Source organism: Serratia proteamaculans (genome assembly GCF_008830365.1).
GTDB lineage: Bacteria > Pseudomonadota > Gammaproteobacteria > Enterobacterales > Enterobacteriaceae > Serratia > Serratia proteamaculans.
Map to the genome: position 1 here is coordinate 341,864 of NZ_WBKI01000001.1, position 57,671 is coordinate 399,534.

Here is a 57,671-nt window from a genome sequence, read left to right on the forward strand (position 1 = left end):
TTTCAGCTCGCGCACCTGCCACAGCAACAGCAGGAACACCGCCGCCGAGGCCGAGGCGATCCAGAAGTTGATATTGGGGTTGATATTGTAATTAAAACCGGCGAAGAAGGTGGCGCTGGCCCAGCCTAATGAACCCCACATGCGCGCCCGGCCGAATTCGAAGCCAACGATGCGGCTGACTCGTTCGGTATAGGATTCCAGCGCGCCAATCCCGGCATTGAACGCCAGGCTGACGAACACGCCGCCCACCAGCGCGCCAACCACCAGGTTGCTCTGCAGCAGCGGGGCGTAGACGTAGATAAAGAACGGGCCGGTGAGCAACAGCAGTACGCCGACAAACAGCAGCAGGTGCTTACGCAGCCCAAGCTTGTCCTGAATAAAGCCGTACAGCGGTTGGGCGCACAACGCCATAATCGACATCGCCGAGAAAATCAGCCCGGTTTCTGTCCCTTTCAGGCCGATTTTCTGGTTCAGCCAGATGGAGATCAGTGAAAAGCTGGACGACCAGGTAAAGAAGAAGAAAAACAACAGGCCGCTGAGGAGCACATAATATTTTTTTGTTTCGCGGTTCATGTGGAATGCCCTGATGGATGAAATTGCCCTTATTGTTAACGTTAACTTTGAGCCAGATAAAGCCATTAAAGCGAGGGATTGCGATGTTAATCACAAAAGTTAACGTTAACATTTTGTGGGTGTGATCAAAATCACCGAAGAAAAAAAGGGCGCGCAGGGCGCCCGACAGGAATTAACGTTCGTTAAGCGAACGCAGATGATCGTCACGCCGCAGGGTCATCAGTGCGAACAGGCTGACCACCGAAGTGGCCACCACGTAGTAGGCTGGGATATCGAGGTTGCCGGTCTGTTTGATCAGGCCGGTGATGATTAACCCCGCTGAGCCGGAAAACACCGCATTGGACAGCGAATAGGCCAGCCCCAGGCCGGTATAACGTACCTGGGTGGGGAACATTTCTGCCAGCATTGCCGGGCCAGGCCCGGCCAGCAAGCCGACCACCGCCCCGGCGATCATCACCGCGATGCCTTTGGCCAGCAGTGAGCTTTGCGGGTCTTGCAGCAGGTGCAGCAGCGGGAAGGTAAACAGGATCACCGCCACTACTGCCGTCAGCATTACCGTTTTGCGCCCCAGTTTATCGCTGAGAATACCGGCGGGCAGAATGGTCAGCGCGAAGCCGACGTTGGCCAATACCGTGGCCACCAGTGCCTGCTGGAAGGTGGCGTGCAGTGAGGTTTGCAGGTAAGAGGGCATCACCACCAGGAAGGTGTAACCGGCGGCAGACCAGCCCATCATGCGGCCAATACCGAGAGCAATGGTTTTTGCTACGCCACTTAGCTTCACCACCGGTGGTTGCGTGGTTGAGCTGCGGGTCTGCTGTGCCTGGGTAAAGGTCGGCGTTTCCTGTAGTTTCAGCCGCAGCCACAGCGCCACCACCCCCATTGGCAACGCCAGCAGGAAGGGAATACGCCAGCCCCAGTCGTGCAGTTGTTCTGGCGTCAAGAGTGCGGCCAACAAGGCCACCAGCCCGGCACCGGCCAGCAGCCCGAACGCCACGGTCAGTGACTGCCAGGCACCAAACAGGCCACGTTTGCCCTTGGGAGCGAACTCGGTCATCAGTGACACCGCGCCGCCAAATTCACCGCCGGCAAACAGCCCCTGAAACATGCGTAGCAGGGTCAACAGCAGCGGGGCGGCGACGCCGATAGAGGCGTAGGTCGGCATCACGCCGATCAGCGCGGTAGCCACGGTCATCAGCAGCAATACGGCGATCAACGTCGGTCGACGCCCAATGCGGTCGCCGATGCGGCCGAAAATAACCGCACCGATCGGGCGGCAGAAAAAGGCCAGCGCAAAGGCGGCATAGGTGAGGATCAGACTGGTGATTTCACTTTCACCCTGCAGGGTGAAAAAATTGGCGGCGATCACGGTAGCGAGAAAACCGTACACGCCGAATTCATACCATTCGATAAAGTTGCCGACCGATCCGGCCAGCAACGCCTGACGCGACTGGCGTGCGTCAATAACCGTCGTTTGTGTGCTCATCCCCATTCCCGTGCGTTTGAATTATTGTCAGTCAGTTCTAAATTCTTATGACAAAACAATCAATTATTTTCAGCGGGAACTGTGAGAGGGGGCTTTAGCTTCAGTACGTATCCCCTCTCCCAAAGGAGAGGGGACAATATCGCCAGCATTAGGGGGAATTACCGGCCGTACTGGCGCAGCACCTGTTCAGCGGCGGCGAAGTCGGGGGCCAGTGGGCGATCGATTTCGATAAACGGCACCTGTTGGCGTATCGCCGCGTAGAGTTTGGCCGTAGGAGCAGAGAGTGTAAAATCGTTATGCCGCTGCTGGCGCAGGCTCACCGCCTGGGCGTCGTGCACCAGCAGGATGCCCAGCAGTTGATAAGCGTTATCCACCTGCTGCTGAACACGCTCAACCACCGCCGGGGCGTTAGTGGCGATGTCTTCGATATCGCCGGCGACCGGGAAGTAATCGAGTGAGACCGGCATCGCCAGCTCTTTATTGCGCATTGCCAACATCATCACCGGTTTTTCCATCGCGCCAAAGGCATGTACGGTGTGCTCGGTGCCGAGGAAACGGCTCAGGCCGGTAAAGGCTGGGTTATTCAGTTTGACCACCTGTTGGGCGTTGGCCAGCGAGTTGTGCGCCAGTGCCAGTCCCAACTGCTCGAAGGCCAGCACCCACGGCAGTGGCTCAAAGTTAGCGCTCGGCAGCACCGCGCCCTGCAGGTTGCCTTCACTCACGTAGCCGACCGCCTCCTGCGGACGCTGTGACGGTGCCGTGACGTTCAGCGCCACTCCTGGGTTGTCGTCGGAACTGTTTAACTGCACCAGTAATTGATCGTAGGCCTGCCGGTAGCTACGCTGAAGTTCCGCCAGCAGATAGACGCCGGAGCGGAAGCTGAGCGGATCCTGCAGCGGGCGGCTGTCGTCGTGCTGCCACAGGCTGGAACCGGCCAACAGTTCACGCAGGTTTTTGCCCATCGCCGCCACTTCCGGATAGGGACGTAGCGCCAGGGTATTGGCCAGAAACGGCGATACGTTGCCGTTTAGCGCCTGCAAACTCAGGGCATAGGTCAGGGTATTGACCTGCATCAGATGGGCCAGTGAATCCAGCGCCAGTGCACCACTGGCGGCGGAATAGGCATTGGAACTGAGGATCGCCAGTGCGTCCTTGGCATAGGGAGTAATGGCCGGCGTTTGGCTGCTTTGCAGCGCCGCACTGGCGGCCACTTTGTTGCCCTGATAATAGACCTCGCCTTCGCCGAGCATCGCCAGCCCGATGTGGCTGATCACCGTGATATCGCCTTCACCCACAGAACCATCCGCCGGGATCACCGGGGTGATGCCCTTGTTGAGAAAGGCGACATAGGCGTCGACAATCGCCGGTTGAACGCCGCCGCCCCCGTTCAGCAGGGCATTGAGCCGGGTAACCAGGGTGGCCCGTGCCACGCGGATACTCATCGGTTCACCGATGCCGCCGGAATGGGCATGCAGCAGACCGACGTTAAATTTTTTCGATGCGTCGACCACTTCCTGCGTCAGCTTGCCGTGCACGTCGACCATGGGCCGATCCTTGTTCAACCCGACGCCGACCGTCAGCCCATAAATTTTCAAACCGTTCTGTGCCGACTCGATCAGCACCTTATGTGACATTGTCACGCGTTTGATGGCGGCAGGGGCGACGGCCACCGCTTCGCCATCGGCGACGTTGGCAATTATCTGCGGGGTAATGGAGTGGCCGTCGAGCGTGACGGTGGCCAACCCAAGCTGGCTATAACCGAGCGTCAGCGCGGCCAGCAGCGATAAAACGAGTTTTCCTGGCATGATAAGTGAACCCTTGTTATTGATTATTATGATGTTGTTATTGCGTTGTGTTCAGGGCTGCCGCGCCGGATGGCGGGCGATAAAATACAGAGTGATCAATGCCAACAGGCTGGCGATCATCACATACCAGGCCGGGGCAAAACGGGTGCCGGTATTCTGGGTCAGCCAGGTGAGGATCGCCGGGGCAAAGCCGCCGAACACCGTCACCGCCAGGTTGTAGGACACCGACATGCCGCTGGCCCGCACCTGGGTAGGAAACAGATCGGACAGTGCCGCAGGGGCCACGCCGACGAACAGCGATACCAGGATGCAAAACAGCGTCTGTACCAGGATCAGCATCGCGGTGGTGTGGTAGGCATCGAGCAACAACAATAGCGGGTAGCTGGCCACCAGTAACAGCAGCGCCCCGACCTGCAGGATTTTCAGGGTGCCAATACGGTCAGACCAGGCCCCGGCCGCCACGCAGCACACCACCATAAAGCAGTTGCCGATCAGCGCCGCCAGAAACGCCTGCTGGCTCTCGAAGTGCATGACCCGCTGAACATAAATCGGCATGTAGATGATTAGCGCATAGATGCTTACCGCCCACAGAATCGACAGTCCGGTACCGAGCAGCACCGCGCGGCGATGGGTGCGGAACAGCAAGCGCAGCGGCATTTCCGGCGTGCGGGGTTCCCGCTGCTGGCGCGCCTGCTCTTCGGCGAACAGCGGCGTTTCTTCCAGCGTTTTACGCATCCACAGGCCAATCGGTGCGATCGACAGGCCGATGATGAACGGAATACGCCAGCCCCAGTCACCGATCTGCTCGTGGCTGAGCGTCAGCGTAACCGCGGTTGCCACCAGTGCGCCGAGGATATTGGAGATCCCCATGCTGGCCTGCAGCCATGAAGCGTATTGGCCTTTCTGATGGGCGGGGGCGTGCTCGATCAAAAATGCGGCCGCGCCGCCCACTTCGCCACCGGCGGAAAAGCCCTGCAACACCCGGCCACACAGGATCAGCAGCGGCGCACCGATGCCGATGGCGCTGTACGGCGGCGCAAAGGCAATGATTGCAGTGCCGACTGCCATGGTCATGATGGTCAACGTCAGAGCCGCCTTGCGGCCGACGCGGTCACCGTAAGCGCCGATCACCAATGCGCCAAGCGGACGAATAACAAAACCGAGGCCAAAAGCCAGGAAGGCTTCAAACAGCTGGGTGCCCGCATCGTTCTGATGGAAGAAGTTCTGCGCGATATACACCGCGAAGAAGGCGTACACCGAGAAGTCATACCATTCCAGCGCGTTGCCGATGGAGGCTGCGGCAATCGCCTTGCGGCCGCTGTTTTTACGCGGTGTGGCGGCATCGGCGACCAGCAGAGGGGCGATGGGCGGAAGCGTGCTTTTATTGATCATTATTATTCTCCGCGAGGCAGTGAGATATACGGCAAGGATTTGTCAGCGATCTCATCCAGTGACTCCTGATAACCGGCATCGGCGTAACGCATCACACCGGTGGTGGTGTCATTGGTCATCGACAGTTGCAGGCGTTGTGCTGCCGCGTCACTGCCATCGGCGATGGTCGTGACGCCGGAGCTGGTCATATAGCCGCTGTAACCGCCGCCACCGGAGTGGATCGCCACCAGGTCGGCCATTGAGGCGCAGTTGACCAGCGCGTTGAGCAGCGGCCAGTCGGCGATCGCATCGGAGCCATCCTTCATTTTTTCGGTCATGATATTCGGGTGGGTCATCGCCCCGGCATCGAGGTGATCGCGGGTGAAGGCGATGGGGCCGGACAGACGTCCGTCTGCCACCATGCGGTTGACCTCCAGTGCCAGTTCGGTACGTTCGCCGTGACCGAGCCAGGCGATGCGCGCCGGTAAGCCTTCAAAGGGCACATGCTGGCGCGCCAGGGTGATCCAGTTGCTGACGATGCGGTTGTCGGCAAAGCGCTCGAGCAAGTAGTCATCGATGACCCGAATATCGTCGCTGTTGTTGGACAGGGCAATCCAGCGGAATGGGCCGATGGCGCGGCAAAACAGCGGCCTCAGAAAGGCTTCGGTGAAAATCGGGATCTCGAAGGCGCGCTCAACGCCGCCCTGATGAGCATGGGTGCGGATCAGATTGCCGTTGTCGAACACCACCGCCCCGCGATCCATAAAGCCGATCATCGCCTGTACGTGCTGAACGATGGAGCGGCGGCTGGCGTCCATCAGCGCATTGATATCGTCCTCGCGCTGTTTGGCCACCTGTTCCGGGCTGTAACCGGCGGGAACGTAGCCGTACACCAGATCGTGCGCGGCGGTTTGGTCGGTGACGATGTCCGGGATCACGCCGCGTGCCAGGATGGCCGGGTAGATTTCGGCGGCGTTACCCAGCAGGGCGACCGAAAGGGCTTCTTTGCGCTGTTGCGCGGCGGCGATCATCATCAGAGCCTGGTCGAGATCGGCCGCCTGGTATTGCAGAAATCCGTTTTTTAGCCGTTTGTCGATGCTGGTCTGATTGACCTCGATAGTCAGGATCGCGGCGTTGGCCAGGGTGCCTGCCAGCGGCTGTGCGCCACCCATGCCGCCCAGCCCGGCGGTGAGGATAAAGCGCCCGCGCAGATCGTTATCGAAATGGCGCTCGGCGATGCGCGAGAATATTTCATAGGTGCCCTGGATCACCCCCTGAGAACCGATATATTGCCAGTCACCGGCGGTCAGGCCGCCCCAGCAGATCAGGTTTTCTTTTTCCCAGCGGTAAAAGTTCTCCGCCTTCGCCCATTGGCCGACCATATTGCAGTTGGCCATGATCACCAGTGGGGCGTTGGCGTGGGTTTGCAGCAGGCCAATTGGCTTGCCGGACTGTACCAGCAGGGTCTGGTCTTCACGCATGGTTTTTAACGCGTGAACAATGGCATCGTGTGACGGCCAGTCGCGCGCTGCTCGGCCCAGCGCAGCATATACCACCAGCTCATCCGGGTTTTCACCGACTGCCAGCACGTTTTCCAGCAGGCGCAGCAGCGCCTCTTGCCGCCAGCCCAGGCAGCGCAGCGTGCTACCAGAAGTTACCTCAAAGGTTCTTTTCATGCGGCATCTCCTGACGGCAGATAACTGCGCAGATCGATACCCAGCGTTTTCTCCACCGGGGGGTAGACCGCCGGATCGGTCACCGACGACGAAAGGGGGAACTGGGAGTGATGCATATGGAAAATCACCACTTCCATGCCTGGCCTCAATTGCCCGGCGCTGATCGGGTTACCGGCGCTGTCCAGCGTGGTGATCACGTCCGGGTAGCTGGCGATGCGCTCGCCGTGGGCGTCCTCTACCGCCATGTGTTCGTTCATGACGTGGATGCGGCACAGTGCGTTACCCTCACCGAGAGTCACGATGCCGACGTCAAACGCCTCTTCGGTATAGCGCAGAGTGTTGGTTGTTACCACGCCGCTGCCAATAATCTGGCCACCGGTATGACGACAGATGGCATCGACCACGCCGTTGCCTCGCGCTGCCAGGATGCTTTCACCCAATGAGATTGCCAGGCTGATGCCCCCCAGCGCGGCGTGTTGGCGCACGTAGGCCGCCGGAATTGGGTTGCGGCAGCTGGCGATAAACCCGCCGGACATGTCGGCCGCTTTGCGCAGCACCGGCGACACCTTGGCGGTGGCCCCTTTCACTACCAGCTCGATATAGGCGTTATTGGCGCGGTTACCGCCGACGGCGGCCTGGATCATTGGTTGCGGGCTGGAAGCCAGACCGAGGGAGCCCATATCGCCGGTTGGGTGGGCGCGCAGATCGCCGACCGCATCGACCACCTTGCAACCGAGCACGGCGGCAGGCAGCCAACCATTGAGGGTACTGGACATGCCATTCTGGCCGACTATCAGTCCGGCGATCGGGGCCCCCAGTTCCTGCTGCACCAGTTGCACCGCCTTGACGTAGTCGACGCCAAGCATCTGCCAGTCGGTCAGGCCGCCGGGGGCACCAATCGCCGCCGCGGTGGCTAACCAGGCGTCATCGGCCAATTCGTCGAGGCTGACCAGTTCCGGGCGACCTATGGTCACCGCCAGTCGCCCCAGCTCCAGGCCGTGGGCAACCCAACCACCGCCGCCGCAAGCAAATACCGAACCGCCTTTTACCGCGGCTTCCACATCATTAAGTGTTAAAACACGCCCCATGGTCTGTGCTCCTGAAAGTATCGGTGAGATTGCGCTTGAATGAATAATCTATGAATAGTTGCGCTACCGGAATTCGATACTAGGGGGCGGTTAACTAAAATGTCGCATTACTTTTTATCACCTGTGTATAACAAAATGTTAACTCATGGGACGGGTGAATGTGTTATGCCGCTATCACTCGGGAAAGCGGCAGAAAGGGAAGCGCTAAAAGGGCTTAGCGTGACCAGTGGATCTGCACCGACTCCAGGGTGGCGATAAACGCCTGGGCCAGGCGTGACAGGGGCTCGTACATGCCATGCACAATGCTGATCGGGGTTTTGGCGGTGGGTTCTATCGGCCGGAAAACCACTTTGGTCCACACCGGACCGTTGGCGGTAATTTCGTCGATCAGCGCGATGCCTACCCCGGCCTGCACCAGCGCACAGGCCACGTGGATCTGCTGTACCTCAACGGTAGGGCGCAGGATCATATTGGCGTCATCCAGCAGCTTGCGCACCAGTTGGCCGATAGGGATCTCGCTGCCGTAACCGATAAACGGCTGGTCGATCAAATCTTCGATGCTAATCACATTTTTGGCGGTCAGCGGGTGAGTGGCGGGCAGCGCCACCACCAGTCGGTTTTCGTATAGCTGGCGTGAATGGACGTTGGGATGGCCTTCATGCAGAAAGGCCACGCCCAGCTCGACCTGCTGCGTCAGTACCGCCTGCAGCAAGACGTCCGGGATCATGGTGTGCAGGATCACCCGTGCCTCGGGCAACTGGGCGTGGAACCTGGCGATAGCGCTGGGGATCAGGCCCTGGCCCAGGCTTGGGCTGCAGGCGATGCGCAGGTGACCCATGCGATTTTGGATCAGATCCTCCGCCACTTCGTTGACCCGTTGCACCCCCTGATACACCGAGTTGACCTCGACAAACAGGTGACGCGCCTCCGGTGTCGGGTACAGGCGGCCCTTGATGCGTTCAAACAACGTCAGGCCCAAGCGCTGTTCGGTATAGGCAATCAGCCGTGAGACCGCCGGTTGGGAAACATGCAGTAGCTTGGCGGCACCGCTGATCGAACCGGTCAGCATGATGGCGCGGAACACTTCGATTTGCTTGAGGTTTAAACGCACACGCCCTCCACAATGGTTAACATTTTGTTATGCATGAGTGATAAACAAGCATAAGACAGAATAGATAGCTCCACCCTACACTGGCCTCGGTATCGGCACAACAGGCTGATTGATAAGTTGAGAAGCGTGCATTTTTATGCAGTTCTCGGGCGTATTGGAATAAGGGGGGAGGCGCTATGAATTTGAGTCAACGGCCAGAGCTGGTGGTCAAGGGTAACCTGGTGGATGCCGAGCGGGTGACGCCTGACGGCTGGCTGGCGATCGCCGGCGGTAAAATCATTGGCAGCGGCAGCGGCAGCGGGCAGGCACCTGAGGCTGAACAGGTGATCGACGCCCATGGCAAGTGGATCATGCCGGGGGTGATTGACGGTCAGGTGCATTCGGGCAGCCAGGCCAATCAGGAAGGCCTCGGCTGGGCATCGCGGGCGGCGGCGGCGGGGGGCGTCACGGTGATGGTCGATATGCCCTATGACGATCCGGAGCCGGTGGCAAGCCGTGCCCTGCTGGAGGCCAAAATTGCCGAGGTAGAGCGTGACTGCCATGTCGACGTGGCGCTGTTCGGTACCCTGAACCCCACCTACGGGTTTGACGCCGCCGCCGGGCTGATTGAAGGTGGAGTCTGCGCCTTCAAGTTCTCCACTTTTGAAGCCACGCCAGGCCGTTTTCCACGGGTAGATGAAGACGATCTGATGCATGCCTTCCAACTGATTGCGCCGACCGGATTAGCCTGTGCGGTGCATAACCAAATGCAGGAGCTGACGCGCAAGAATATCCAACGGATGACCGAAGCGGGTGACACCGGCTGGGATGCCTTTATGCGCGCCCACACGCCGTTGATCGAGAATCTGGCGACGGCGCTGATCTATGAGATGGGGGCGGAAAGCGGCGCGCGCGCCCACGCAGTACACGTTTCCACCTCGCGGGGTTTCGAACTCTACCGGATGTATCAGCACGCGGGCTATCCGGTCAGCATTGAGACCTGCGTGCAATACCTGATGCTGAACCACGAACAGCACACGCGTCAGTTTGGTGCCAAGACCAAGCACTACCCGCCGATCCGCCCGAAAGCGGAAACCGAACTGCTGTGGAGCCATATTGCGCAGGGTAACTGTACTTTTGTTTCTTCCGATCACGTCAGTTGGGGGCTGGAACGTAAAGGGGATGCCAACGTGTTCAAAAATGCCTCCGGCGGACCGGGGCTGGAGACGCTGTTACCGGCGCTGTGGACCGGCTGCGAACAGCATGGCATTGCGCCGACCACCGTAGCGCAACTGCTGTGCCGTAATCCGGCGCGCCATTTCCTGCTCGACGATCGTAAAGGCGGGTTCGATATTGGCATGGATGCTGACTTCGTTATTTTGAAGCCTGAGCATTACCGCTTCGATCCGGCCAACAGTCTGTCGGCGGTGAAGTGGAGTGCCTTTGAGGGCATGGAATTCAGCGTGCGGGTGGAAACCACTTATTGCCGCGGTCAGGCGGTGTTTGCCGATGGGCATATTGTCAATTCGCCGGGTATGGGCCAGTTTTTACGCCCACATGCCGCGAAAGGAGAAGGTCAATGACCGAATTAATCAATAGCGAGCGCTTATGGGGCCGGGTTAACCACCTGGCACAGATGACACTGCCGGAGGTGCCCTGGACGCGCCGTGCCTTTACGCCATTGTTCAGTGAGGCGCGTCTCTGGCTGGTGGAACAAATGAAACAGGCCGGCCTGACGGTGACGCTGGACGAGGGCGGCAATCTGATTGGGCGCCGCGCCGGGTTGCGCAAGGATTTGGCGCCGATCGTCACCGGTTCGCATTGCGATACTGTGGTTGGCGGCGGCCGTTATGACGGCATTATTGGCGTACTGGCGGGGATTGAGATCGCCCACTGTCTGCACCAGCAGGCAATAGCTTTGCAGCACCCGTTTGAGGTGATCGACTTTCTGTCCGAAGAACCGAGCGATTACGGGATTTCCTGCGTGGGCAGCCGGGCGCTAAGTGGAGAGTTGGACAGCGGTATGCTGGCGGCGAAGAACGCGCAGGGGGAAACGCTGGCGGCAGCGATGAGGCGAATCGGCGCTCAGCCGGAAAAACTAACCCAGCCGCTGCGCTTGCCTGGCGGCACCGCCGCTTATGTCGAGCTGCACATCGAGCAGGGACCGGTGCTGGAGCGCCAGCAATTGCCGATTGGCGTGGTGACGCACATTGTCGGCATTCGCCGGGTCTTGGTGACGGTGATTGGCCAGCCGGATCACTCCGGTACCACGCCAATGGATATTCGTCGCGACGCGCTGGTGGGCGCGGCACAGGTGATCGAACAGGCGCATGCGGCAGCCGCGCAGCAGAGCGGTAATCCGCACTATGTGGTGGCGACCGTGGGCCGTATTGCCATGACGCCCAATGTGCCTAATGCGGTACCGGGTCGGGTGGAACTGATGCTTGAGGTGCGTAGCGACAGTCAGCAGGTGTTGGACAATTTCCCTGAATTACTGCTGGAAAGTTGTCAGCCACGTTTGCAGGGTCTGGGATTGCAGGCGGAGTTGCAGCATGTCAGTCGGGCACGGCCCACGGCCTGTGCGGAAACGGTGATGCAGGCGATCGACGGTGCTGCGCAGACGCTCGGGCTGGCCAGTCGTCGGCTACCGAGCGGTGCCGGGCATGATGCGGTATATATGGCATCTACCGGTCCGATAGGGATGGTGTTTATTCCCTGTCTGAATGGACGCAGTCATTGCCCAGAGGAGTCGATTACCGAGCAACAGTTGACCGATGGTGCCAGAGTGCTGGCGCAGACGCTGATCAATCTGGATACGCAACTGGCGTAAAAAAGGGGCCGACGGGCCCCTTGAGGTTGATGGCTAAATTGTCTTTTAGACCGAGATACTCGGGCCTAGCGCACCGAGGGGCTATTATGGGACACGTCCATGTGTCCCACCCTCGGGCCGACTGGACGTCGTTCCAATTTGCTCCCGGCAAATTGGTCGGCAGTTGAAGCTGCTACGACCCCTTCGGCACGCTCTCCCTAATAACAAGCTTTGTCAGACGTCTAAAGACACCATTGTGCCTTTGCAGCCTTAAAGCTTGGGACCGGCGCTGACCAGCTTTTCGCCGGCTGGCGTCACGGTGTATTTTGCGAAGTTATCGATAAAGCGCTGCGCCAGATCCTGCGCCTTCTCCTGCCACAAGGATTCGTCCGCGTAGGTTTTGCGCGGGTCGAGGATCGAAGGATCAACTCCCGGCAGTGCCGTCGGGACCGCCAGGCCAAAGATTGGCAGGGTGAAGGTCTCGGCGTGCTCAATCTCACCGTTCAGAATAGCGTCGATGATGCCACGCGTATCCTTGATGGAAATACGCTTGCCGCTGCCGTTCCAACCGGTATTCACCAGATAGGCCTGAGCGCCGGCCGCCTCCATGCGTTTCACCAGCACTTCAGCGTACTGCGTCGGATGCAGCGTCAGGAACGCGGCGCCGAAACAGGCGGAGAACGTTGGGGTTGGCGTGGTGATGCCGCGCTCGGTACCGGCCAGCTTGGCGGTAAAACCAGACAGGAAGTGGTACTGGGTTTGTTCCGGCGTCAGGCGTGATACCGGCGGCAGCACCCCGAAGGCATCTGCAGTCAGGAAGATGATTTTCTTCGCATGACCGGCTTTGGACACTGGCTTGACGATGTTTTCGATATGCTCAATTGGGTAGGAGACGCGGGTATTTTCAGTCTTGCTGGCGTCATCGAAATCGATGCTGCCGTCGGCCAGCACCTGCACGTTTTCCAGCAGTGCGTCACGACGGATCGCCTGATAGATCTCCGGCTCGGCCTGTTGCGACAGCTTGATGGTCTTGGCGTAGCAGCCGCCTTCAAAGTTGAACACGCCGTCATGGTCCCAGCCGTGTTCGTCATCGCCGATCAATTGACGCTTGGGATCGGTGGAGAGGGTGGTTTTACCGGTACCGGACAGGCCAAAGAACACCGCCACATCACCTTGTTCGCCGACGTTGGCCGAACAGTGCATCGAGGCGATACCCTGCAGCGGCAACAGATAGTTCATGATTGAGAACAGGCCCTTCTTCATTTCGCCGCCGTACCAGGTTCCGCCGATCAACTGAATACGTTCGGTCAGGTTAAAGGCGACGAAGTTCTCTGAATGCAGCCCCTGCTGTTGCCAGTCCGGGTTGGTGCATTTGGCGCCGTTCATCACCACGAAGTCCGGTTCGAAATTCTGCAGTTCTTCATCCGTCGGGCGGATAAACATATTTTTGACAAAGTGCGCCTGCCAGGCAACCTCGGTGATGAAACGGACCTTCAGGCGGGTGTCGGCATTGGCGCCGCAGAAGGCGTCCACCACAAACAGACGCTTGCCGGAAAGCTGGTTACCCACCAGGGTTTTCAGATGCTGCCACACTTCCGGCGACAGTGGCTGGTTATCGTTTTTGCCGGTGCCGTTATCGGACCACCAGACGGTATCGCGCGTGGTGTCGTCACGAACGATGTATTTATCTTTTGGCGAACGACCGGTGAATTCACCGGTATCGACATTGACCGCACCAAGCTGGGTCAGCGTACCGCGCTCCAGTGCCGGCAGGTCGGTACGGGTTTCCTCGGTAAACAGTTGTTCATAGCTTGGGTTATGGACGATTTCGGTAGCCTGATGGATGCCGTAACGGGCCAGCGTTTGTGGGGTAATCGCGATTGAAGACATATCCTACTTCCTTATTAGTGCTATGCCTGTCGGCTTTCAGAGCACCCTATTGTCGGCAACAACCTGAAAGCCATGGGGCATATATTATTGCCTGTTTTCTGCACGGTGCCGCGTGCAGGAGCAAGCTCGGGTACAGCTGACCGGATTCAGCTAATTACCGCTCCGGTTCTCATTAGTAAACGCACGGATTTTTACTTCCATCTATAGCATAGCAGCGAATTTACGCCTGATTATTTTAATTACAAAACGCTGACGATAATTAATTAAAACCAACATCAGTGGGGGCTCACAATATTGGATTAATAAGGCGTAATCTGATTACGTATTTTTATTTTTTATCATATTGTCTGGGCTGTCTACTATTTTAATCATTATAAAAAATCAAAGTTTCCATCGAGTCTATGATAATAATTTGTTTTAATTCTTTAAATTATTTCATATGGCATTAGACGATCCGCTCCACACTGAACACTGGTCAGCAGGGTGAATAATGAAACAGATAAATGCAGAAATTGCCTGTGAGAAAGATGCGTTGCAGCCTGATCCTTCAGGATTAATTAACCAAATCCGGCAAATGAATATCGGTGCCGTGCCGGTGGCGTTGTTTATCACTATTTGTGCCATTGTTGCCGTTTCGGCTTATGCCAACTTCTTGCCAAAGAATATGATCGGCGGTTTAGCGGTGATTATGACGCTGGGTTTTGCACTGGCGCATTTAGGCAAAAGCATTCCGGTGCTGCGTGATATCGGCGGTCCGGCCATTCTGTGCCTGATGGTGCCTTCGGTGTTGGTTTACTTTAATTTCTTCCAGCCGAACGTGATGGGGACCGTCCATCTGCTGATGAAAGACGCCAACCTGCTGTACTTTGTTATCGCCAGTCTGGTGGTCGGCAGCATTCTCGGCATGAACCGGGTGATCCTGATCCAGGGCATGATCCGCATGTTCGTGCCGCTGGTGATCGGTACGGTGACCGCGGTAGCGACCGGGCTGCTGGTGGGCAAGCTGTTTGGCTTCTCCTTTTATCATACCTTCTTCTTTATCATTGTGCCGATTATCGGTGGCGGTATCGGCGAGGGCATATTGCCGCTGTCGCTGGCTTATTCTGCCATTCTGGGATCGACACCGGACGTGTACGTGGCGCAACTGGCCCCGGCGGCGGTACTGGGTAATATCTTCGCTATTGTGGCGGCAGGCGTGTTGGCGCGTTTAGGGATGAAGCGCAAGGCGCTGAGCGGTGACGGCATGTTGATCCGTTCGGCGGAGGAAAACGCGGTGTTTGCCATCAAGGAAACCAACGGCAACGTCGATTTCCAACTGATGGGCGGCGGGCTGTTGGTGATCTGCGCCTTCTTTATCGTCGGCGGTCTGTTCGAACACATCGTGCATATTCCCGGCCCGGTGCTGATGATTCTGTTTGCGGTACTGTGCAAATACTGCCGGGTGATCCCAACTTCAATGGAAACCGGTGCTCACAGTTTTTATAAATTCGTTTCAACAGCATTGGTGTGGCCGTTGATGATCGGTCTGGGCATGCTGTATGTGCCGCTGGAAAGCGTGGTGGCGGTCTTCTCGGTGGGCTATGTGGTGGTTTGCGGTTCGGTGGTGTTGTCGATGGGGCTGGTGAGTTTCCTGATTGCGCCTTACCTGAAAATGTACCCGGTAGAAGCGGCGATCGTCACCTGCTGCCACAGTGGGTTAGGCGGAACCGGCGACGTGGCGATCCTCTCCGCATCCAACCGTATGGGGTTGATGCCGTTTGCGCAAATCGCCACGCGTATCGGCGGTGCGTCCACCGTCATTGGTGCCACGCTGTTGTTGGGTTGGTTAATCTGAGTCCAAACTGAATTATGGCTACCGGGGTGGATTGCCCCGGTTTTTTATTTGTGCCACTGAAAATAATAAGCAGCCAAATTGAGATGGAATAGTCGAGATTATTTTCCCTCAGATAATTCTTTATTTTAAACCAAAGCGTCTATTCTTTTATTTAAGGGATTATCGTTCTCATCAAGAGTACTCATGGAGGGTGCCAGCCGCATTACCGATATCCCCGTATTTATTCAGCACCGGGCCAGGGCCATTAAGGCCATCCGTCAGTGATGTCGTCGACACACTGAAATGACAAATATGGAGATATTGGTATGTCATCAAGCAATCAACAGGCTAACGCCTCCGCCGAAGCTATCAGCATATTGGCCCTGCAGGGCGCTTATAAACCCGATAGCGATCCGTTGCTGAACGTGATTCATCCCTCAAAAAGTTTTCAAAATGCGGGGCTGGAACTGATCCGTGGCGACCGAAGCTGGCATGATAAAGGAGTGACCGATACCCCGGTTAACCTGAGTTACAGTTTTTGGGAACAGGCACCGGCTAATATGTCGAGTATGGCGATCAGCGGCTTCAGCAGTTTTAATCAACAACAGCGTGAACAGGCGAAACTTTCACTGCAATCCTGGTCAGACGTCGCCAATATCACCTTTACCGAGACCAGCAACACCCAAAACGCCAATATCAAATTTGGCCTGTTTGATGTCAGCTCTCGCGGCTCTTATGCCTTTGCGTATAACCCGGACTCTTCTGCGTCGGTGGCGGGGCAAACCTGGTATAACGCTACAAGTAATGTCTTCGCCAATAACCTGATCCACGAAAACGAATATGGCCGCCAGACGCTAACCCATGAAATTGGCCATGCGCTGGGGTTGCAGCATCCGGGGGATTACAATGCCGCACCGGGTGTGAGTATTACTTACAACCAGGATGCGACTTATTTCGAAGACAGCCGCGCCCACAGCGTGATGAGCTATTTCAGCGAGAGCAGCACTGGCCAGGATTTCCAGGGCGCTTACTCTTCTGCACCCTTGTTAAATGACATTACCGCCATCCAGCATTTCTATGGTGCCAACATGACCACCCGCAGCGGTGATACGACCTACGGTTTTAACTCCAACACCGATCGCGATTTCCTCACCGCTACCGGGGCACAGGATAAAATTGTGTTTAGCGCCTGGGACGCTGGCGGTACGGACACTTTTGATTTCTCGGGCTTTAGCCAGAACCAACGTATTAACCTCAATGAGCAATCTTTCTCTGACGTGGGAGGACTGAAGGGTAACGTTTCGATTGCTGCCGGCGTGACCATCGAAAACGCTTTTGGCGGTGCCGGAAACGATGTGATCATCGGTAACAATACCAATAACATTTTGATGGGCGGCGCGGGGGACGACATTTTGTACGGCGGTGGTGAGTCGGATCATTTGTTTGGTAATGAGGGCAAAGACACCTTTGTTTATTTCGCAGCCAATGAGTCACGCGCTGATGCACCGGACTGGATCGTGGATTTTGTTAGCGGTGAGGACAAGATAGATCTATCGCTGTTTAACACCGGTGGCAGCAAGGGTATCGAATTTGTCAGCCAGTTCAGCGGCAAGGCCGGTGAGGCAATGCTGAGCTACGACGTGCAGACACAGGTCAGCGATTTAACCATCAATCTGGGCGGTGGGTTTGACGCCAGTGATTTTTTGGTGAAAGTGGTGGGTCAACCACTGGAAACCAGTGATTTCGTGCTGGCCTGAGGACAGATGGCAATAAAAATTCGGCATTTTGAGGAAAAACCCGACAATTCCTATTAATTTCGTCATGTTAGCCTGACATAGTAGCGCACAGAAGGCCGGGCTTGCATACCTCGGGCTTCTGCCGAATCGCCAACCCTTCCGGTTGGCGATTCATTTTCCATCCTTCAGCATGTTGATCGCGGTACCAATCAGGATCCGGCGTTCAATGTCATGACAGTCTGCCAGTTGTTGCGCCAGATGCTTTGCCAGCGTTTCTACCGATAAAACCTCGCCGCGATGGCGCAACTGCATCACGCTGTCGCCGATCAAGCGTGCCACTTCATCCCACACGGGTTTTATCTCCTGCTCCGAGAACATCATCGCTTACCTCGGCTGGGTGATTTTTGGTCAATGTAGCAGTTGAGCCAGGGGTTCGCCACCGCGCCGATCGCACAATATTAAATCAGGAAGCATAAAAAATAACCCATCAGTGTTTCTTCTGGTTTTTTCGCCCAATACTGACCTTGTTAAATTACTGGAGGGCGAATAATGAAACTGGTCGATCAACTGGCTGTGTACCATCGCCGAAGCCAAGGGGCCGAAGTGCAGCATTGGCTGTGTCGTTTTTGGTTGCCACAAGGGGAGGCGCGGATCGCCTATCTGCGCGAGCTGTTGGAGCCGGAGGCCAAGCAACCCGCAGAGCGGGAACCTGAATAATAGGGTACCAGCCAGTGTCCGGCCGGGCGGGCTTTACTCGAGAATATCCTCGATCTCTTCCAGTACCTGATGACCCAGTTCGGTGGTAATCATTAAAATGCCGCAGACTAAAATAACCAGCGCCAGCAGCAGTAAGGCGATTTGTACGCCGTTGCCATTACGTTTTGCCATTCGTATTGCTCCCTGCCATTAACCAAAGACTATCGCTGCCCAGCGTAATAACAGCAGGGCGAGACAGATCAGCAGCAGGATCAAAAACATCTTCCAGTGCTTGGTGCGCATGCGTTTTGTTGCCAATGTGACCTCCTGTTGTGCTTATTAGCTGAAATACCAGCCGACGATAACAAAGATAACAATCGCCGCCACCGCCAGCACTTTTAATAAGTCGCTGAAAGTGTCATCGGAGTCTTTGCCGTCATTCTTCATTTTGTTGCCGCCTGGCCAATAGCCATGGAGTGAATTGCGTCCACAGTATGCCTGTTGTGCTGACGCAGGCACAGGGATTTACCCGAAACAGCCTATAAAAGATAGGGGAATAGGCCACAGTGGCGTGAATTCGGCAGGTGGAGGCCGCAGGGAATACGTTGTACTATTCTGTTTGCACAATGATTCATTCAATAAGGTATGGCAATGGCGAGCGAAATTCCGAAGAAATACGAAAACACCGAACGTTGGGCATTCGGCAACACCGAGCAGCAGGCCGATGACGTGGTCAAGCTGATCCTCAACGGGACCAAGACGGCAACCTGTGCCAATCTCGATGGCGAAGGCATTCCACTGGCCGGCGACGTGTTTGTGGTGGTGGACGGTAAAGGTGACCCGGTGTGTGCGGTAGAACTGACGTCGGTAGAGATGAAAACCTACGATCAGGTTGATGAAGCCCATGCTTTTGCCGAAGGGGAAGGTGACCGTTCTCTGGCCTATTGGCGTAAAGAGTTGCAGAGCTTCTTTGAAGAATATGAGTTGTTCTCACCGGATATGACGCTGGTGCTGATGAATTTCAAAGTGGCAGAGACTTTCTGATTTGATGTCCTCTGTCCCTTACGTCTGCCAATGGGCGACGCCCGAGTTGGCGGCCGATCTGATTGCCGGGCGTGTGACGCTGGCGGATGATGTTAACTGGGCGCGCAGCGGCGCGCGCGATCGGGCGGAATACATCGAATGGGCCAACCACGTCTGTGGCATGGCCTGTCTGAGAATGGTACTTAGCCATCGAGATGGTGAGGCGCCCTCACTGCTGGAGTTGGCGCGCCGTAGTCTGCCGTACGGTGCTTACGTTCGTGAAGGCGAGCGTATCAAGGGGCTGATTTACGCGCCCTTTGTCGACTATGTGCGTGAGCAGTTTGCGTTGGAGTCTGAGGTGAGGGTCGGTATTGAGCCGGAAGACTTGCCACTGGTGTTGTCGCAATGGCGTTATTTTATCGCTTCGGTGCATCCCGGCATTCGCCAGCCCTCGCAGACGCCACCCCAGCGTGGCGGTCATCTGGTGTTGGTGACCGCCGCTGAGGCCGATCGCGTAACCTTCCATAACCCTTCGGGTGACAGCCCGGCCACGCGCCAACAGGTGACTTTACCGTTGAGCAGTTTTGGCCGTTTCTTCGCCGGTCGTGGTATTGCTATCGCATAAAAAAACGCGCCGTGTTCCTGAGGGGACACCGCGCGTTCTTCAGTTTGTCGTCGTTCATTCCAATCGCATCACCCAGGCATCGCTCTGCCGATCGTAATGTTGCTTGTACAACAGCGATTGCTTGCCATCGAGTATCGCCGGAATGCTGGTGTGCTCATCCCAACCGTCTAACTGCATGCACAGGTCGGGATCCGACTTGCAAGGGATCGCCAGCGTGCTGGCCTGCTCGGACGAGGAGGATAAATGCGCATCATCGACCTCGAAACTGCCTATTTTCACCACGGTTTTGCCCATTGGAACTCCTGCTTGATCTGCTGGTATGAGGTGTGACCAGTTGAGGCCGTCATCATTAGCATAGTCAAATGAGCAAAAAATGCCACATAAAAAATACAAACTGGCAACATCGACGATCCGTGGCTAGCGCAGGGACTTAATACTCCACAACAAAACTGATGTTGTCCTGGTAGGTTCCCACCGGCACTTCGGTTTGCGCCGGGTTGATCTGTGCCAGGTACGGGATACTTTGTGCCAGCCCGGTACCGGCGCCTGCTTGTTTGTTGGTGCTGTTCCACACCGTGGTGCTGTTGGGTAGGTAGATTTGATACTGCATATAGTTGCTGGTGCCGTTTTTCATTCGCCGCCAGCCGGTGACTGGGTTATTGCCGTCGGTAAAGTAGGTGTTGTAACCCTCGGTTTTGGTGCAGGTGAGGGTAATGCTTTGGTTCACCGGGTTAAACTGCCCGACCAGCGCCATGCTGCCAAAGTTGACGTTCTGCGCGGTGCCGAACAGGCAGTCTTTGGTAAGGATCAGGGTAATCGTCACGGTGCTGGGTTTATTTGTGCCATCCCACCAGAGGCACAATCCGATCAAACCCAGCCCGCAGATATGGTAGTTCCACACCAGGTTGACGGTATCGGTATAGGTGCCGGAGCGGACGTTGGCCCCGGCGGTGGTTTTGATGTACAGCGGAAAGTTGACGTTGGGGGAGATCAGGATCAGCGTCAACAGGTTCAATGAGCTGTAATCGATGGTTTGCCCGACGCTATAGGGGTACTGGTAATTCGCATCGGGATAAATCAGATAGGGGATTTTATCGCCGGAACCGTCGGTGTTGGCCAGCGCCATGGTATTGGTGGTCGAGTTTATTTTTACCGTCACGGTATTTTGCGTCAACAGCGATAGTCCCAAGCCGCTGCAGTTGAGTCCGGCGGTACCCTGGGCGCTGAGTGAGCCATTATAAACGGCAAATGTGCTGCTGCCTGGCAGGGTGACGCTGCCGTTGGTGGTGGTGCAGTCGGCCAGCGCTTGTCGGCCGGTGAACAGCAGCAGCGCCAGTAATACCGCTTTGGATCCACTAATCATCTTTTTCTCCATCATGAGTTACTGGCACACAATCGGTCCGATGCTTTGGATGCCCTGGGTTTTGGTCAGGCTAAATTGCGCCTGGCAGGGGGCGCTACCGTCTGCCGGAATGACGCTCAGCCGGTTTTGCAATTGCACCGGATCCACATAGACCATGCCATCCCAGCCAACATAGCTTTGCTGATTGCTGCCGACGATGGCCACCTCGCTGCCGTTGGCCAGCGGTTTGCCCTGGGCGTCGACCAGTTTGACATCGGCGGCGGAAATCTGCTGGATAGGGAAATCGACCAGGAACCCACTGTGATCGCGGATAGCCACGGTTTTCTCCACCGTGGGAACCGCCACGTCCGCCGGCAGATTAAGTGGGTCGATTTGGAATTTGGCGTGGTAATAGGAGGTGACGGTGGGCACCAGCAGATAGCCTTTGGCGTTGGTCATGCCGATTAACTGATTTTCATAACGCACCGGAATATCCGGGTAGCCTTCGGTAGAGATCAGGGCGAAGGCGTCGTTAATGGTATTGGTAGCATACAGATCGCCTTGCATTGCCACCAGAGAACCGCTTACTTCACCCCAGCGGGTATAATCATCGCTGTTGCCGTACATCCCGCCGCGGGCTTCGAGCAGACGGGTGCGCCAGGTGATATCGGCCTGGCTATAGCTGTCGCTGCTCTGCCCATCCGCGTAGGCCAGGTTCCAGCCCAAACCGCCGTCGGTCGGTGCGGCACGGCTGTAGCTGACGCGCTGGTTCCAGCGATTGTTGTTGTCGCGAGAGGCGCTGACGCTGGCAGTACCCCAAGTGTCGAACGGAATGGACAGTTGCAGTTGGGCGCTGTAACCACTGTTGCCGATTTCGCGGTTCACCGACGCATACAGGCTGGTATTGCGCCACAGTGAAATGCTGTAGGAGAAATTGACCAGGCGAGTACGCTGACCAATGGCGTCACGGACATCAAAATAGCCGGCGCCAATGCTACCGAACCGGTTCAGGCCGATACTGCCAGTCAGTTGATCGGTACGGCGGCTCAGACGATAGTCACTTTTATACACCGAAATATCCCCGAAACCGGCGCTGCGCAGGATGCGCTGGGCATTCAGGCTGTAATAGCGGTTGCTGTAGGTGTAACCGATGCTGCTCTGATCGCCATGATTGGTGCTGTACTGATAGACCGGCTGCGGATCGGGTTGAGGGATAGGTTGACCGGTCAGCGGATCGTAGTAGTTGGGCTGTTGCGAAGGCTGATAATCATTAAACGCGTTATCGCTGGCCTGGCTGTAGCTGTAAGATGCGTTGAACACCCCCCACTGGCCAACACGAATATTGGCCCCGGCGCCGCCCACCGCCAGCTCTGCGGCACCTTCGGCACGTCCTTCCAGGGTTAACCAATCCGTGACGCCGTAACGTCCGCTGCCACTGGCCACCCACTGGCCGTAATCGGCAGAACTAATGCCATAATTACGCCGCAGGGCACCGGAAGACAGGCTGAAGTCGCTCATACCTGCCTGCAACAGATTACTGGCAACATAAAACGGCACCACGGTACTGACTTGCCGCCCCAGCGCGTCGGTAGTGACGACGGTGGCTTGGCCCGCGCCGTTAATATAGGGCACGGTATCCAGGGTGAAAGGGCCGGGGTTAACGCTGGTGCTACTGTTTTTATAGCTGTTGATATACAGATCAACACTGCTGGGTAGCGCTGCTTGGCCGGAGAACTGCGGCAGCGGGTAGGTGATCAGATCGGGCCGGGAGGCAAAATTACGCGCCAGCTGGATGCCGCCGATACGCACCGAGCTGCTCCAGGTCAGCGCGCCTGTAGCGAGATCGCCGGCGGTATAGCGGAGCAGGCGGTCGTCATCATTGTAGCGCCATTGGCTGTCATAGCGGATATAGCGGTTGTCCTGGTCACTGTTGGCGGAGGTGTTAAAGCTGCCGCGGAAAATACCGGTGTTGGACACCACGCCAAAGCCGTCGAACAGCCGCTGTTCGGTCCAGGCAGAAAGATAGCCCGGCTGACCGTTGGCGCTGCTTTGACTGGCGTAAAGATCGTAATTGAACAGCAGACCGAGGCTGCTCTGTGCCGGCAGGCGATCCAACGGGTTCTGAGCGTTGAATTTCTGCTTGGGTAGCCAGTCATTGGGGACGTTGATCATCAACTGCTGGGTTTCACCACTGTAGGTGACGTCCACTTTCTCTAATTGGTCGACCGCAATTTCTTTCGCCTGTTTATCCGCTACCGGCAGACCGGCGTCGAGCAATTGCTGAGGTGTGAGGTAATAGTGGCCGCCACGGTAAGTCACCGGCACCACTTTTCCGGTCTGGCGGCCATTGACCACCGGCTCCAGATACAACGTGGTATCCGGCATACTGATGGCGCTGGGCGGCGGCGGTAAATCATCGGCGTAGGAATAGGGTAGCCACGGCGTGGCCACTGCGCACAGTACGGCGAATGCTAACGGCTTCAGACCTAATCCGTTACGCCTGGGTGACGGCATGCTGGTTAACGGCACATGTTGCTCAGTAAGCAGTCAGGGTGATCGGCTGCTTGTTGTCGTTGACCTTGGCCTGCAGTTGACCGCTGCTGAAACTGCCAGAAGCCGGCACCGCAAAGCGCATCTGTGAACCGGGCAGCACGTAACCCATCAGGCCGGCATTGAGTGTTTTCCCCTGCATTGTGACTTTGGAGATGCGCGCATGCACGATGCCCTGGTTACGTACCTCCAGCCAGCGCTGACTGCTTTGCTGCAACAGTCGGTAGCTGAGCTGCGGTTGGTTGGCGGAGGCGTAATCACGCGGTTTTTCTGAATCCTGTTTGGTCCAGACGCCTTTGCCGCTGACAAACAACGGCACCGAATAACGCATCTGGAATTTCAACCCCATCTGAGCTCCATCGGGGGTAGATTGACTGCCAGAATCTTTCACCGGGACTTCATCTATCAGAATGCGGTAAGCGCGTTCCTGGCCGGCGGGTGGTGGGGTTTGTTTAACCAACCGGATTAATTGGCGTTTACCTGGCGCAATCGAGGCGACTGGCGGGCTGGCGATCACTTCACTTTGGTTGCTGTAATCGTCTTTACCGGCGGTCTGTTTCCAGCCGAGCACGCGTACTTGCATATAGACCGGTTTGCTGTCGCGGTTTTCCAGCCACAGCGCCGTTGCGGGTTGTTGATCTTCAATCACCGGATCGATAGGCCAAATCAGAATAGATGCGGCGGCCAGCGCCTGTTGTTGGCCGACAATCAACAGCGTTGCCGCAAGTGGCAGTCCTAAGGGGATACGCATGGCTAAATCCTTGTTTATTCAAAATACTAATAAGTGACCGTCAATAAGACCGTATCGCTGTAAGTGCCACTGGTGGGCAGGGTACTGGTCGAGAACAAACGGGCATAAACTTTTATTTCCTGAGTACTGCCGGTCGCGGCGACAATCTCGGTGGTGCCACCGTTACTGCCATCACCCCAAATGGTGGAATAGTTGCTGTCCTGGTAAAGCTGATAAATCAGGGTCTCGGGGGTCAGGGTATTTTTTAGTTTGCGTCCGGCGGAGATAGAACCGGTGACGTTGTTGCCAATACCCAGCGCCAGCGTAACGCTCAGGCCCGGATTGCAACGAAACAGCACTGAACCTGCCCCGGCGCTGGAAACAATGCTGATATTGCTGGCTAACGAAGAGATCTGACCAAAGTTGAGGCTGCCGAAGGTGGTGACATCGCTGCTGCCACTCCCCAGGATGCAGCCTTTCACCACCGTCGCGTTGACGGTCAGTGCCTGGGTCTTTTGCTGATCGTTGACGCCCGTATCGCCCAGTACCGGCGGCGCCATCATCAAGAGCAATAAACCACCGCTTAAAATACGCATTGCCATTACCAATTGATGGTGACCTGCACGGTGTCGGTGTAGCTGCCGATCGGCGGGGTGGATTGCACCGGGATCATGCCGTACACCGGTAACCAGTTATCCTGGCCGTTGGCGGTTTGCGACACCCCGGTCAGGTTATCCCAGATGGTGCTGTGGGCGCTGCTGGTATACAGGTTGTAGTTCACCTGTTGGCCGGCAGCGCTTTTCAGGTAACGGGCAGCGGTGTTGCCGCTTTGCCCACCGTTAAGCAGGACGTTGTAGCTGGTGCCGTTGTTGCATTTGATGCGAATGGCGCCGGCGTTTTGTTGCCCGGCGACGCTGACGCTGGTACTGAGGAAATAGACCGTACCGAAGTTAAGCGAACCGAAGCTGACATTGCCCTCCGAACTGCTGCCGGCTTCGCAAGCCTTCAACAAGGTGGCGCTGACGCCAATGGTGGCCGTTTTGCTATCAGCATTCACCGCCAGGCTTAACGCCAGCAAGCCACAGCCCAAAACAACCTGCCGCACTGTTACCAGGTTACCGTCATCGTCACGGTATCGTTGTAGGTATCAGGATCGGGCGTGGTGACCGCCGCCGGGACACGGGCATAGACAATCAACGGAACCGCTGCGCCAGTACCTGTGCCGGTCAGGGCGTTGGCACCGCTGGACCAGGCGGTAGCGCGGGCCTGATCCTGGTAGAGGTTGTACTTGATGAACGCATCGGTAGTGCTGTTGGCCATTTGGCGTTGGTTACCGGCAGCCACGTGCAGACCGTCGTTCAGCGCCACGGTGTAGTCGGTACCTGTAGTACAGGTCAGCGACAAAGTCCCTGCACCGCCGGAACCGGTTGCGCTGGCGTCGATAATGTTGGACAGGGAAGAATAGGTACCGAAGCTAATGGCGCCAAAGTCGTTGACGCTGCCACTGCTGTCACCGCCGCCGACCACGCAACCTGCGCCAATGGTTAAGGTTACCCCGAGGTTCCCCTGAATAGTGCCTGCTGCGTTGGCGGCGCCACTTGCGCACAGCAAGGTGGCTGCCGAGGTCAATGCCATCAGAATTTTTTTCATGTCTTTTTCCTTGCCGTGTTAAAGGTGAACCCCAAAAAACGCCATCCGGAAATGGATAAACGCATTAATGTATTTACAGTTTAATTAATAGAATAAGAAGTCAGAAATGTCTTGGTAGGAGGCCGAAAATTTTCTTTATTTTTGAAAGATGTCGCTATCTTCCAAACAGAAGAGGGGATAATGCCGAGAGAGTAAAATGATTAAAATAATAATATTCGCCTGTCGGAATATTATTAGCGAAATTAACTAGCCGGAATCTTCCGGCCAGTTCCAACCCATGATGATTGATTTACTGATGAAAATCCAACGTGCCATCGCGAACCAGTTCACGCGGCAGGTTGTTTTTTATCCGGCTGCCGATGCGTTTGGCGATGCCTAATGGCTGTTGTTGATAGGTGACAATGCATTCATCGGTCAGCGGCGGCGGCTCTGGATACAGGTCACGACCGTGGAACCACTCTTGCGCCAATGTGGCATTCAGTTCAAAACGCTGCTTGCCCTCGGCAACTGCCAGCGCGATAACCGCTTCGTGCTGCCAGCGGTAGCCCTTGGTGAAACGCTCGGCCAGTTTTAGCCCGATACGCGAGAAACGCACCTTGTTGACCAGCACTTCCAGCTCGGCCGGGAACAGCCAGATCTCTTTATCGCGTGCCCACAGGCGACTGGTTTCATCCCAGGCCAGTCCAGAGGCAGCTGCGGCCTGAGCGATCTCGGCGGAATCCTTGCCGGAAAGCGGGGTAAACGGGAATTTGCCCAACTTATAGCTTGGCTTCGCCAACGCGGTGACGGAGTGGTGTTTGCGCAACCGCGCCACAAAGAAGCCTTCGCTGTCGTAGATCTGTGGGAAGACGTGCAGGAAACCTTCAGCGGTTAACGCCCGCTCTGCGCCCGGGAACAGTTCACCCAGAGGCTCAATGCTGACCGCGTCGCCGTAGGTTGCCAGCAGTCCATTGACGATCTGCTGGTTTTCCTGCGCGTTGAGCGTGCAGGTGGAGTAGACCATGACGCCACCCGGAGCCAGAGCATGGAAGGCGCTGTCGATCAGTTCACGCTGGGTGTCGGCGATGGCGGCTACGCTTGCCGGCGACCAGTTGCTCATGGCGTCCGGATCTTTACGCACCACGCCTTCACCGGAACAAGGGGCATCCAGCAAAATGGCGTCGAAGCTTTCCGGCAACGCCGCGCCGAACACCCGGCCGTCAAAGTGGGTCAGCGCCACGTTTTTCACGCCGCAACGGCTGATGTTGGCGTGCAACACCTTGACCCGGCTGGCGGAATATTCATTGGCGACAATGCCGCCCTGGTTGTTCATCAACGCCGCAATTTGGGTGGTTTTGGAACCCGGCGCAGCGGCAACGTCCAGCACCCGGTGCGGCATTTCAGTCTCGGTGAACAGCGCACTGACCGGCAGCATCGAGCTGGCTTCCTGAATGTAAAACAGGCCGCTCAGATGTTCTGCCGCGCTGCCCAGCCGCAGTTCTTCGTCCTTACGTTCGATCCAAAAGCCTTCCGCACACCAGGGGATCGGTTCCAATTGCCAGTCATAGTCCTGCACCAGCGCTTGAAAATCGGCAACGCTGATCTTTAGGGTATTGACCCGCAGGCTACGGCGCAGCGGGCGTTGGCAGGCGGCAATGAAATCGTCCATCGACAGGTCGGCGGGCATGATGGCGCGCGTCGCATCGAGAAAGGCGGGCGGCAAAAAAACGGAGGCAGGTTTGGCCACGGGGTGAGCTCTCTGGCAGCTATCAAAATAAGGGCGGGAGTTTACCACAAAGCGAGAAACAGTAGGGGCCCAGCATTGCTGAGCCCCTGGTGAGAGACGAATTTACTCTTTAGGGATGGCTGTGCCCCATTCTCGCCAGTCTTTTGGCTCTTCCGCATTCAGCATAAAGTGCTTGTGCGGCGTCGCCTTCGGTGCCAGCGGAATACTCGGTGGGGTAGCAAAAGCAATGCCGCCACGAATGAACTGCTGGAAGGTCCCGCTCTTGATCACACCGCCGGTCAGGCCGAACTGCAGGTTGTAACCGGAAGCCAACCAGAACACGCTGTTGTTGCGCACCAGATATTGGTACTTCTTGCTGATGCGCAGCGCGACGTGGATACGATCGGACATGGCGCCCAGATAGAAGCCGGTGACGGTGCCCACTTCCACACCGCGGAACAACACCGGGGTGCCAATCTGCAACGAGCCGGTTTCGGCGGCGTCGAGGATCACGCTCAGACCGTCCTGATAGCGCGAGTCGGTAATAGTGGCTTCTTGCAGTTCAAAGTTGCGCAGTTCACGCCCACGACCCGGTTCCACATTAATGTACGGCTGCAACAGGGTATCCAGGTTATTGACCCCGGCGGCGGAAATCTCTGGCGATACGATGGAGAAACGGCTGCCCAGACGCGCGAAGGTCTGCACGTATTCCGGGTACAGCACCGCCTTGACCAACACTTCATTACGCTCTGGCGCCAATTTGAGCGAATCCACCTGGCCGATATCGATGCCGAGATAACGCAGCGGCATGCCTGGCGATACTTTACTGGCGTCGTAGGTTTTCAGGGTTATCTGGCTACCCACCGCGCGGGCGGCGGTTTCTGTGGCGTACAGCATGCGTTTGGCGCCTTTGCTCAGCGTCACGCCTTGCAAATTATCGAAACTGATGGCCCCCTTCAGCGCCCGGTTAAGCGGTGAAGCCTGCACTGTCAGGCCGCTGCCGTTCAATTGCACCTTGGCACCGCCTTCTGCCCAGAAGATGCTTTCGTTGGTCAGCAGCTTGCGGTATTCCGGGCTGATATAGACATCAACTTCAAATTCGTTGGCCTTCGGACGAACGTTAACAATTTCGCCCACCTGGAATTTACGGTACAGCACCACCGAACCGGCCTGAACATCCGGCAGGCTGACGGCGTTCAGCGTCAGGGTTGGCGTTGGGCTGTTGCCGATAATACCGGCCTCGGCTTTTTCACTGTTGCTATACAGCGGATACTGGCCGACAGGTTCCCCCTTGCTGCCGGGGATAATACGCACGCCGCCGTCCAGCCACTCTTGTGCACTTGCCCCCAGCACTTCCATGCCGTCGAGGCCCAGTTTGACGTCGACCCGGCTGTTGACCACGAACTTGCTGTCTTTGTGCAGCAGGCGGCGATATTGCGCATCGATGGCGGCGGTAAAGACCACGCCGTTGTCCGTCAAGGCACGGCTCATTACCTGGCCGACTTTAACGCCATGCACCACCAACGGCTGACCGACGTCAATACCGTAACTTTGTGGCGCGTTCAGCGTCACGGTCAGCACGCCAGGTTGCTGCAACAGAGTCTCACTGCTATCCAGCACGTTGAAATGCTGTTGCGGTTCGCCGTCACCCGGCACCAGCTCCAGCGTATTGCCGGTGAGCAGTTGGCTGAGTTTGGCGTCGTTAAGGCTCAGGCGTGGGCTGCGCATGACAATTCGCGTGCCGCTACGCATTAAATCTACCACCGACGGATCGATGGTCAGTTCACCGGTGACCTTGCTGTCCTGTTGCAGCGTCAGCTTGGTCAGGGTGCCGACCTGCAGTCCCTGATAAATCAGCGGGGTGCGGTTTTCACTCAGGTTATTGCCGCTCGGCAAGTCCAGCGTAATGTTCACGCCACGTTGGCTGTGTGCCAGATCCGGATACAGGGTATAGCTTTGATCGGCCTTGGCCTGCTGGCCCTCGAGCGGTGAGTCAAAAGCAATGGCGCCGTTGACCAACGCGGCCAGGCTTTCCATCTGCACCGAGGCACCCGCCAGGCTGAAATCACCCTTGAAGCCGGAAACGTTCCAAAAACGGCTGTTACCCTTCACCAGATTGGCAAAGCGGCGGTCGATCAGTACGTCAATAGTGACGCCTTTATTGCCTTCGGCGATGGTGTAGTCATACACCTTGCCAACAGGGATCTTACGGTAATACACCAGCGAGCCTGTGTTGAGTGCGCCGAGATCGTCAGCATGCAGATGGATCATCAGTTCACCGGTATTCAGCCGGTACTTGGGCTGGGTATCGAGCGCGGTGAAGTGGGTTTTCGGCTGCCCGGTGCCCGGCATCATGCCGATGTAGTTGCCGCCCACCAGGGCATCCAGGCCAGATACGCCCGCCAATGAGGCTTTTGGCGTCACCAGCCAAAACTGGGTGCCGTCGCGCAGGGAGTCTTCCAGGTCGCTCTTGATGCTGACGTCGACCACAATGCTGCGCAGATCCTTGCTCAGGCTGATGCTCTGTACGGTACCGACTTCCACCCCCTGATAACGCACCGGGGTACGTCCGGCGACAATGCCCGCCGCGGACTGGAAATCAATGGTCACCGTAGTGCCACGTTCCTGGAAATTGTTATAGACCAGCCACCCCGCGATCAGCAGGGCAATAAACGGCAGTAACCAGAATGGCGAAATACGGCGCTTGTTTCTGACCCGCGCTTCAGTCGGTGTATTCGGCGTTTCCTGTTGCATGTGCATCCCAAATCAATCGGCTATCCAGCCACTCTACGGCAAGAATAGTTAAAATAACCGCAGACCCAAAGTAAAAGGCTGCCGGCCCCATAGTAAAAGATAACAATTGGTCGCGATTCACCAGCGACATCATTAAGGCAATAACAAACAGATCGAGCATTGACCAACGGCCAATCCAGGTGACCAGACGCAGCAGGCGAATACGCGTTTTCAGGCTGTGCGCGGTCTTGAAATGAATGCTGAACAGTAGGGTGATCAGCACAATGACCTTGGTAAAGGGCACCAGTACGCTGGCAATGAACACGATGGCGGCGATCGGCGCATTGCCGGAGGTCGCCAGCGAGACTACGCCAGAGAAGATGGTGTCTTCCATTCGTGCGCCGTTGGCGTAAATAATGGAGATCGGCATCAGGTTGGCCGGGATCAGCAAAATCATCGCCGCAATCAGCGCCGCCCAGGTTTTTTGCAGGCTGTAGGGCTGCCGGTGACACATCGGAATATGGCAACGCGGACAGCGGCCACGTTCATCTGGGTAGCCGGTAAAGTGGCACGACAGGCAGATATGCAGCGCTGTCGGTGGGCCTTCCGGTTGTTCCTGCGGATAATAGCGCTCCCACAATTGTTCCAGATTGACGTGGATCAGCGTCAGGATACTGAGCAGGGTGAGCGACAGGTAGGCGATCAGTGCACTGCCGGCCTGAATATCTGCATATTCTTTAACTTTGATGGTCGCCACCGCCATGCCGATCAGGTAAATATCGAGCATGACCCACTCTTTCAATCGATCCAGCATCAGCAGCACCGGGCGCAGGTTCATGCCCAGCGCATGGCCGAAACGCAGGTAAAGCAGCGACAGCGCCAGCGTCAGTGGGGCGCCAATAGTGCAAAACGCCACCATGCTGGCGGTGAGAGGATCCCCCTGGTGGCTCATCTGCCAGATGCCTTCCAGCAGACTGGCGTCAATGCGCACCCCCAGCAAGCGGATGCTGATCAGCGGCTCGCTGAAAGCGAAGGGCATCAGTAATAGCATGGTGACCGCCATGGCGGTCAGGCGGGTCATCGACCAGTCACGGCCACTCACGATCTTGGCATCGCAGCGCGGGCAGTAGGCCGCCTGCTTGCCGCTCAGGGGCGGCAACACAAACAGCAGGTCGCATTCGCAACAGCGCTGGTGACGTGCTTTGGATAGCGGACCGGTGATCGCGTGTATTTTCATCATGACAAAAGCTGCCCCAGAGCTCGCCGTATTCGATTAGCGTAGCTGAAAAATAAATCTGTCAGTACCTTATAAGGCCAAGCACCGGACGGCAAAACAGGGTTTCCGACCGGCAAACATACCTCGCCCGGTAGGGTTTTGTGAAGCAACAGATGATTAACCTTGTAGCTATACGCATTTAATGCTTATTTTATAGGGCTTAAGACTCGGGCTAGTGGCCATCTTCACTGTATTAATGGTTAACAAATGACAAAAGAACAATTCTACGCGGAATTAAAACGTGATTTGTGCGCGCTGCTTGACGGCGAAACCCACTTTATCGCTGCGTTGTCCAACGCCAGTGCATTGATCAACGAGCGTCTTGACGACGTCAACTGGGCCGGCTTCTATCTGATGGATGGCGCACAATTGGTGCTGGGTCCGTTCCAGGGAAAAATCGCCTGCGTGCGTATTCCGGTCGGCAAGGGAGTGTGTGGTACCGCAGTGGCAGAAAACCGCGTGCAGCGCGTTGGCGATGTCCATGAGTTCCCCGGTCATATCGCCTGTGACGCAGCCAGTAATGCAGAAATTGTGCTGCCGCTCAATGTTGGCGGTCAGATTATCGGCGTTCTCGATATCGACAGCACAGTTTATCAACGTTTCGACGAACAGGACGAAAGGGGCCTGGAAGCAGTGGTGGCGGGGCTTTGCGCGCAGCTGGAACAGTGTGATAGTGCGAAATATGTCACTGTGGCAGCAAGTTGATCTACGGTTAACGTGGCATTTACCGATGGCGTCATTATAATGACGCCTGTTCATGCCTGCGCTGGTTGGCAAACCCGTTGTAATCAGGAAATTTCATGGAAAATCAACCTAAGTTGAACTCTAGTAAAGAAGTCATTGCTTTTCTTGCCGAGCGTTTTCCGCTCTGCTTTAGCGCCGAGGGCGAAGCTCGCCCGTTGAAAATCGGTATTTTTCAGGATCTGGTCGAGCGTGTTCAGGGGGAAGAAAACCTAAGCAAAACGCAATTGCGTTCTGCACTGCGCCTGTACACCTCAAGCTGGCGTTACCTGTACGGTGTCAAAGTTGGCGCCCAGCGCGTCGATTTGGACGGTAACCCGTGCGGTGAGCTGGAACAGCAGCATGTCGATCATGCCCGTCAACAGCTTGAAGAAGCAAAAGCGCGCGTTCAGGCACAGCGTGCCGAGCAAAACGCCAAAAAACGTGAAGCTGCCGGTGAATCAGCCGCTGCGGAACCTCGTCGTCCACGTCCAGCCGGTAAAAAACCTGCTGCGCGTCGCGAAGGCGGAGCCGCACCGGAGAACCGCAAGCCGCGCCCACAAACTCGCCCACAGCCTGCTCGCCAACCTCGTGAAGTCAAAGAGGAAAGCCAGCAGCGTCGTGTGCCAGTCACGGATATCTCTAAACTGCAAATTGGCCAAGAAATCAAAGTCAGAGCAGGCCAGAGTGCGATGGATGCAACCGTACTTGAAATCGCCAAAGATGGCGTACGTGTGCAGCTCTCTTCCGGTCTGGCGATGATTGTGCGCGCAGAACACTTGCAGTTCTGATACGGAGGCCAACCAAGGCATGAACAAATTTGTCAGATTAACAGCAGTCGCGGGTCTGTTGTGGGCGGGTGTCAGTTACGGAGCGGAACCAGCCAACATCCGCATCGATCAACTGCCTCAGCTTCAGCAGGAACCGCAACATGCAACGGTGAGTGAGCGCGTAACTTCGCGCTTCACTCGCTCTCATTACCGTCAGTTTGCCCTCGACGCGGACTTTTCAGGCAAGATCTTCGATCGCTACCTGAATATGTTGGACTACAGCCATAACGTGCTGCTGGCCTCCGACGTGGCGCAATTCGCCAACAAGCGCAATCAGCTGGGCGAAGAGCTGAAAAGCGGTAAGCTGGATACGCCATACGCGCTGTACAATCTGGCGCAGAAACGCCGTTTTGAGCGTTATACCTATGCATTGTCGCTGCTGGAAAAGCCAATGAGCTTCACCGGCAACGACACTATCGATCTCGACCGCAGCAAAGCGCCGTGGCCGAAAGACAAGGCCGAACTGGACGCGCTGTGGAACGCTAAAGTCAAATATGACGAGCTGAACCTCAAGCTGACCGGCAAGACCGACAAGGAAATCCGTGAAACGCTGACCAAACGCTATCAGTTCGCCATCAAGCGCCTGACACAAAGCAATAGCGAAGACGTTTTCCAACTGGCGATGAATGCCTTTGCGCATGAAATCGACCCGCATACCAACTATCTCTCCCCACGTAACACCGAACAGTTCAATACCGAGATGAGCCTGTCACTGGAAGGTATCGGTGCGGTGTTGCAGATGGATGACGATTACACCCTGATCAACTCCATGGTGCCAGGTGGCCCGGCGGCGAAGAGCAAGGCGATCACCGTGGGTGACCGTATTGTCGGCGTTGGCCAGGCAGGCAAACCTGTGGTCGATGTGATCGGCTGGCGTCTGGACGACGTGGTTTCCCTGATTAAAGGGCCGAAGGGCAGCAAGGTGCGCCTGGAAATCCTGCCAGCCGGCAAGGGCACCAAAACCCGGGTGGTCACATTGACCCGCGAGCGTATCCGTCTGGAAGACCGCGCGGTGAAAATGACCATCAAGACCGTCGGCAAAGAGAAAGTCGCGGTGATGGATATTCCGGGCTTCTACGTTGGCCTGACCGATGACGTGAAAGTTCAGTTGCAGAAGATGGCCAAGCAGAACGTCAAGAGCCTGATCATCGATCTGCGCACTAACGGCGGCGGCGCACTGACCGAAGCGGTATCGCTGTCCGGCCTGTTCATTCCTAGCGGCCCGGTAGTGCAGGTGCGTGATAACAACGGCAAAGTACGCGAAGACGCGGACACCGACGGCGTGACCTATTACAAGGGACCGCTGGTGGTACTGGTTGACCGTTTCAGCGCCTCGGCTTCCGAGATCTTTGCCGCTGCGATGCAAGACTATGGTCGTGCACTGATTGTCGGTGAACCGACCTTCGGGAAAGGCACCGTGCAGCAGTATCGCTCGCTGAACCGCATTTACGATCAGATGCTGCGTCCGGAGTGGCCGGCGTTGGGTTCGGTGCAATACACCATTCAGAAGTTCTACCGCGTTAATGGCGGCAGTACCCAACGTAAGGGGGTTACCCCGGATATCCTGATGCCAAGCGGTGTCGATCCGGCGGAAACCGGTGAAGCGTTTGAAGATAACGCCATGCCGTGGGACAGCATCAATGCGGCGACCTACACCAAAACAGGTGATCTGAAGCCGTTCGATCCTGAGCTGTTGAAAGACCATGAGCAGCGTATCGCCAAGGATCCTGAGTTCCAGTACATCGCGCAGGATATTGCTCATTACAAGGCGCTGAAGGACAAGCGTAACATCGTCTCACTCAACCTTGCCCAGCGCGAGAAAGAGAACCACGACGATGACGCTACCCGTCTGCAACGCGTTAATGATCGCCTGCAGCGCGCCGGTAAGAAGCCGCTGAAGGCACTGGACGATTTGCCGAAAGATTACCAGGAGCCAGACCCATACCTGGATGAAACCGTGCACATCGCCCTGGATCTGGCGCACCTTGAACAGGCGCAGCCGGCGGCGAAATAACGCAGCCGGGTATCAGTAAACAAAAAACGCACCTTCGGGTGCGTTTTTTAATGGGCGCTCCTGAGGAGGTTGAATAATCCACCCCGTTAATTTTACGCAAAAAATACCCACCGTTTTGCGCAACAATCGTTTACAATTTGAAAAGTATTGCTTGAGCGCCGTTTTTGTAAAGTTTCGTATTTTTAGTAGGTTAATGGCGTGCAACTCTTGAAACTGTGACGAATGCCCATACCATCTAGGGTATCCGAGGCAGCGTTTTGTTAACATTTATGAGGAAGTAAACATTTTATGATGCGTATAGCTCTGTTCCTGCTCACCAACCTGGCGGTGATGTTGGTTTTCGGGCTGGTGCTCAGCCTGACAGGAATCCAATCCAGTAGCGTTCAGGGCCTGATGATCATGGCCGGTCTGTTCGGCTTCGGCGGTTCGTTTGTCTCATTGCTGATGTCCAAATGGATGGCGCTGCGCTCCGTCGGCGGGGAAGTGATTGAACAGCCGCGTAACGAGACCGAAAACTGGTTGCTGGAAACGGTCCGCCGTCAGTCGCAGCAGGCAGGCATTGCCATGCCGCAGGTGGCTATTTATCACGCACCAGACATTAACGCCTTCGCCACCGGTGCGCGCCGTAATGCGTCGCTGGTCGCCGTCAGCACCGGTTTGCTGCAAAGCATGAGCCGTGACGAAGCGGAAGCGGTTATTGCCCACGAAATCAGCCACGTTGCCAACGGCGACATGGTCACCATGACGCTGATCCAGGGTATCGTTAACACCTTCGTGATCTTTATCTCACGGCTGATCGCACAGGCGGCCGCCGGCTTCCTGGGCAACCGTGACGGCGAAGGGGAAGGCAACGGCAACCCGATGATTTATTTCGGCGTGTCGATGGTACTGGAGCTGGTCTTCGGCATCCTGGCCAGCATTATCACCATGTGGTTCTCACGTCACCGTGAGTTCTATGCCGACGCAGGTTCCGCCAAACTGGTGGGGCGTGAGAAGATGATCGCTGCGCTGCAACGGCTGAAAACCAGCTATGAACCGCAGGAAGCGGGCAACATGATGGCATTCTGCATCAACGGCAAATCCAAGTCGTTCAGCGAACTGTTCATGTCGCACCCGCCGCTCGATAAACGTATCGAAGCGCTGCGCTCAGGTCAGTATCTGAAGTAACCCTGAGAACATTAAAAACCCCGGCTTGCCGGGGTTTTTTTATGCCTGCTATTTGGCGGGGCGACTGCTTTCTACCTGTTGTGCCCGTGGTTGGGTAATGCGCAGGCTGCTGACCACCGCTGCCAGCGTGGCAAAACTGCCGGCCAGGATCAGCGAGGCGTGGGTGCCGGAGGTGGGGAACAGGTTGAACATCAACGCCACCAAGGCGGCACCGGAGGTTTGTCCCAACAGCCGTGCGGTACCCAGCATGCCGCTGGCACCACCGCTACGGTTACGCGGGGCAGCGGAAATAATAGTGTGGTTATTCGGTGACTGGAACAAGCCAAAGCCCGCGCCGCACAGCACCATGCGCCAGATGATATCCAGATCCGACGGGTTATGCGGCAGCAGCGCCAGCAGGAACAGCCCCAGTGCAAATACCGCCAGGCCGATACAGCCCAACAAACCGGCATGGATGCGCTCCACCAGTCGTCCTGCCAGCGGCGCCATGACGATAATCGCCAAAGGCCAGGGGGTCAGCAGCAAGCCGGTGGCGACCTCATCACGGCCCAGCGTGCTTTGCAGGAAGAACGGCAGCGACACCATGGCCAGCATCTGCGCGGCGAATGAACAAACGGAGGTGCCCATCGACAGGGCGAAAATCGGGATGCGCAGCAGGTCTACCGGCAGCAATGGGAACTCCTGACGCAACTGACGACGGACAAAGAAGAAGCCAATCACCAGCAGCGCAGCGATTTCGCCGAAAATCAGCGTCAGGCTTTGACCCTGAGCGAAGCCGCTGATGGCGGTGATCAACAGTCCGAAGGTCAGGGCGTTCATCACGGCACTGGTCGGATCAAAGCGTTGATTGGAGCTTTTCTGGCTATTGCCGGGCAGGTACTTCATTCCCAATAACAATGCGACGATACCAATCGGCAGATTGATGGCGAACAGCCATTGCCAGGAGGCGACCGACAGGATCGCCGCCGCGACCGTGGGGCCGGCGGCCGAGGAAAAGGCGACAATCAGCGAGTTAATGCCCATGCCGCGGCCGAGAAAACGCTGCGGATAGATAATGCGGATCAGGGCGGTGTTAACGCTCATGATGGCGGCTGCGCCAAAGCCCTGCAGCACACGGGCGATGGTCAGTGTTGTCAACGAGTCGGACAGGGCGCAGAACAGCGAGGTAATGCTAAATACCAACAGGCCGGCCTGATAGATACGGCGATAGCCAATCAGGTCGCCCAGCGAGGCCAGTGACAGCAGTGAAATGGTGATGGCCAACTGGTAGGCGTTAACCACCCAGATGGAACTGGCTGGGCTGGCGTTCAGATCGCGGGCGATGGTCGGCAGAGCCACGTTGGCAATCGCGCCGTCCAGCACTGAAACGGTAATGCCCAGGGCAATGGCGAGGATTGCCCCATAGCGTTGCGGGACGGGCAGGCCGTCAGTACAAGAACGCATGTTGATCTCGAAGGTATTAATCCGGGGGAGTATTAACATGCTAATCATATTCGTCTGCGATTGCATCCACAGTTTCCCGCGCAATTGTAATAACCGGTGAGAACACCGCGCCCAATACGTTCTTCAGGCATTTATCCCCGGGGCAGATTGCGTGGCCTTTGAGGTACCGCGTATACTGAAACCCTTGTTCAAATTTCTTAAAACAGAAAATGCCAGGTGGGATATTGACTATGGTTAACGCAGATCCAGATAAACAACCGGATGCGGTTTCGTCCGTGCTGAAAGTATTCGGTATCTTGCAGGCGCTGGGCGAGGAACGCGAGATCGGTATTACTGAGCTTTCCCAACGGGTGATGATGTCCAAAAGTACCGTCTACCGTTTTCTGCAGACCATGAAGTCATTGGGCTATGTGTCGCAGGAAGGCGAGTCGGAAAAATATGCGCTCACGCTCAAGCTGTTTGAACTGGGTGCCAAGTCGCTGCAGAGCGTCGATCTGATCCGCAGCGCTGATATCCAAATGCGCGAACTGTCAAATCACACCCGTGAAGCCATACACCTCGGGGCGCTGGATGAAGACAGCATTGTCTATATCCATAAAATTGATGCCATGTATAACCTGCGCATGTATTCGCGCATTGGTCGTCGCAACCCGCTGCACAGCACTGCGATCGGTAAAGTGCTGTTGGCCTGGCGTGACCGGGCTGAAGTGGAAAAAATCCTGTCGCAAATTGAGTTTACCCGCAGCACCCCGAACACCCTGACCGATGCCGCGGCGCTGTTATCGCTGTTGGATCAGGTGCGTGAGCAGGGTGTGGGTGAAGATATAGAGGAGCAGGAGGAAGGGCTGCGCTGTATCGCGGTGCCGGTGTTTGACCGTTTCGGCATGGTGACCGCCGGCCTGAGCATTTCATTCCCCTCCATTCGTTATTCTGAAGACGCCAGAGCGGATTACGTCAAACGTCTGCATGCCGCCGCGCGCAACATTTCTGAGCAAATGGGTTACCACCGCTATCCATTCTGATCCCATTTTTCTCCATTAAAAGGCGTTGCCAGACACGGGCAGCGCCTTTTTTTGGTCTATACCAAGAGATTTACAACGTATCCACTTCGATGCGCAGGCTGTCGTGGCGCCAGTACTCTATATCAAAGTCGAGAATGTGACCATGCTGATCGTAATTCAGCCGGCGCAGCAGCAGTGCAGGCAAGCCAACCATGGCACCCAGAGCACTAGCGGCGTGGTAGGGCAAGGCGGTTGGGTAAAACGACAGGTGCATTTTGCGGTAGATCAGCGCGTAGTGTTGCTGATAAATCTCGGTCAGACTGCCGTTGAGATCCTGCTTGAGCAGGTCCGGCACCCGTTGTGGTAGACAGTGGTTTTCGCAGTAGCAAATCGCCCGTTCGTCGGCATGGCGTACGCGGCGCAGCAGATAGATTTGAGCAAACGGCTCCAGGGCCAGCGGCTGCATCACGTCGAGCGGCACCGTGGTTTTTTCAGCGGATAACAACTCGGTACGCGGCGTGCGCCCCTGCTCCAGACACAATCGGTGAAAGTTGGTGTTCTGTGTTGGATCCAGCCACAGCCGTTCCGGTGTCACAAACCAGCCCCGGCGGTCGGCGCGATAAATGGCACCGGTGGCCTCCAGCTGTGCCAGGCTTTCACGGACCGTCACGCGGGTGGTGGAAAAAATGGCGCACAGCTCACGCTCAGAAGGTAGCTTGTCACCCACCTGTAGTGCACCCTGGGTGATGCGTGCCTGTAACTGATCCTTGATTTGCAGGTAGTGGGGCATCTCGCCCTGATGTTGTTTCATCTCATCTCGCTATGGCATTTCGGCACGCGCCCATTATACATGCGCAGATGAATTTTTTGTTTCAGCTGCGGTTGTCGTTTGACCCGAAGGCAAATTTATCGCCACTATACTCGCTATCTGGTATAGACCAAATGGGTGAATGAAATGTCTGAGCATAATTACCTGCTGTTAACCCCCGGCCCGCTGACCACCTCAAAAACGGTGAAGGAGGCGATGCTGTTCGATAGCTGTACCTGGGATGAAGACTACAACCTGGGCGTGGTACAGAGTATTCGTCAGAAACTGGTGACACTGGCGACTCAATCGACGGGTTATACCTCGGTGCTGTTGCAGGGCAGCGGCAGTTTTGCGGTAGAGGCGGTGTTAGGCACGGTGATAGGGCCGCAGGACAAACTGCTGGTCGTCAATAACGGTGCTTACGGCGCTCGTATGGTCGAAATGGCCAGGCTGATGGACCTCAACCACCACGAGTTTCACTGTGGTGAAGTGAATGAGCCGGATGTGGAGGCCATGGAAGCGGTGCTGAAAGGCGATGTGCAGATTAGCCATATCGCCATGGTGCACTGCGAAACCACCACCGGGATGCTTAATCCGTTGGAGCGGGTTTCGGGCCTGGCAGCGCGAAACGGTAAAACCCTGATCGTGGATGCGATGAGCAGTTTCGGTGGCATTCCGCTGGATGTCGATGCGCTGGGTATTGATTACCTGATCAGCTCTGCCAATAAATGCATTCAGGGTGTGCCGGGTTTCGCCTTTGTGATTGCCCGCCGTAGCGAGCTGGAAAAGTGCGCCGGACGGTCGCGTTCGCTCTCGCTGGATCTATACGCCCAGTGGCGCTGCATGGAAGATAACGCCGGTAAATGGCGTTTTACCTCGCCGACTCACACCTTGCTGGCCTTTGCGCAGGCACTGCGTGAACTGGAGAAGGAAGGGGGAATTGATGCCCGTAACATCCGTTACCGCGCTAACCAGCAACGCCTGGTGGCAGGAATGCGTGAACTGGGATTCGAGACTTTGCTGGAAGATGGGCTGCACTCGCCGATCATTACCGCGTTCTATTCTCCGAAGGCCGAAACCTATCGCTTTACCGAGTTTTATCAGCGTCTCAAGCAGCAGGGCTTTGTTATTTATCCAGGCAAAGTTTCGCAGAGCGACTGCTTCCGCATTGGCAATATCGGCGAGATTTATCCGCCGGATATCGAAGGTTTGCTGACCGCGGTCGGGCAGGCGATGTACTGGGATCTCTAAGGATGAGCATGAAGCAGATTAACGCAGTGATACTCGATTGGGCCGGCACCACGGTGGATTTCGGTTCCTTTGCACCGACGCAGATCTTTGTTGAAGCCTTTAAGCAGACCTTTGATATCGACATTAGCCTGGCGGAGGCGCGCATTCCGATGGGGTTGGGTAAGTGGCAGCACATCGAAGCGCTGGGTAAGCTGCCAGAGGTGGACGCACGCTGGCGGCAGCGGCTCGGTCGCTCCATGAATCGGCAGGATATCGATGCGCTGTACCAGGCCTTTATGCCGTTGCAGATTGCCAAGGTGGTCGACTTCGCTGCACCTATCGAAGGGGTTTCGCAGGTAATAGCGGGGCTGCGTGAGCAGGGCATCAAGATAGGTTCCTGTTCCGGATACCCACGTGCGGTCATGGAGGTGTTGGCACCGGCCGCGGCGCTGCGTGGTTATGCGCCGGATCATTGGGTGGCGAGCGACGACCTGAGCGTGGGCGGCCGTCCCGGCCCGTGGATGGCGTTGCAGAACGTAATTGCACTGGGTATTGATGCGGTGGCGCACTGTGTCAAAGTGGATGACGCGGTGCCGGGCATAAGCGAAGGGCTGAATGCCGGTATGTGGAGCATCGGGCTGGCGCTGTCCGGCAACGAATTTGGCGCTACCTGGCAGGAATACCAGCAGATGAGCACCGCGGAGATTGAACGTCGGCGTGCGCTGGCGACGGAGAAGCTGTATGCCGCCGGAGCACACTACGTAATTGATACGCTGGTACAACTGCCGGGAGTGATTGACGAAATCAATCAGCGGCTGGCGTCAGGCGAAAGGCCATAACCCTTTTCCCGACATAAAAAAACCGGGGCCAAGTGTTGCCCCGGTTTTTTATTGCCGACGAAATTTACTGGTGAGCCAGTTCCACTTCGTCTTCGCTGTCCATAATGGACTTGTCTGTCTGCTTCATCAGTTGGCTGGTGACGGTACCGGCGGTCATGGAGCCACTGACGTTCAGCGCAGTACGGCCCATGTCGATCAGCGGTTCAACCGAAATCAGCAGGGCGACCAGCGTGACCGGCAGGCCCAGTGCAGGCAACACAATCAGCGCGGCGAAGGTAGCGCCGCCACCCACGCCGGCAACGCCGGCAGAGCTGATGGTGACGATGCCCACCAGCGTGGCGATCCACACCGGATCCAGCGGGTTGATACCGACGGTAGGGGCAACCATCACCGCCAACATGGCCGGATACAGGCCCGCACAGCCATTCTGGCCGATAGTCGCGCCGAAAGACGCCGAGAAGCTGGCGATAGATTCCGGAATGCCCAGGCGACGGGTTTGTGCTTCCACATTCAGCGGGATGCTGGCAGCACTGGAGCGGCTGGTGAAGGCAAAGGTAATCACCGGCCAAACTTTGCGGAAGAATTTCGCCGGGTTAACGCCGGTGAAGGCCAACAGCACCGCGTGCACGCCAAACATGATGGCCAGGCCCAGATAAGAGGCCACCACAAAGCTACCGAGTTTAACGATGTCGTGGATGTTGGAACCGGCCACCACTTTGGTCATTAACGCCAGTACGCCGTACGGGGTCAGCTTCATGACCAGACGCACCAGCTTCATCACCCAGGCTTGCAGGGTGTCGATGGCTACCAGTACGCGCTGGCCTTTCTCTTTATCGTCTTTCAGCAACTGCAGCGAAGCCACACCCAGGAAGGCGGCAAAAATCACCACGCTAATGATCGAGGTTGGGCTGGCACCGGTCAGATCGGCAAACGGGTTTTTCGGCACGAACGACAGTACCAGTTGCGGTACGGTCAGATCTGCCACTTTACTGACGTAGTTGCTCTGAATGGCCACCATGCGCGCGCTTTCCTGCGTGCCCTGCACGAGACCCTCTGCGGTCAGGCCAAACAGGTTGGTCACCAGAACGCCCACCAGCGCGGCAATCAGCGTGGTGAACAGCAGGGTACCGATGGTCAGGAAGCTTATTTTGCCCAATGAAGAGGCGTTATGCAGCTTGGCGACCGCGCTCAGGATCGAGGCGAAGACCAGCGGCATGACAATCATTTGCAGCAGCTGTACATAGCCGTTACCGACAATGTTGAACCAACTGATGGATTCTTTCAGTACCGGGTTGTCCGAGCCGTAAACCAGTTGCAGTGCCAGACCGAACACCACGCCGATCACCAGACCAACCAGTACTTTTTTCGCCAGGCTCCATTGCTTGTGGCGGGTTTGCGCCAACAGCAAAAGGAGGGCGACAAAAATCACCACGTTAATAACCAGCGGAAGATTCATCCCCAATGTCTCCAATTATTTTTTCTTATATAAAAATGGCTATGCACCAAGGCGTAGCGATACTAAATATCGTAACAGTTTGCGTAACGGCTCACTTATATCCAAATGGAATTTAATATAACTTTGTGCGCGAATTTGTTTAATTAATCCTCTGAATGAAGATTAAATGGCCATTTTTTTGTGATCACAGTCTGATATTTTTTATTTGTTCAAAATATGACTGCACTGGAAGGGTGCAACCGCCTTGCCAATAGATGGCGAAAGCCACCAGACACAGGCACAGGGCGCGCTCGAGTTGATTGCCTTTTTGGGAATTGAGCAGCGGCAGGCGAAAACGCCAGCGGCAGGGCCAAAGCAAGGGCACGCCGGCCGGAGTGAGCATATCCGCCAACAGGTGGCTGAAGTAACCGATAATCATGGCGTGCAACACGTCGGGCGGGATCGGCCAACTGCGCGGCACGTCAAGCTGGAAAAGCGCCATGCCGCCGGCGATCGCCAGCAGACTGTGGGTAAAACCGCGATGGCCGAAGGCACGCGAGATCGGGATGGCAATCCAGCGCAGGCGCTGACCCAGCACCGATTTGGGGTGATCGATATCGGGCAGCAGTGAGGTCAGCAGCGCGGCGGGGATAATATGCCACCAGTCGCCGGTAGCCAGCTCCGGCGTCACCTCGGCCTTCTTGGCGAAAATCGCGCAAGCGACAGAGAAAATAAGATGTCCTTCCGCGGTCATACTGCTGTTCCGGCTGATAAACTGTTAATTTATCCAGTATATGGGAAAATTCCCAGTGGTGGAAGCAGTTACCCTGTAACCAATTGTTTATTTTATCCCGTTTTACAACGGCTTGTTATCTTAAAGGGGTAAGGGTTGCGCGTTTTTTGAACTGGCGCGAGGATTGAATGGAACGAAAACGCTGGGCGACCGGGTTAGGCTGCGTGGCAGTAACAACCTGTACCGATCGCCCGGCGCTTTCTTAGGGTCCCAGCATAGAGAGCGTAGTACGGTAATTCAATAGAAATGAAATAATGTTTTATTTATTTTGTCGCATAGCGCCAGGTTTTGAAATTAGGCGGTGACGGGGATGAGTAACGGCATCGGGAGCAGACCGATGCCGTGAAGATTACGCCAGGTGGTCCGGGGTAAGCTGTTCCAGTGTCTCGAGCTTATGGTCGGCCAATGCCCAGCGCTGATCATCGCGATATTCGTGCGCCGGGATAACAATTGAACGCATTCTGGCGGCCTTGGTGGCAATCATGCCGTTGAACGAGTCTTCCAGAGTGATACAACGCAGCGGATCGCTACCCAGGCGTTCGGCGGCGATCAGATACACCTCAGGGTGCGGCTTGCTGTAGGGCAGGTACTCAGCGGAAACCAGTTGATCAAAATAACCTTCGAGACCAAACATCTGCAGCACCTGTTGTTGCATGTGCAGCGGCGAGGCGGAAGCCAGGCCGATATTCAGATCCAGGCTGCGGCACAGCTCCAGCGCCTGGTGTACTCCCGGCAGCAATGGCTGCTTCTCACGGACCAGTTCGATGGCGCGTTCGATAATTCTCGCCGAGACCTCCTCCTGTGAAACCCCTTGCCACGGCATGGCCTGGTACCACATTTTCACCACCAGATCGATACGCAGACCCAGAGTATCCGGTAGCTTGTGGCGATCGGACAGGTCCAATCCCAGTGCGCCAAAGATATCCAGTTCCGCCTGTAGCCACAGGGGTTCTGAATCGATCAATAAACCGTCCATATCAAAAATAGCGGTTTCAATGCGTTGCGAATAGGCCATTAGCGGTTAACTCCTGCCGACGCCGGTGAATGTGCCCGCTACTTTATCATCGCCGACGCCGAGACTAAAACTTTTGCCTGCGTGGGGAGGCTTTGCCAAAGCGCAGGATACGCCACACCTCACGCAGTTTTAGCCACCAGCGTTGATGCTGGCGTTCGGTGACCTGCTGCAACATACGTGCATAATCCAGCACCAACCCCGGTGTCCAGGTCATGCTTTCACCACGGCTGCGCAGCACCGCCAGCATCCACAGGTTGGGATCGAGCACCAGCAACAGAAATCGACGCCACAGATGCTTATCGCCCAGTACGCCTTCCAGCGCGCTGTCGAGCGCCCGAATAACCGTGGTTGAACAGTTGCGCCGGGTTAGGTTGTAGGTGCTGTCCTGCTGATAATCTTGCCAGAAAGCGCGTAGAGCCGTTGGGTTATAGCGGTGGAACTGGATTTTTTTGTCCGGTGGGCACCAGGCGGCAACCTCTTGCTGAAGGCCGGGCAGAAAGCGCCCGTCGACGTTGTTTTGCTCACCGGAATGTAGCAACTGGCGGAAATCCTGCGCCGAGTGGCTGATATCGTTAAGTGGGTAGTGGCTGATATACACATCGGGTGCCAGCGCCAAAGCGGCGTGACCGGTGGAGATATTGCCACAGGCATCCACCGCGGCGATGTAGCGATCGACAATGTAACGGCGGCGCGCGTCTTTTGCCGAGCCGATCGGCGTCCAGACATAGACGGTGAGTGGAAGGGTTTCATTGACCCGAGGCGGCGCAGCGGGGGCCTGGTTCTGATTTAGCGCAAAACTCTCCAACTGCCGGGCGATACGCAACAGCGCCCAGCCGGAAAGCAGGATCATCACGCCGAGGCAAAAGGGCACCGTCATTCGGTGGGGGGCGGGCCAGCCGACAAAAATCATCAGCGAAAGCAGAATTTCGCCGCAGCCCGCCAAGGCTACCGGTTTCCAGCGGCTGTGCTGGATCACCGTGGAGGAGGCGATCCGCACCGCGCCATCCAGCAACAGCGCGCTGCCAAACACCAGTGTGGCGACGATATTATCGTCTGCGGGCACGTCCAGCATCAAAAAGGCCATAAACAAGAAGCCCAGCCCCTTCAGCAGTACCGGCCGGCTGGCGGATGAGCCAATCACCAGCGCGGCGGAGATTGCCACCAGCCCCTCCAGTGCCAGCATGACCGCCAATGCATCTAACGCCAGTACCGAACGGCCATCCTGCAGTATGTCGAACAACATCAATGCGCCAACGGCGATCCACAGCCAGCCGAACAGCATCAGCAGGCGGCGCTGACTGTGCAGTGCCTGTGGGCCCAACAATAAGATAATCAGCCGGATCATGGTGGCCCCTGTCTAAACGGATTGATTTAACTATATAACTATTTAATGGTAACGCGCGGATGCCGTTAAGCTGTTGATTTCGGATAATCCCGGCTACGCTTGTAGCACAGCAAGGCTGAAGAAAACGGTGGGCGAGTTTCAGTAACTACAGGTAGACTTAGCCCATTACGGTTACGTCGCTTACAAGGGGAACACATGACGTATCAACAGGCTGGGCGCATCGCCATTATCAAACGTATTCTTGGCTGGGTGGTTTTCATCCCGGCGTTGCTGTCGACGCTGATCTCAATGTTGATGTTTGTTTATCAGCACAGTGAAAAAACCAAAGGCATTAATGCGGTAATGCTGGATTTTGTCCACGTGATGGTCGATATGGTGCGCTTCAATACGCCGTTCCTGAATATCTTTTGGTATAACTCGCCGGTTCCTGACATAGAGAAAAGCTTGTTCAGTGGCGCTAATTTCATGTTTATCGTTATTTATATTCTGATTTTTGTCGGGCTGGCACTGCAGGCTTCAGGTGCGCGTATGTCACGTCAGGTGAAGTTTATCCGCGAAGGCCTGGAGGACCAGATGATCCTCGAGCAGGCCAAGGGCAGCGAAGGGCATACCCGTGCGCAGTTGGAAGAACGTATTACGCTGCCGCACCACACCATCTTCTTGCAATACTTCCCACTGTACATTTTGCCGGTGGTGATTGCCGTGATCGCCTGGTTTGTGATCAAGCTGCTCGGTCAACTGGCTGGCACGGCTTGAGGTGATATGAGGTCAGGTAAAGGCGCTGGGTTCAGCGCCTTTATTTTATCAGGAGTCGGGGTGGAGCAGAATTTCTACCGCGCGCTGGGCGCGGACCAAATGCTGACCGCCAAACAGATTGCTGCGGTTGAGCAAGTAATACAGCTGATACAGCGGCTGACGTTCGATAAAACCACTCTCCAGGGGCCAGACGCTCTGGTAGCCGTCATAAATTTGCGGTGGCAGCTCCGGGTACAGCGGCAGCATCGCCAGATCGCACTCTCTGTCTCCCCAATAACAGGCCGGGTCGAACAGTAAGGGGCCATTGGCGGTTAGAGCGCAGTTGGCCGGCCACAAATCGCCATGCAGCAGTGAAGGTTGCGGTTGATGGTGCTGCAGGCGCAGATAAACCGCGTCAACAATCTCATCAATATCCCCGAAGTTCATGCCTTTCTCCGCCGCCATCTGCAACTGCCAGCCAATGCGCTGCTCGGCAAAAAACTCTGACCAGCGGCGCTGCCAGGCATTGGGTTGCGGGGTGGTGGACAGATCGTTGTCGAAGTCGAGACCGAACTGCGGTTGTTCACTCCACTGATGCAAATGGGCCAGTTGTTGGCCAAGACAGTAGGCGCCATGGGCGTCAAAGGGTTTCAGGGGTTGGTATTCCAACAGCAGGAAGCTGTAGTCGCGATCGCTGCCGACGCCGTAGACCTGCGGCACACGCACGGTTTTACTGCGTGCGAGCAATTCCAACTGGTCGGCCTCGGCGGTAAAGATGGGCAACAGCTCACGGGCATCGCATTTGACAAACACCTGGTTATCACCGTAGCTCACACGCCATGCCGGGTGAATATCGCCCCCGGGCAGTTCGGTTCTTTCGCGGATTTCTGCGCTGCCAAGATGTTCACTTAACAGACGGCTAACGGCTTGCCACATGGTACACCCCCTCTGTGTTGCCTGCGAATTCATTAGGTTAGCGTCTTTAGCCTGAAGAAAACACGACCTGGCGCACAGCTGTCACCAACAACTGGCGATTTTCTCGCCACCCGCGTTTGCTCAAAGTATATACGCTATTGATTAATTTAAGCACTGCGCATGTTGCAACTTGCCGACGTGAGGGCGATGTTTATCAGGCCAGCTACGGCGGAGGCGAAAGGGTATTTTTTTGATGTCTTTTATTATCAATGAGATGAGAAATTAATGGAGCAAAACCAGCAGTGGCAACGTGGTGAATACCGGATCAACAGCGATAAAAGTGAATTAAATATCGCCTTTACCCACGCTTTTTTGACCACCTCGACTTGGGCGAGTGGTATTTCACTGGAGACGGTACAGTTGGCCATCGATAACAGCCTGTGTTTTGGCCTGTATCACCAGCAACAGCAGGTTGGTTTTGCACGTCTGGTCACGGATTACACCACCTTCGGCTACCTGTGTGATGTGTTTGTCTCTCCGGATTACCAGCGGCAGGGGCTGGCGCGTTGGTTGATGGATTGCACGCTGGAGCATCCGGTGTTGCAGCGGTTGCGGCGAATTATGTTGGTGACCGGCACTGCACCGTGGCTGTATCAGAAGGTAGGCTATGAAGCGGTGAATCGTAAGGACTTTGTCTGGCACATTGTCCGGCCAGATATCTACCAGCAGCAATAACACCAGTCGGCGGTGCTAATTGGGCACCGCCGCCGGTTTCAAGGCTTCGCGTTGAGCAAGCCCTCTTCGTGACGTTGTAACGGTCTGAACTTGCTGTAGAGCAGGGCGACCACAAACAGAATCGCCTGGACGATCACAATGCAGGGGCCGGTAGCGCCGTCGATGTGGAAGCTGATTAAGGTGCCGAGCACGCAGGAGAATACCGATACCACCGTGGCGACTATCAGCATGCGATCAAAGCTGCGGCACAGCATAAAGGCAATAATGCCCGGTGCGATCAGCATCGCAATCACCAGGATCACCCCCACCGCCTGCAGCGAGGCGACAATGGTCAGCGCCAACAGGCACAGCAGCCCGTAGTGCAAGAGCTTCACTGGCAAGCCAATTACCCTGGCATGGTTGGGATCGAAACAGTAGAGCATTAAATCTTTGCGTTTCAGCAGCACCACCAGCAGGGTAATGCCGGCCATCAGCAGCGTTTGCTTCAGCTCGGCGTCGGTAATGCCCAGCATATTGCCGAACAGGATGTGGCTCAGATGCTGGTCGGTATCGACGCGTGAAAACAACACCAGCCCGAAGGCGAACATGCCTGAGAACACGATACCCATCACCGTATCTTCTTTCACCCGGCTGTTTTCCTTCAGGTAACCGGTGGCGACCGCACAGAAAATACCGGAGAAAAATGCGCCGATCACCACCGGGATGCCGAGCACGAACGCCAGCACGATGCCGGGCAGCACCGCATGCGAGATGGCATCCCCCATCAGCGACCAGCCTTTGAGGACCAGATAACACGATAACACCGCACACACTACGCCAGTGACGATAGCGGCCAGGATCGCCCGCTGCATAAACGGGTAGGCGAAGGGTTCGCTGAGCAGTTGATACAGAGTTTCCATCAGTGGCCTCCGGTCTGTTCACGTGCCACACGGCGTTTGGATGCCAGCAGACCGTGTTTGGGGGCGAAGAAAAAGGCTGCCAGGAACACCAGCGTCTGCAGGGTCACGATCACCCCACCGGTTGCGCCGTCGAGGAAGAAACTCAGGTAGGCACCGAAACCGCTGGTCAGCGCGCCGATCACGATAGCGATTATTACCAGTCGACTGAAGCGGTCGGTCAGCAGATAGGCAGTTGCCCCCGGCGTGATGACCATGGCGATCACCAAAATCGCGCCGACGGTTTGTAATGCCGCCACGGTGCAGGCGCTGAGCAGGGTGAAGAACAGGATCTTCAACCGCAGCGGCGACAGGCCGATCGACACCGCATGGTTTTCATCAAAGAACACCGCCAGCAGGTCTTTCCACACCAGGCACAGGATCAGCAGTGAAACGCCGATGATAATCTCGACCTGCAACACGTCTTCGTCGGCGATACCGAGAATATTGCCGAAGATAATCGACTGCACGTTAACCGAGGTCGGGTTGAGCGAAACGATCAGCAGACCGACGGCAAAGAAGGTGGAAAAGATAAAGCCGATAATCGCGTCTTCGCGCAGGCGGGTGACGTGGCGTACCAGCGTCATGGCTAGCGCGGCCAGCATACCGGTGAAAAATGCCCCGGCGGCGTAGGGCAGGCCCAGCGCATAGGCTCCGGCGACACCGGGTACCACCGAGTGCGACAGTGCGTCACCCATCAGTGACCAGCCTTTCAGCATCAGGTAAGCGGAAAGAAACGCGCAGGCGGCACCAACGATGGCACTGACCCAAATGGCTTTAACCATGTAGTTGTAACTGAAGGGTTGCAGCAGAAGTTCCAGCATCAGGGTTGTTTCTCCTTTGGCTGGCTCTGCGCAGGCGGATCGCTCTTGGTATGGCCATAGAACACCGCCGGGCGCTCGTCATCGGTCAACACCGTCACGGTGCGCGGATCGTTGTCGTCGTGCAGGTCTGGGCCGGACAGGTTGATATGGCGCAGTACGCCGCCGAACGCCTGTTCCAGATTGCTCTGGGTAAAGGTTGTTTCGGTCGGTCCTGCGGCCAGCACAGTGCGGTTAATCAGGATCACCCGATCGCAAAACTCCGGCACGCTGCCCAGGTTATGGGTGGAGACCAGGATCAGGTGGCCTTCATCGCGCAGCGCACGCAGCAGGTCGATAATGGCGTTCTCGGTTTTGACGTCGACACCGGTAAAGGGTTCGTCCAGCAGCAGGACCGTGCCTTGTTGTGCCAGTGCTCGCGCCAGAAAGACGCGTTTTTTCTGGCCTCCGGAAAGCTCACCAATCTGGCGAGAGCGCAGTTCGCTCAGACCCACGCGCTCCAGCGCCTTATCGACCCGCAGTCGGTCTTCCTTTGAAGGAATGCGCAGGAAGTTCATCTTGCCATAGCGGCCCATCATCACCACGTCTTCCACCAATACCGGGAAATTCCAGTCAACCTCTTCGGTTTGCGGGACGTAGGCGATGACGTTTTTCTTTAGTGCTTGCGCGACTGGCTGCTCGTTGAGCTGTACGCGGCCGGTGGTGGGCCTGACCAGTCCCATGATGCTTTTGAACAGGGTCGACTTGCCGCTGCCGTTGACGCCAACCAGCGCGCAGATGGCACCACCGCTCAGGGTAAAGCTGGCGTTGTGGATCGCGGTATGGCCGTTATTGTAGGTCACGGTAACGTCGTCCACGCTCAATTCAGGGCGGACAAAAACCTCAGTGGTCATTGATCAAATCCTTTGGCAATGGTTTGTACGGTGACATTGAGCAGGTCGATATAAGTCGGTACCGGACCGTTCTGAGTGGACAGCGAATCGACATACAGCACACCGCCGTATTTTGCACTGGTCTCTTTCGCCACCTGTTTTGCCGGCTTGTCGGAAATGGTGCTTTCGCTGAAGACCACCGGAATATGGTGGGCGCGCACGGCGTCGATTACCCGGCGGACCTGCTGCGGTGACCCCTGTTCATCGGCGTTGATCGGCCACAGGTACACTTCTTTCAACTGATAGTCTTTCGCCAGATAGCTGAAGGCGCCTTCACTGGTCACCAGCCAACGCTGGGCTTCAGGAATGCGTGCCAGACGTTCGCGCAGTGGCGCGTCCAACGCGGCAATTTTGGCAGCATAGGCTTTGGCATTACGGTTATAGATTTCTGCGTTGGCCGGATCGTGCTGCACCAGTGCTTTACGGATATTTTCGATATACACCAATGCGTTGCTGGCGGACATCCAGGCGTGTGGGTTCGGGTTGCCGTTATACGGTCCTTCGCGGATCGGCAGTGGGGTGATGCCTTCGGTGACTACCGCAGCGGGCACCTGTTTGATGTTCTCGAAGAAGCGCTGGAACCAACGTTCCAGATTCATGCCGTTCCACAGGATCAGGTCAGCATGTTGTGCCTTGACGATATCGCGTGGCGTTGGCTGGTAATCGTGGATTTCTGCGCCCGGTTTGGTGATTGACTCCACCACGGCGGCGTCACCGGCCACGTTTTGGGCGATATCCTGAATGATGGTAAAGGTGGTTACCACGCGCAGCTTTTTTTCCGCCAATGCGCCATGGCTGGCGAGACCGGCGGTCAATAATAGACACAGCAGGGCGACAGGGCGGAAAAAACCCCGGGGCTTAATCAGGGACAGGCGGGGAAAAGCGCGTTGTTTCATAAACATGGTGACATCTCCTGGCTCAAATGAAAATGATTATCAATATCAATTAGAGCAAAGTCAAGCGTCACCTGCCGGCGGACTGCCGGTTATTTACTCCGTGGGAAAATAATACCGCCTGGTGAGTTATAGCATTTTATGTATCAGCATGTAACCGCTTAAGGTAGTCGTTGTAGGTGACAATATCGACCTCGGGTGTTTTCCCCAGAGCCACCTCCGCCAGCTTCTGTGCCAGGAGCAGTACATCCTGTTGATCCAATGGGGTTATCAACGCAAAGCTGTTGCTGCCCAACTCATGCGGAACGCCATTTTCGTCGGTCACCGACGTGACAAATCCCTGAAGGGTTAATTGTCCTGTCAGCTTGGCCAAATCAGCTAATCCTTCTTCCTGATAGCGAAAAGTCACCACAAAACACGTCGTTGCAGATTGACTCATAAATCACCTCTTGGTATACGAGTAGCTTGAGATTAGACCAAAAAAAGCGTACAGGCGTCCTTACAAGTTGTATATGCTACGCAACTCATTGAAAGGAGTGAGGGATTCTGTGAAAACAAAAATAGGTTGCCTGACGGCAATTTTGCTTTTGTCGGGGTGTGCCAAAGACCCACAAACAGCAAACAATATTTCAGGCAGTGGCACATCGCGTGGCGGTTGGTTAAAGACCCCCCCGCAGGCTCCAGTTAACCGTACGGGGACACCGGTAGCCTATAACGATTACATTCGTCAGGCCGCTAACAGCTATGGCGTAGACGAAACGCTGATTAAAGCGATTATTCAGGTGGAGTCTGGGTTTAACCCGAACGCCGTAAGCACGTCGAACGCAGTCGGGTTAATGCAGTTAAAACCTTCAACCGCCGGGCGTGACGCCTATCGTCTGAAAGGAAGAAGCGGGCAGCCAAGCTCGCGTGAGTTGAAGGATCCGGCGGTTAATATTGATCTGGGAACGGCCTATATCAATATTCTTCAAAGCCAGCAGCTAGCCGGGATCAACGATCCACAAACATTACGCTACGCTACCATCGTTTCTTATGTGAATGGGGCAGGCGCCATGCTGCGCACCTTCTCATCAGACAAGCGCGTGGCGGTGAACCGCATCAACCAGATGAGTCCGGATGAGTTCTATCAACACATTCAGAAAAAGCATCCGGCTCCACAGGCGCCACGCTATTTATGGAAGGTGACCACTGCCTACCAGGCGATGTCACCCTAGTTCAGATTTGTTAGTCAAACTGGCCGCCAAAACGGCCGGTTTTTTTTATGGTTAGACGGTAAAATCGCGACACATCTCCCATTTCTCGTTATTTCCCATCCTGTTACCTGAAAAAACGCACGAATAGTTAATTTTACATTAGCCATCAATTCTTTACGTTCATTCAATAAGTTACCGGTAACATTGTGGCGTTTGCTCATATTCTGAGCTTCAATAAACATACAAATAAGTAACAATTTATGTTTAAAACCCGCATCGACCGCAAGGTTGAGGTTAAATAGTTGTGATTATCTTTGGATGGAATGTGACATGTCGGACGATAAAACTAACAATTCACGGCGCGATTTCCTGTTGAAATCGATGACTTTAATTCCCGCAGCGGTGATTGGCGGCAGCGGCGTTAGCGCGCTGACGGCCTCGATACCGGCGGTTGCGGCAACGGACACCCCAAAACAAAACGACTACCAGCCTACGTTCTTCACCCCGGAGGAGTGGGGCTTCGTCAAGGCGGCGACGGCACGGCTGATCCCGGCCGACGATCGCGGTCCTGGCGCGCTGGAAGCCGGTGTACCGGAGTTTATCGATCGTCAGATGAATACCCCGTACGCCACCGGTTCGATCTGGTATATGCAGGGGCCGTTTAACCCGGATGTACCGAAAGAAATGGGTTACCAATTGCCGCTGGTACCGAAACAGATCTACAACCTGGGCATCGCGGACGCCGATGCCTATTGCAAGAAAACCGCCGGTAAACCCTTTGCCGAACTGGACGCTGCACAGCAGGATGCGCTGCTGCAGAAATTTGAGTCCGGTGAAGCGGAATTCGCGCAGTTGCCTGCCAAACTGTTCTTCTCCTATCTGCTGCAAAACACCCGCGAAGGTTTCTTCAGCGATCCGATCCATGGCGGTAATAAAGACATGGTCGGCTGGAAGCTGATTAATTTTCCGGGCGCACGCGCCGACTTTATGGACTGGGTTGAGCGAGGGGAACGTTATCCCTTACCTCCGGTTTCAATTCGTGGGGAGAGGGGGTAACAATGGCAACGGTAATGAAAAAAGTAGACGCGGTGATCGTCGGCTTCGGTTGGGTGGGCGCGATTATGGCCAAAGAGCTGACCGAAGCGGGGTTGAACGTGGTGGCGCTGGAGCGCGGCCCGATGCGCGATACCTATCCGGATGGTTCCTATCCGCAGGTGATCGACGAACTGACCTATAACATCCGCCGCAAGCTGTTCCAGGATCTGTCGAAAAGCACCGTGACCATTCGTCACAATACCAACCAGGCTGCGGTTCCTTACCGTCAGTTGGCGGCGTTCCTGCCGGGTACCGGCGTGGGCGGCGCAGGCCTGCACTGGTCTGGTGTGCATTTTCGCATCGACCCTATCGAGCTGCGCATGCGTAGCCATTACGAAGAGCGTTATGGCAAAAGCTTTATCCCGAAGGACATGACTATCCAGGACTTCGGTGTCACCTACGACGAGCTGGAGCCGTTCTTCGACAAGGCCGAAAAAGTGTTCGGAACCTCCGGCACCGCCTGGACCGTTAAGGGGCAGAAGATGGCGCCGAAGGGCGGAAACCCCTTCGCGGCTGACCGTTCCGACAACTTCCCGTTGCCGGCGCAGAAGAATACGTTCTCTGCGCAGATGTTCGAGAAAGCGGCGCGGGACGTGGGCTATCACCCGTATAACCTGCCTTCCGCCAACACCTCGGATTCCTATACCAACCCGTATGGCGCGCAGATGGGGCCGTGCAACTTCTGCGGTTTCTGCAGTGGCTACGCCTGCTACATGTATTCCAAAGCCTCGCCGAACGTCAATATTCTGCCGGCATTGCGCATGGAGAAACGCTTCGAACTGCGCACCAACGCCAACGTGTTGAAAGTGAACCTGACCGCCGACAAGTCTCGTGCGACCGGGGTGAACTACATTGACGCGCAGGGCCGTGAAATCGAACAGCCGGCGGAGTTGGTGATCCTGGGGGCGTTCCAGTTCCACAACGTGCATTTGATGCTGCTGTCCGGCATCGGTAAACCTTACGATCCGGTGACCGGCGAAGGTGTGGTAGGCCGTAACTTCGCTTACCAAAATCTGACCACCATCAAGGCGTTCTTCGACAAAGACGTCTTCACTAACCCGTTTATCGGCGCGGGTGGTAACGGGGTCGGGGTCGACGATTTCAACGCCGACAACTTTGACCATGCCAAAGCAGGCTTTGTTGGCGGTTCCCCGTTCTGGGTCAACCAGGCGGGCACCAAACCTATCTCCGGCTTGCCAACCCCTCCGGGCACTCCGGCCTGGGGCAGCAAGTGGAAAGCGGCAGTAGCGGATGCCTACACCCATCATCTGTCGATGGACGCCCACGGCGCGCATCAGTCGTATCGCAGCAACTATCTGGACCTCGATCCCAACTACAAGAACGTGTTCGGCCAGCCACTGCTGCGCATGACGTTCGACTGGCAGGAAAACGACGTCAAGATGTCTCAATTTATGTACGACAAAATGGCGCCGATCGCCAAGGCCATGAACCCGAAACTGATTGCTGGCAGCCCGAAAAACGCCGACAGCCATTTCGATACTACCAGCTACCAAACCACCCATATGAACGGTGGCGCGGTGATGGGGGAAGATCCCAAGACCAGTGCGGTGAACCGCTATCTGCAAAGCTGGGACGTGCATAACGTGTTCTCGATCGGGGCATCGGCCTTCCCGCAAGGGCTGGGTTACAACCCGACCGGCACCGTGGCCGCGTTGGCTTATTGGTCTGCACGCGCTATTCGCGAGCAGTATCTGAAAAACCCAGGCCCTTTGGTGCAGGCATAAGGACGGCGACTGATGAAAGCATTTGTTCCCGCACTGGTTCTCAGTGCACTGAGTTTCTCCGTCTGGGCGCAGGACGCCACGGTCAGCAGCGAGTTGATCAAACGCGGCGAGTATCTGGCGCGTGCCGGTGACTGCGTGGCTTGCCACACCAACGGCAAAAGCGGTAAAGAGTTTGCCGGTGGTCTGGCGATGGAAACGCCGATCGGCACCATTTATTCCACTAATATCTCACCGGACAAGAAAACCGGTATCGGTGATTACAGCTTCGAAGACTTCGACAACGCGGTACGCAAGGGCGTCGCCAAAAACGGCAGCACCCTGTACCCGGCGATGCCGTATCCATCGTTTGCGCTGGTGAAAGAGGACGACATGCGTGCCATGTATGCCTACTTCATGCACGGCGTACCGGCGGTAGAGCAGGCCAACAAGGATTCCGACATCCCCTGGCCGCTGTCAATGCGCTGGCCGCTAAGTATCTGGCGCGGCATGTTTGCGCCATCACCGGCGGATTTTGTGGCTGACGCCAAGGCCGATCCGGTGATTGAGCGGGGTCGCTATCTGGTGGAAGGGTTAGGCCACTGCGGTGCCTGCCATACGCCACGTAGCATTACCATGCAGGAAAAAGCGCTGAGCAATAACGACGGTGACAACTACCTGGCCGGCAGCAATGCGCCGATCGACGGTTGGGTCGCCTCCAGCCTGCGCGGTGATAACAAGGACGGGTTGGGCACCTGGAGCGAGGCCGAACTGACCGAGTTCCTGAAAACCGGCCGTAACGATAAGTCGATTGTGTTTGGCGGTATGAGCGACGTGGTTGAGCATAGCCTGCAGTATCTCAGCGATGAAGATCTGACGGCGATCTCGCGTTACCTGAAAACGTTGCCGCCGAAAGACGGTAAACAACAGCCAGCACCGGTAGAAGACAGCGTAGCCAAGGATCTGTGGCGGGGTGACGACAGCAAGCCCGGGGCGGCGCTGTACGTCGATAACTGCGCGGCCTGCCACCGTACCGATGGCGTGGGCTACAAACGCGCCTTCCCGGCGCTGAAGGGCAATCCGGTGGTGCAGACCGAAGATGCGACCTCGTTGATCCACATTGTGCTGACTGGTAACACCACGCCAGCGGTGAAGGGGGCGGTATCCAACATCACCATGCCACCGTTTGGCTGGCGCCTGAACGATCAGCAGGTAGCGGAAGTGGTTAACTTCATCCGCTCAAGCTGGGGTAACAGCGCCAAGCCGGTCAGCGCCTCGGACGTGGCCAGCGTGCGAAAAGACCAGAAGGACATGGGGAGCGCTGCGGTGCCGGAACATCCGGACGCGAACAAGTAAGTCATCCTCCCGGGGCCTCATCAGAGGCCCCAGATT

Annotated in this window: 53 protein-coding genes (1 of these 53 cut by a window edge); 20 read left to right on the top strand and 33 right to left on the bottom strand. The window is 56.2% G+C overall.

Going from position 1 to position 57,671, the window contains the following annotated elements:
• From F8R23_RS01680 to F8R23_RS01710, 7 genes are all read right to left on the bottom strand, one after another.
• Positions 1-573, bottom strand: the start of a protein-coding gene (locus tag F8R23_RS01680) for an MFS transporter (RefSeq protein WP_112348334.1). The gene continues 687 nt to the left of window position 1, outside the view; only the first 573 of its 1,260 coding nucleotides appear in the window; it begins with the start codon at positions 571-573; its stop codon lies beyond the left edge, outside the window.
• Positions 574-745: 172 nt separating this feature from the next.
• The gene (locus tag F8R23_RS01685) at positions 746-2,056 is read right to left on the bottom strand and encodes an MFS transporter (RefSeq protein WP_129934883.1); all 1,311 of its coding nucleotides are present in this window, start codon (positions 2,054-2,056) and stop codon (positions 746-748) included.
• A 158-nt stretch (positions 2,057-2,214) separates the two neighbouring features.
• On the bottom strand, positions 2,215-3,861 hold the full coding sequence (locus tag F8R23_RS01690; protein WP_129938692.1) for an HAL/PAL/TAL family ammonia-lyase: 1,647 nt from the start codon (positions 3,859-3,861) through the stop codon (positions 2,215-2,217).
• 51 nt (positions 3,862-3,912) lie between these two features.
• Positions 3,913-5,253, bottom strand: a complete 1,341-nt coding sequence (locus F8R23_RS01695; protein WP_129934881.1) for an MFS transporter — start codon at positions 5,251-5,253, stop codon at positions 3,913-3,915.
• Between the two features lie 2 nt (positions 5,254-5,255).
• Entirely contained in the window at positions 5,256-6,908 is a 1,653-nt protein-coding gene (locus F8R23_RS01700; RefSeq protein ID WP_129934880.1) for a thiourocanate hydratase, read from the bottom strand.
• Positions 6,905-7,996 carry a thiohydantoin desulfurase gene (locus tag F8R23_RS01705; RefSeq protein WP_151415177.1) on the bottom strand — a complete coding sequence of 364 codons (1,092 nt, stop codon included), beginning with the start codon at positions 7,994-7,996 and terminating at the stop codon, positions 6,905-6,907. Before F8R23_RS01705 ends, F8R23_RS01700 begins: the two co-directional genes overlap by 4 nt.
• Before the next feature lie 214 nt (positions 7,997-8,210).
• A complete protein-coding gene (locus F8R23_RS01710; protein WP_112348340.1) occupies positions 8,211-9,107 on the bottom strand; it encodes a LysR family transcriptional regulator in 897 nt (298 codons plus the stop codon).
• Positions 9,108-9,283: 176 nt separating this feature from the next.
• Between F8R23_RS01710 and F8R23_RS01715 the strand changes: the two genes are divergently transcribed.
• Both F8R23_RS01715 and F8R23_RS01720 read left to right on the top strand, forming a co-directional pair.
• Entirely contained in the window at positions 9,284-10,669 is a 1,386-nt protein-coding gene (locus F8R23_RS01715) for a dihydroorotase (protein ID WP_151415178.1), read from the top strand.
• Complete coding sequence (locus tag F8R23_RS01720; RefSeq protein ID WP_151415179.1) at positions 10,666-11,916, top strand: Zn-dependent hydrolase; 1,251 nt, start codon at positions 10,666-10,668, stop codon at positions 11,914-11,916. Before F8R23_RS01715 ends, F8R23_RS01720 begins: the two co-directional genes overlap by 4 nt.
• A gap of 249 nt (positions 11,917-12,165) precedes the next feature.
• Here the strand turns inward: F8R23_RS01720 and pckA are convergent, their stop codons facing one another.
• A complete protein-coding gene (gene pckA, locus F8R23_RS01730; RefSeq protein WP_129934876.1) occupies positions 12,166-13,785 on the bottom strand; it encodes a phosphoenolpyruvate carboxykinase (ATP) in 1,620 nt (539 codons plus the stop codon).
• A gap of 490 nt (positions 13,786-14,275) precedes the next feature.
• Between pckA and F8R23_RS01735 the strand changes: the two genes are divergently transcribed.
• Positions 14,276-15,619, top strand: a complete 1,344-nt coding sequence (locus tag F8R23_RS01735; protein ID WP_129934875.1) for a 2-hydroxycarboxylate transporter family protein — start codon at positions 14,276-14,278, stop codon at positions 15,617-15,619.
• Positions 15,620-15,924: 305 nt separating this feature from the next.
• Positions 15,925-17,355 carry a serralysin family metalloprotease gene (locus tag F8R23_RS01740; RefSeq protein ID WP_151415180.1) on the top strand — a complete coding sequence of 477 codons (1,431 nt, stop codon included), beginning with the start codon at positions 15,925-15,927 and terminating at the stop codon, positions 17,353-17,355.
• Positions 17,356-17,505: 150 nt separating this feature from the next.
• Here F8R23_RS01740 and F8R23_RS01745 read toward each other — a convergent pair whose 3' ends face one another.
• Entirely contained in the window at positions 17,506-17,715 is a 210-nt protein-coding gene (locus F8R23_RS01745) for a hypothetical protein (RefSeq protein ID WP_112348345.1), read from the bottom strand.
• Positions 17,716-17,883: 168 nt separating this feature from the next.
• On the opposite strand from F8R23_RS01745, the gene F8R23_RS24115 reads away from it, so the two are divergent.
• Positions 17,884-18,051, top strand: a complete 168-nt coding sequence (locus F8R23_RS24115) for a hypothetical protein (protein ID WP_165366385.1) — start codon at positions 17,884-17,886, stop codon at positions 18,049-18,051.
• Positions 18,052-18,084: 33 nt separating this feature from the next.
• On the opposite strand, the gene F8R23_RS24120 is transcribed toward F8R23_RS24115, so the two are convergent.
• Complete coding sequence (locus F8R23_RS24120; RefSeq protein ID WP_017892602.1) at positions 18,085-18,222, bottom strand: hypothetical protein; 138 nt, start codon at positions 18,220-18,222, stop codon at positions 18,085-18,087.
• Positions 18,223-18,240: 18 nt separating this feature from the next.
• On the bottom strand, positions 18,241-18,348 hold the full coding sequence (yniD, locus tag F8R23_RS24255) for a small membrane protein YniD (protein WP_012144841.1): 108 nt from the start codon (positions 18,346-18,348) through the stop codon (positions 18,241-18,243).
• A 333-nt stretch (positions 18,349-18,681) separates the two neighbouring features.
• Between yniD and F8R23_RS01750 the strand changes: the two genes are divergently transcribed.
• Together F8R23_RS01750 and F8R23_RS01755 are read left to right on the top strand one after the other, a co-directional pair.
• A complete protein-coding gene (locus tag F8R23_RS01750) occupies positions 18,682-19,074 on the top strand; it encodes an ASCH domain-containing protein (protein WP_085116410.1) in 393 nt (130 codons plus the stop codon).
• A 4-nt stretch (positions 19,075-19,078) separates the two neighbouring features.
• On the top strand, positions 19,079-19,678 hold the full coding sequence (locus tag F8R23_RS01755; RefSeq protein ID WP_198642302.1) for a cysteine peptidase family C39 domain-containing protein: 600 nt from the start codon (positions 19,079-19,081) through the stop codon (positions 19,676-19,678).
• A gap of 54 nt (positions 19,679-19,732) precedes the next feature.
• Here the strand turns inward: F8R23_RS01755 and F8R23_RS01760 are convergent, their stop codons facing one another.
• The 10 genes from F8R23_RS01760 to yebS form a co-directional block, all read right to left on the bottom strand.
• Entirely contained in the window at positions 19,733-19,972 is a 240-nt protein-coding gene (locus F8R23_RS01760) for a YebV family protein (protein ID WP_085116412.1), read from the bottom strand.
• 136 nt (positions 19,973-20,108) lie between these two features.
• Positions 20,109-21,041 carry a Csu type fimbrial protein gene (locus F8R23_RS01765; protein ID WP_129934872.1) on the bottom strand — a complete coding sequence of 311 codons (933 nt, stop codon included), beginning with the start codon at positions 21,039-21,041 and terminating at the stop codon, positions 20,109-20,111.
• 18 nt (positions 21,042-21,059) lie between these two features.
• Positions 21,060-23,534, bottom strand: coding sequence for a fimbria/pilus outer membrane usher protein (locus F8R23_RS01770; protein ID WP_390900943.1), 2,475 nt, complete (start codon positions 23,532-23,534; stop codon positions 21,060-21,062).
• A 22-nt stretch (positions 23,535-23,556) separates the two neighbouring features.
• Positions 23,557-24,321: a fimbrial biogenesis chaperone gene (locus tag F8R23_RS01775; RefSeq protein ID WP_112348349.1), complete on the bottom strand. Its 765-nt coding sequence runs from the start codon at positions 24,319-24,321 to the stop codon at positions 23,557-23,559.
• Positions 24,322-24,347: 26 nt separating this feature from the next.
• Positions 24,348-24,896, bottom strand: coding sequence for a Csu type fimbrial protein (locus tag F8R23_RS01780; protein WP_165366384.1), 549 nt, complete (start codon positions 24,894-24,896; stop codon positions 24,348-24,350).
• Between the two features lie 5 nt (positions 24,897-24,901).
• On the bottom strand, positions 24,902-25,405 hold the full coding sequence (locus tag F8R23_RS01785; RefSeq protein ID WP_112348351.1) for a Csu type fimbrial protein: 504 nt from the start codon (positions 25,403-25,405) through the stop codon (positions 24,902-24,904).
• Positions 25,406-25,407: 2 nt separating this feature from the next.
• The gene (locus F8R23_RS01790; RefSeq protein ID WP_129938682.1) at positions 25,408-25,950 is read right to left on the bottom strand and encodes a Csu type fimbrial protein; all 543 of its coding nucleotides are present in this window, start codon (positions 25,948-25,950) and stop codon (positions 25,408-25,410) included.
• 289 nt (positions 25,951-26,239) lie between these two features.
• Entirely contained in the window at positions 26,240-27,676 is a 1,437-nt protein-coding gene (gene rsmF / locus F8R23_RS01795; protein WP_129938681.1) for a 16S rRNA (cytosine(1407)-C(5))-methyltransferase RsmF, read from the bottom strand.
• Between the two features lie 102 nt (positions 27,677-27,778).
• Positions 27,779-30,409 carry a PqiB family protein gene (locus tag F8R23_RS01800; RefSeq protein ID WP_112348354.1) on the bottom strand — a complete coding sequence of 877 codons (2,631 nt, stop codon included), beginning with the start codon at positions 30,407-30,409 and terminating at the stop codon, positions 27,779-27,781.
• Positions 30,378-31,625: a membrane integrity lipid transport subunit YebS gene (yebS, locus tag F8R23_RS01805; protein ID WP_129935186.1), complete on the bottom strand. Its 1,248-nt coding sequence runs from the start codon at positions 31,623-31,625 to the stop codon at positions 30,378-30,380. The genes F8R23_RS01800 and yebS overlap by 32 nt, the downstream gene beginning before the upstream one ends.
• A gap of 246 nt (positions 31,626-31,871) precedes the next feature.
• Here yebS and F8R23_RS01810 point away from each other — a divergent pair, with 246 nt between their 5' ends.
• From F8R23_RS01810 to htpX, 4 genes are all read left to right on the top strand, one after another.
• Positions 31,872-32,369 carry a GAF domain-containing protein gene (locus tag F8R23_RS01810; RefSeq protein WP_099065608.1) on the top strand — a complete coding sequence of 166 codons (498 nt, stop codon included), beginning with the start codon at positions 31,872-31,874 and terminating at the stop codon, positions 32,367-32,369.
• Positions 32,370-32,464: 95 nt separating this feature from the next.
• Positions 32,465-33,175 (top strand): RNA chaperone ProQ, encoded by a 711-nt coding sequence (gene proQ, locus F8R23_RS01815; RefSeq protein ID WP_012144854.1) that lies wholly within the window; start codon positions 32,465-32,467, stop codon positions 33,173-33,175.
• A gap of 19 nt (positions 33,176-33,194) precedes the next feature.
• A complete protein-coding gene (prc, locus tag F8R23_RS01820) occupies positions 33,195-35,228 on the top strand; it encodes a carboxy terminal-processing peptidase (protein ID WP_129934866.1) in 2,034 nt (677 codons plus the stop codon).
• A gap of 288 nt (positions 35,229-35,516) precedes the next feature.
• Positions 35,517-36,395: a protease HtpX gene (gene htpX / locus F8R23_RS01825; protein ID WP_012144856.1), complete on the top strand. Its 879-nt coding sequence runs from the start codon at positions 35,517-35,519 to the stop codon at positions 36,393-36,395.
• 48 nt (positions 36,396-36,443) lie between these two features.
• Here htpX and F8R23_RS01830 read toward each other — a convergent pair whose 3' ends face one another.
• Positions 36,444-37,838: an MFS transporter gene (locus F8R23_RS01830; RefSeq protein WP_099065746.1), complete on the bottom strand. Its 1,395-nt coding sequence runs from the start codon at positions 37,836-37,838 to the stop codon at positions 36,444-36,446.
• 230 nt (positions 37,839-38,068) lie between these two features.
• On the opposite strand from F8R23_RS01830, the gene kdgR reads away from it, so the two are divergent.
• Entirely contained in the window at positions 38,069-38,860 is a 792-nt protein-coding gene (kdgR, locus tag F8R23_RS01835; RefSeq protein ID WP_129938680.1) for a DNA-binding transcriptional regulator KdgR, read from the top strand.
• Positions 38,861-38,930: 70 nt separating this feature from the next.
• On the opposite strand, the gene phnR is transcribed toward kdgR, so the two are convergent.
• Positions 38,931-39,650, bottom strand: coding sequence for a phosphonate utilization transcriptional regulator PhnR (gene phnR / locus F8R23_RS01840; protein ID WP_129934864.1), 720 nt, complete (start codon positions 39,648-39,650; stop codon positions 38,931-38,933).
• Between the two features lie 144 nt (positions 39,651-39,794).
• Between phnR and phnW the strand changes: the two genes are divergently transcribed.
• Both phnW and phnX read left to right on the top strand, forming a co-directional pair.
• On the top strand, positions 39,795-40,898 hold the full coding sequence (phnW, locus tag F8R23_RS01845) for a 2-aminoethylphosphonate--pyruvate transaminase (protein ID WP_151415181.1): 1,104 nt from the start codon (positions 39,795-39,797) through the stop codon (positions 40,896-40,898).
• 8 nt (positions 40,899-40,906) lie between these two features.
• Entirely contained in the window at positions 40,907-41,716 is an 810-nt protein-coding gene (gene phnX, locus F8R23_RS01850; RefSeq protein ID WP_151415182.1) for a phosphonoacetaldehyde hydrolase, read from the top strand.
• 64 nt (positions 41,717-41,780) lie between these two features.
• Here phnX and F8R23_RS01855 read toward each other — a convergent pair whose 3' ends face one another.
• The 4 genes from F8R23_RS01855 to F8R23_RS01870 form a co-directional block, all read right to left on the bottom strand.
• The gene (locus tag F8R23_RS01855; RefSeq protein ID WP_165366383.1) at positions 41,781-43,172 is read right to left on the bottom strand and encodes an L-cystine transporter; all 1,392 of its coding nucleotides are present in this window, start codon (positions 43,170-43,172) and stop codon (positions 41,781-41,783) included.
• A 184-nt stretch (positions 43,173-43,356) separates the two neighbouring features.
• Entirely contained in the window at positions 43,357-43,905 is a 549-nt protein-coding gene (locus F8R23_RS01860; protein ID WP_085116429.1) for a metal-dependent hydrolase, read from the bottom strand.
• A 388-nt stretch (positions 43,906-44,293) separates the two neighbouring features.
• Positions 44,294-44,959, bottom strand: a complete 666-nt coding sequence (gene hxpB, locus F8R23_RS01865; RefSeq protein ID WP_099065518.1) for a hexitol phosphatase HxpB — start codon at positions 44,957-44,959, stop codon at positions 44,294-44,296.
• Between the two features lie 64 nt (positions 44,960-45,023).
• Positions 45,024-46,304, bottom strand: a complete 1,281-nt coding sequence (locus F8R23_RS01870; protein WP_129934860.1) for an HdeD family acid-resistance protein — start codon at positions 46,302-46,304, stop codon at positions 45,024-45,026.
• A 195-nt stretch (positions 46,305-46,499) separates the two neighbouring features.
• Between F8R23_RS01870 and F8R23_RS01875 the strand changes: the two genes are divergently transcribed.
• The gene (locus tag F8R23_RS01875) at positions 46,500-47,060 is read left to right on the top strand and encodes a YniB family protein (RefSeq protein ID WP_099065520.1); all 561 of its coding nucleotides are present in this window, start codon (positions 46,500-46,502) and stop codon (positions 47,058-47,060) included.
• Between the two features lie 48 nt (positions 47,061-47,108).
• Here the strand turns inward: F8R23_RS01875 and F8R23_RS01880 are convergent, their stop codons facing one another.
• Positions 47,109-47,975, bottom strand: a complete 867-nt coding sequence (locus tag F8R23_RS01880; protein WP_129934859.1) for a fructosamine kinase family protein — start codon at positions 47,973-47,975, stop codon at positions 47,109-47,111.
• A 264-nt stretch (positions 47,976-48,239) separates the two neighbouring features.
• Between F8R23_RS01880 and F8R23_RS01885 the strand changes: the two genes are divergently transcribed.
• Positions 48,240-48,689: a GNAT family N-acetyltransferase gene (locus F8R23_RS01885; protein ID WP_129934858.1), complete on the top strand. Its 450-nt coding sequence runs from the start codon at positions 48,240-48,242 to the stop codon at positions 48,687-48,689.
• A gap of 38 nt (positions 48,690-48,727) precedes the next feature.
• On the opposite strand, the gene F8R23_RS01890 is transcribed toward F8R23_RS01885, so the two are convergent.
• The 5 genes from F8R23_RS01890 to ghoS all read right to left on the bottom strand — a co-directional run bounded on the left by F8R23_RS01890 (position 48,728) and on the right by ghoS (position 52,709).
• Entirely contained in the window at positions 48,728-49,588 is an 861-nt protein-coding gene (locus F8R23_RS01890; RefSeq protein ID WP_099065523.1) for a metal ABC transporter permease, read from the bottom strand.
• Positions 49,588-50,448, bottom strand: a complete 861-nt coding sequence (yfeC, locus tag F8R23_RS01895) for an iron/manganese ABC transporter permease subunit YfeC (protein WP_112348367.1) — start codon at positions 50,446-50,448, stop codon at positions 49,588-49,590. The genes F8R23_RS01890 and yfeC overlap by 1 nt, the downstream gene beginning before the upstream one ends.
• Positions 50,448-51,338, bottom strand: coding sequence for a manganese/iron ABC transporter ATP-binding protein (locus F8R23_RS01900; RefSeq protein ID WP_129934856.1), 891 nt, complete (start codon positions 51,336-51,338; stop codon positions 50,448-50,450). Before F8R23_RS01900 ends, yfeC begins: the two co-directional genes overlap by 1 nt.
• A complete protein-coding gene (locus tag F8R23_RS01905) occupies positions 51,335-52,279 on the bottom strand; it encodes a metal ABC transporter substrate-binding protein (RefSeq protein ID WP_129938679.1) in 945 nt (314 codons plus the stop codon). The genes F8R23_RS01900 and F8R23_RS01905 overlap by 4 nt, the downstream gene beginning before the upstream one ends.
• Before the next feature lie 130 nt (positions 52,280-52,409).
• Positions 52,410-52,709, bottom strand: a complete 300-nt coding sequence (gene ghoS / locus F8R23_RS01910; RefSeq protein ID WP_129934854.1) for a type V toxin-antitoxin system endoribonuclease antitoxin GhoS — start codon at positions 52,707-52,709, stop codon at positions 52,410-52,412.
• Positions 52,710-52,818: 109 nt separating this feature from the next.
• Between ghoS and F8R23_RS01915 the strand changes: the two genes are divergently transcribed.
• The 4 genes from F8R23_RS01915 to F8R23_RS01930 all read left to right on the top strand — a co-directional run bounded on the left by F8R23_RS01915 (position 52,819) and on the right by F8R23_RS01930 (position 57,635).
• Positions 52,819-53,484: a transglycosylase SLT domain-containing protein gene (locus F8R23_RS01915; protein ID WP_099065527.1), complete on the top strand. Its 666-nt coding sequence runs from the start codon at positions 52,819-52,821 to the stop codon at positions 53,482-53,484.
• A gap of 309 nt (positions 53,485-53,793) precedes the next feature.
• Complete coding sequence (locus F8R23_RS01920; protein WP_151415183.1) at positions 53,794-54,519, top strand: gluconate 2-dehydrogenase subunit 3 family protein; 726 nt, start codon at positions 53,794-53,796, stop codon at positions 54,517-54,519.
• A 2-nt stretch (positions 54,520-54,521) separates the two neighbouring features.
• Positions 54,522-56,303, top strand: a complete 1,782-nt coding sequence (locus F8R23_RS01925) for a GMC family oxidoreductase (protein WP_129934852.1) — start codon at positions 54,522-54,524, stop codon at positions 56,301-56,303.
• Positions 56,304-56,315: 12 nt separating this feature from the next.
• Entirely contained in the window at positions 56,316-57,635 is a 1,320-nt protein-coding gene (locus tag F8R23_RS01930) for a c-type cytochrome (protein WP_165366382.1), read from the top strand.
• The last annotated feature ends 36 nt before the right edge of the window (positions 57,636-57,671 follow it).

Bases quoted from the DNA above. Each gene is read 5' to 3' on its own strand.
- yebS (WP_129935186.1), bottom strand. From the start codon at position 31,625: ATGAAAATACACGCGATCACCGGTCCGCTATCCAAAGCACGTCACCAG.
- F8R23_RS01705 (WP_151415177.1), bottom strand. From the start codon at position 7,996: ATGGGGCGTGTTTTAACACTTAATGATGTGGAAGCCGCGGTAAAAGGC.
- phnW (WP_151415181.1), top strand. From the start codon at position 39,795: ATGTCTGAGCATAATTACCTGCTGTTAACCCCCGGCCCGCTGACCACC.
- hxpB (WP_099065518.1), bottom strand. From the start codon at position 44,959: ATGGCCTATTCGCAACGCATTGAAACCGCTATTTTTGATATGGACGGT.
- F8R23_RS24120 (WP_017892602.1), bottom strand. From the start codon at position 18,222: ATGGCAAAACGTAATGGCAACGGCGTACAAATCGCCTTACTGCTGCTG.
- F8R23_RS01775 (WP_112348349.1), bottom strand. From the start codon at position 24,321: ATGCGTATCCCCTTAGGACTGCCACTTGCGGCAACGCTGTTGATTGTC.
- F8R23_RS01755 (WP_198642302.1), top strand. From the start codon at position 19,079: ATGTCCTCTGTCCCTTACGTCTGCCAATGGGCGACGCCCGAGTTGGCG.
- pckA (WP_129934876.1), bottom strand. From the start codon at position 13,785: ATGTCTTCAATCGCGATTACCCCACAAACGCTGGCCCGTTACGGCATC.
- proQ (WP_012144854.1), top strand. From the start codon at position 32,465: ATGGAAAATCAACCTAAGTTGAACTCTAGTAAAGAAGTCATTGCTTTT.
- htpX (WP_012144856.1), top strand. From the start codon at position 35,517: ATGATGCGTATAGCTCTGTTCCTGCTCACCAACCTGGCGGTGATGTTG.
- F8R23_RS01700 (WP_129934880.1), bottom strand. From the start codon at position 6,908: ATGAAAAGAACCTTTGAGGTAACTTCTGGTAGCACGCTGCGCTGCCTG.
- phnR (WP_129934864.1), bottom strand. From the start codon at position 39,650: ATGAAACAACATCAGGGCGAGATGCCCCACTACCTGCAAATCAAGGAT.
- ghoS (WP_129934854.1), bottom strand. From the start codon at position 52,709: ATGAGTCAATCTGCAACGACGTGTTTTGTGGTGACTTTTCGCTATCAG.
- F8R23_RS01875 (WP_099065520.1), top strand. From the start codon at position 46,500: ATGACGTATCAACAGGCTGGGCGCATCGCCATTATCAAACGTATTCTT.
- F8R23_RS01905 (WP_129938679.1), bottom strand. From the start codon at position 52,279: ATGTTTATGAAACAACGCGCTTTTCCCCGCCTGTCCCTGATTAAGCCC.
- F8R23_RS01740 (WP_151415180.1), top strand. From the start codon at position 15,925: ATGTCATCAAGCAATCAACAGGCTAACGCCTCCGCCGAAGCTATCAGC.
- F8R23_RS01880 (WP_129934859.1), bottom strand. From the start codon at position 47,975: ATGTGGCAAGCCGTTAGCCGTCTGTTAAGTGAACATCTTGGCAGCGCA.
- kdgR (WP_129938680.1), top strand. From the start codon at position 38,069: ATGGTTAACGCAGATCCAGATAAACAACCGGATGCGGTTTCGTCCGTG.
- F8R23_RS01930 (WP_165366382.1), top strand. From the start codon at position 56,316: ATGAAAGCATTTGTTCCCGCACTGGTTCTCAGTGCACTGAGTTTCTCC.
- F8R23_RS01830 (WP_099065746.1), bottom strand. From the start codon at position 37,838: ATGCGTTCTTGTACTGACGGCCTGCCCGTCCCGCAACGCTATGGGGCA.
- F8R23_RS01765 (WP_129934872.1), bottom strand. From the start codon at position 21,041: ATGATTAGTGGATCCAAAGCGGTATTACTGGCGCTGCTGCTGTTCACC.
- F8R23_RS01885 (WP_129934858.1), top strand. From the start codon at position 48,240: ATGGAGCAAAACCAGCAGTGGCAACGTGGTGAATACCGGATCAACAGC.
- F8R23_RS01750 (WP_085116410.1), top strand. From the start codon at position 18,682: ATGGCGAGCGAAATTCCGAAGAAATACGAAAACACCGAACGTTGGGCA.
- F8R23_RS01780 (WP_165366384.1), bottom strand. From the start codon at position 24,896: ATGCGTATTTTAAGCGGTGGTTTATTGCTCTTGATGATGGCGCCGCCG.
- prc (WP_129934866.1), top strand. From the start codon at position 33,195: ATGAACAAATTTGTCAGATTAACAGCAGTCGCGGGTCTGTTGTGGGCG.
- F8R23_RS01810 (WP_099065608.1), top strand. From the start codon at position 31,872: ATGACAAAAGAACAATTCTACGCGGAATTAAAACGTGATTTGTGCGCG.
- F8R23_RS01790 (WP_129938682.1), bottom strand. From the start codon at position 25,950: ATGAAAAAAATTCTGATGGCATTGACCTCGGCAGCCACCTTGCTGTGC.
- F8R23_RS01715 (WP_151415178.1), top strand. From the start codon at position 9,284: ATGAATTTGAGTCAACGGCCAGAGCTGGTGGTCAAGGGTAACCTGGTG.
- F8R23_RS01860 (WP_085116429.1), bottom strand. From the start codon at position 43,905: ATGACCGCGGAAGGACATCTTATTTTCTCTGTCGCTTGCGCGATTTTC.
- F8R23_RS01770 (WP_390900943.1), bottom strand. From the start codon at position 23,534: ATGCCGTCACCCAGGCGTAACGGATTAGGTCTGAAGCCGTTAGCATTC.
- F8R23_RS24115 (WP_165366385.1), top strand. From the start codon at position 17,884: ATGAAACTGGTCGATCAACTGGCTGTGTACCATCGCCGAAGCCAAGGG.
- F8R23_RS01760 (WP_085116412.1), bottom strand. From the start codon at position 19,972: ATGGGCAAAACCGTGGTGAAAATAGGCAGTTTCGAGGTCGATGATGCG.
- F8R23_RS01800 (WP_112348354.1), bottom strand. From the start codon at position 30,409: ATGCAACAGGAAACGCCGAATACACCGACTGAAGCGCGGGTCAGAAAC.
- F8R23_RS01920 (WP_151415183.1), top strand. From the start codon at position 53,794: ATGTCGGACGATAAAACTAACAATTCACGGCGCGATTTCCTGTTGAAA.
- F8R23_RS01890 (WP_099065523.1), bottom strand. From the start codon at position 49,588: ATGGAAACTCTGTATCAACTGCTCAGCGAACCCTTCGCCTACCCGTTT.
- F8R23_RS01690 (WP_129938692.1), bottom strand. From the start codon at position 3,861: ATGCCAGGAAAACTCGTTTTATCGCTGCTGGCCGCGCTGACGCTCGGT.
- F8R23_RS01900 (WP_129934856.1), bottom strand. From the start codon at position 51,338: ATGACCACTGAGGTTTTTGTCCGCCCTGAATTGAGCGTGGACGACGTT.
- F8R23_RS01925 (WP_129934852.1), top strand. From the start codon at position 54,522: ATGGCAACGGTAATGAAAAAAGTAGACGCGGTGATCGTCGGCTTCGGT.
- F8R23_RS01735 (WP_129934875.1), top strand. From the start codon at position 14,276: ATGAAACAGATAAATGCAGAAATTGCCTGTGAGAAAGATGCGTTGCAG.
- phnX (WP_151415182.1), top strand. From the start codon at position 40,907: ATGAAGCAGATTAACGCAGTGATACTCGATTGGGCCGGCACCACGGTG.
- F8R23_RS01695 (WP_129934881.1), bottom strand. From the start codon at position 5,253: ATGATCAATAAAAGCACGCTTCCGCCCATCGCCCCTCTGCTGGTCGCC.
- F8R23_RS01720 (WP_151415179.1), top strand. From the start codon at position 10,666: ATGACCGAATTAATCAATAGCGAGCGCTTATGGGGCCGGGTTAACCAC.
- yfeC (WP_112348367.1), bottom strand. From the start codon at position 50,448: ATGCTGGAACTTCTGCTGCAACCCTTCAGTTACAACTACATGGTTAAA.
- F8R23_RS01685 (WP_129934883.1), bottom strand. From the start codon at position 2,056: ATGAGCACACAAACGACGGTTATTGACGCACGCCAGTCGCGTCAGGCG.
- F8R23_RS01855 (WP_165366383.1), bottom strand. From the start codon at position 43,172: ATGAATCTTCCGCTGGTTATTAACGTGGTGATTTTTGTCGCCCTCCTT.
- F8R23_RS01870 (WP_129934860.1), bottom strand. From the start codon at position 46,304: ATGATCCGGCTGATTATCTTATTGTTGGGCCCACAGGCACTGCACAGT.
- F8R23_RS01745 (WP_112348345.1), bottom strand. From the start codon at position 17,715: ATGATGTTCTCGGAGCAGGAGATAAAACCCGTGTGGGATGAAGTGGCA.